Origin of the sequence: Streptomyces sp. NPDC096339, from assembly GCF_044762985.1 — a bacterium.
Taxonomy (GTDB): domain Bacteria; phylum Actinomycetota; class Actinomycetes; order Streptomycetales; family Streptomycetaceae; genus Streptomyces.
Genome location: NZ_JBIWFI010000018.1, coordinates 1 through 55,408, shown reverse-complemented (window position 1 = coordinate 55,408; position 55,408 = coordinate 1). Strand labels below are relative to the sequence as shown.

At 73.5% G+C, this 55,408-nt stretch carries 49 protein-coding genes (1 of these 49 cut by a window edge); 24 read left to right on the top strand and 25 right to left on the bottom strand.

Annotation, left to right across the window (positions count from 1 at the left end):
* On the top strand, positions 1–719 hold the 3' portion of the coding sequence (locus tag ACIQ5Y_RS22685) for an SGNH/GDSL hydrolase family protein (RefSeq protein ID WP_403883446.1). It extends 88 nt beyond the left edge of the window; the window shows 719 of its 807 coding nt (coding positions 89–807); its start codon lies beyond the left edge, outside the window; the stop codon is at positions 717–719.
* On the opposite strand, the gene ACIQ5Y_RS22680 is transcribed toward ACIQ5Y_RS22685, so the two are convergent.
* Positions 689–2,443, bottom strand: a complete 1,755-nt coding sequence (locus ACIQ5Y_RS22680) for a serine/threonine-protein kinase (RefSeq protein WP_403883224.1) — start codon at positions 2,441–2,443, stop codon at positions 689–691. The two genes, ACIQ5Y_RS22685 and ACIQ5Y_RS22680, sit on opposite strands and share 31 nt — an antisense overlap.
* A 261-nt stretch (positions 2,444–2,704) precedes the next feature.
* On the opposite strand from ACIQ5Y_RS22680, the gene ACIQ5Y_RS22675 reads away from it, so the two are divergent.
* On the top strand, positions 2,705–2,974 hold the full coding sequence (locus tag ACIQ5Y_RS22675; RefSeq protein ID WP_376655948.1) for a hypothetical protein: 270 nt from the start codon (positions 2,705–2,707) through the stop codon (positions 2,972–2,974).
* 57 nt (positions 2,975–3,031) lie between these two features.
* Here the strand turns inward: ACIQ5Y_RS22675 and ACIQ5Y_RS22670 are convergent, their stop codons facing one another.
* The 3 genes from ACIQ5Y_RS22670 to ACIQ5Y_RS22660 all read right to left on the bottom strand — a co-directional run bounded on the left by ACIQ5Y_RS22670 (position 3,032) and on the right by ACIQ5Y_RS22660 (position 6,087).
* Positions 3,032–4,252 carry a CaiB/BaiF CoA transferase family protein gene (locus ACIQ5Y_RS22670; RefSeq protein WP_403883221.1) on the bottom strand — a complete coding sequence of 407 codons (1,221 nt, stop codon included), beginning with the start codon at positions 4,250–4,252 and terminating at the stop codon, positions 3,032–3,034.
* A 66-nt stretch (positions 4,253–4,318) separates the two neighbouring features.
* Positions 4,319–5,110 carry an ABC transporter permease gene (locus ACIQ5Y_RS22665; protein WP_403883218.1) on the bottom strand — a complete coding sequence of 264 codons (792 nt, stop codon included), beginning with the start codon at positions 5,108–5,110 and terminating at the stop codon, positions 4,319–4,321.
* Positions 5,107–6,087, bottom strand: a complete 981-nt coding sequence (locus tag ACIQ5Y_RS22660) for an ATP-binding cassette domain-containing protein (RefSeq protein ID WP_403883215.1) — start codon at positions 6,085–6,087, stop codon at positions 5,107–5,109. Before ACIQ5Y_RS22660 ends, ACIQ5Y_RS22665 begins: the two co-directional genes overlap by 4 nt.
* Positions 6,088–6,161: 74 nt before the next feature.
* Between ACIQ5Y_RS22660 and ACIQ5Y_RS22655 the strand changes: the two genes are divergently transcribed.
* Positions 6,162–6,890, top strand: coding sequence for a TetR/AcrR family transcriptional regulator (locus ACIQ5Y_RS22655; RefSeq protein ID WP_403883212.1), 729 nt, complete (start codon positions 6,162–6,164; stop codon positions 6,888–6,890).
* 98 nt (positions 6,891–6,988) lie between these two features.
* On the opposite strand, the gene ACIQ5Y_RS22650 is transcribed toward ACIQ5Y_RS22655, so the two are convergent.
* Positions 6,989–8,113: a type ISP restriction/modification enzyme gene (locus tag ACIQ5Y_RS22650; RefSeq protein ID WP_403883443.1), complete on the bottom strand. Its 1,125-nt coding sequence runs from the start codon at positions 8,111–8,113 to the stop codon at positions 6,989–6,991.
* A gap of 144 nt (positions 8,114–8,257) precedes the next feature.
* Here ACIQ5Y_RS22650 and ACIQ5Y_RS22645 point away from each other — a divergent pair, with 144 nt between their 5' ends.
* Entirely contained in the window at positions 8,258–8,425 is a 168-nt protein-coding gene (locus ACIQ5Y_RS22645; protein WP_384591369.1) for a hypothetical protein, read from the top strand.
* Between the two features lie 40 nt (positions 8,426–8,465).
* Here ACIQ5Y_RS22645 and ACIQ5Y_RS22640 read toward each other — a convergent pair whose 3' ends face one another.
* Positions 8,466–9,215 carry a GntR family transcriptional regulator gene (locus ACIQ5Y_RS22640; protein ID WP_403883209.1) on the bottom strand — a complete coding sequence of 250 codons (750 nt, stop codon included), beginning with the start codon at positions 9,213–9,215 and terminating at the stop codon, positions 8,466–8,468.
* Positions 9,216–9,260: 45 nt separating this feature from the next.
* Positions 9,261–10,574, bottom strand: coding sequence for a homogentisate 1,2-dioxygenase (gene hmgA / locus ACIQ5Y_RS22635; RefSeq protein WP_403883206.1), 1,314 nt, complete (start codon positions 10,572–10,574; stop codon positions 9,261–9,263).
* A 255-nt stretch (positions 10,575–10,829) separates the two neighbouring features.
* Between hmgA and ACIQ5Y_RS22630 the strand changes: the two genes are divergently transcribed.
* From ACIQ5Y_RS22630 to ACIQ5Y_RS22595, 8 genes are all read left to right on the top strand, one after another.
* On the top strand, positions 10,830–12,968 hold the full coding sequence (locus ACIQ5Y_RS22630) for a right-handed parallel beta-helix repeat-containing protein (RefSeq protein WP_403883203.1): 2,139 nt from the start codon (positions 10,830–10,832) through the stop codon (positions 12,966–12,968).
* 214 nt (positions 12,969–13,182) lie between these two features.
* Positions 13,183–13,986: a hypothetical protein gene (locus ACIQ5Y_RS22625; RefSeq protein WP_403883440.1), complete on the top strand. Its 804-nt coding sequence runs from the start codon at positions 13,183–13,185 to the stop codon at positions 13,984–13,986.
* A 376-nt stretch (positions 13,987–14,362) separates the two neighbouring features.
* Positions 14,363–15,664, top strand: a complete 1,302-nt coding sequence (locus tag ACIQ5Y_RS22620; protein ID WP_403883437.1) for a hypothetical protein — start codon at positions 14,363–14,365, stop codon at positions 15,662–15,664.
* Positions 15,665–15,718: 54 nt separating this feature from the next.
* Positions 15,719–16,339, top strand: a complete 621-nt coding sequence (locus ACIQ5Y_RS22615) for a TetR family transcriptional regulator (RefSeq protein WP_403883435.1) — start codon at positions 15,719–15,721, stop codon at positions 16,337–16,339.
* 294 nt (positions 16,340–16,633) lie between these two features.
* Positions 16,634–18,868 carry a molybdopterin oxidoreductase family protein gene (locus ACIQ5Y_RS22610; RefSeq protein ID WP_403883200.1) on the top strand — a complete coding sequence of 745 codons (2,235 nt, stop codon included), beginning with the start codon at positions 16,634–16,636 and terminating at the stop codon, positions 18,866–18,868.
* A 73-nt stretch (positions 18,869–18,941) separates the two neighbouring features.
* Positions 18,942–20,414, top strand: a complete 1,473-nt coding sequence (locus ACIQ5Y_RS22605; RefSeq protein WP_403883197.1) for a CitMHS family transporter — start codon at positions 18,942–18,944, stop codon at positions 20,412–20,414.
* Positions 20,415–20,512: 98 nt separating this feature from the next.
* Positions 20,513–21,925, top strand: coding sequence for an aldehyde dehydrogenase family protein (locus ACIQ5Y_RS22600; RefSeq protein ID WP_403883194.1), 1,413 nt, complete (start codon positions 20,513–20,515; stop codon positions 21,923–21,925).
* A gap of 17 nt (positions 21,926–21,942) precedes the next feature.
* Positions 21,943–23,022, top strand: a complete 1,080-nt coding sequence (locus ACIQ5Y_RS22595; RefSeq protein ID WP_403883191.1) for a Zn-dependent alcohol dehydrogenase — start codon at positions 21,943–21,945, stop codon at positions 23,020–23,022.
* A gap of 26 nt (positions 23,023–23,048) precedes the next feature.
* Here the strand turns inward: ACIQ5Y_RS22595 and ACIQ5Y_RS22590 are convergent, their stop codons facing one another.
* The 4 genes from ACIQ5Y_RS22590 to ACIQ5Y_RS22575 all read right to left on the bottom strand — a co-directional run bounded on the left by ACIQ5Y_RS22590 (position 23,049) and on the right by ACIQ5Y_RS22575 (position 29,111).
* Positions 23,049–24,278 carry an FAD-dependent monooxygenase gene (locus ACIQ5Y_RS22590; protein WP_403883188.1) on the bottom strand — a complete coding sequence of 410 codons (1,230 nt, stop codon included), beginning with the start codon at positions 24,276–24,278 and terminating at the stop codon, positions 23,049–23,051.
* A 200-nt stretch (positions 24,279–24,478) separates the two neighbouring features.
* Complete coding sequence (locus ACIQ5Y_RS22585; protein ID WP_403883185.1) at positions 24,479–27,490, bottom strand: BTAD domain-containing putative transcriptional regulator; 3,012 nt, start codon at positions 27,488–27,490, stop codon at positions 24,479–24,481.
* A gap of 46 nt (positions 27,491–27,536) precedes the next feature.
* Entirely contained in the window at positions 27,537–28,331 is a 795-nt protein-coding gene (locus tag ACIQ5Y_RS22580; RefSeq protein WP_403883432.1) for an SDR family oxidoreductase, read from the bottom strand.
* A 132-nt stretch (positions 28,332–28,463) separates the two neighbouring features.
* Complete coding sequence (locus ACIQ5Y_RS22575) at positions 28,464–29,111, bottom strand: TetR/AcrR family transcriptional regulator (protein WP_403883182.1); 648 nt, start codon at positions 29,109–29,111, stop codon at positions 28,464–28,466.
* A gap of 80 nt (positions 29,112–29,191) precedes the next feature.
* Between ACIQ5Y_RS22575 and ACIQ5Y_RS22570 the strand changes: the two genes are divergently transcribed.
* The 3 genes from ACIQ5Y_RS22570 (at position 29,192) to ACIQ5Y_RS22560 (ending at position 31,437) form a co-directional block, all read left to right on the top strand.
* Positions 29,192–30,343: an acyl-CoA dehydrogenase family protein gene (locus ACIQ5Y_RS22570; RefSeq protein WP_403883178.1), complete on the top strand. Its 1,152-nt coding sequence runs from the start codon at positions 29,192–29,194 to the stop codon at positions 30,341–30,343.
* Between the two features lie 80 nt (positions 30,344–30,423).
* On the top strand, positions 30,424–30,741 hold the full coding sequence (locus ACIQ5Y_RS22565) for a YiaA/YiaB family inner membrane protein (protein ID WP_403883175.1): 318 nt from the start codon (positions 30,424–30,426) through the stop codon (positions 30,739–30,741).
* A 60-nt stretch (positions 30,742–30,801) separates the two neighbouring features.
* Entirely contained in the window at positions 30,802–31,437 is a 636-nt protein-coding gene (locus ACIQ5Y_RS22560; protein ID WP_403883172.1) for a TetR/AcrR family transcriptional regulator, read from the top strand.
* On the opposite strand, the gene ACIQ5Y_RS22555 is transcribed toward ACIQ5Y_RS22560, so the two are convergent.
* On the bottom strand, positions 31,428–31,889 hold the full coding sequence (locus ACIQ5Y_RS22555; protein ID WP_376655927.1) for a MaoC family dehydratase: 462 nt from the start codon (positions 31,887–31,889) through the stop codon (positions 31,428–31,430). The two genes, ACIQ5Y_RS22560 and ACIQ5Y_RS22555, sit on opposite strands and share 10 nt — an antisense overlap.
* 105 nt (positions 31,890–31,994) lie before the next feature.
* On the opposite strand from ACIQ5Y_RS22555, the gene soxR reads away from it, so the two are divergent.
* Positions 31,995–32,438, top strand: a complete 444-nt coding sequence (gene soxR, locus ACIQ5Y_RS22550; protein ID WP_403883168.1) for a redox-sensitive transcriptional activator SoxR — start codon at positions 31,995–31,997, stop codon at positions 32,436–32,438.
* A 17-nt stretch (positions 32,439–32,455) separates the two neighbouring features.
* Here the strand turns inward: soxR and ACIQ5Y_RS22545 are convergent, their stop codons facing one another.
* From ACIQ5Y_RS22545 to ACIQ5Y_RS22530, 4 genes are all read right to left on the bottom strand, one after another.
* Positions 32,456–33,256: a 3-keto-5-aminohexanoate cleavage protein gene (locus ACIQ5Y_RS22545; RefSeq protein WP_403883165.1), complete on the bottom strand. Its 801-nt coding sequence runs from the start codon at positions 33,254–33,256 to the stop codon at positions 32,456–32,458.
* The gene (locus ACIQ5Y_RS22540; protein WP_403883162.1) at positions 33,253–33,846 is read right to left on the bottom strand and encodes a hypothetical protein; all 594 of its coding nucleotides are present in this window, start codon (positions 33,844–33,846) and stop codon (positions 33,253–33,255) included. Before ACIQ5Y_RS22540 ends, ACIQ5Y_RS22545 begins: the two co-directional genes overlap by 4 nt.
* Before the next feature lie 100 nt (positions 33,847–33,946).
* Positions 33,947–35,302: a serine-threonine protein kinase gene (locus ACIQ5Y_RS22535; RefSeq protein WP_403883159.1), complete on the bottom strand. Its 1,356-nt coding sequence runs from the start codon at positions 35,300–35,302 to the stop codon at positions 33,947–33,949.
* A gap of 119 nt (positions 35,303–35,421) precedes the next feature.
* Positions 35,422–36,657, bottom strand: a complete 1,236-nt coding sequence (locus ACIQ5Y_RS22530) for an exo-beta-N-acetylmuramidase NamZ domain-containing protein (protein ID WP_403883156.1) — start codon at positions 36,655–36,657, stop codon at positions 35,422–35,424.
* 266 nt (positions 36,658–36,923) lie between these two features.
* Here ACIQ5Y_RS22530 and ACIQ5Y_RS22525 point away from each other — a divergent pair, with 266 nt between their 5' ends.
* The 3 genes from ACIQ5Y_RS22525 to ACIQ5Y_RS22515 are packed head-to-tail and all read left to right on the top strand — an operon-like array spanning position 36,924 to position 40,552.
* Complete coding sequence (locus ACIQ5Y_RS22525; protein WP_403883152.1) at positions 36,924–37,697, top strand: SDR family NAD(P)-dependent oxidoreductase; 774 nt, start codon at positions 36,924–36,926, stop codon at positions 37,695–37,697.
* Entirely contained in the window at positions 37,694–39,895 is a 2,202-nt protein-coding gene (locus ACIQ5Y_RS22520; RefSeq protein ID WP_403883150.1) for an AMP-binding protein, read from the top strand. Before ACIQ5Y_RS22525 ends, ACIQ5Y_RS22520 begins: the two co-directional genes overlap by 4 nt.
* A gap of 48 nt (positions 39,896–39,943) precedes the next feature.
* A complete protein-coding gene (locus tag ACIQ5Y_RS22515) occupies positions 39,944–40,552 on the top strand; it encodes a TetR/AcrR family transcriptional regulator (protein WP_403883147.1) in 609 nt (202 codons plus the stop codon).
* Here ACIQ5Y_RS22515 and ACIQ5Y_RS22510 read toward each other — a convergent pair.
* Positions 40,491–41,663: an alkene reductase gene (locus ACIQ5Y_RS22510; protein WP_403883145.1), complete on the bottom strand. Its 1,173-nt coding sequence runs from the start codon at positions 41,661–41,663 to the stop codon at positions 40,491–40,493. The two genes, ACIQ5Y_RS22515 and ACIQ5Y_RS22510, sit on opposite strands and share 62 nt — an antisense overlap.
* 52 nt (positions 41,664–41,715) lie before the next feature.
* On the opposite strand from ACIQ5Y_RS22510, the gene ACIQ5Y_RS22505 reads away from it, so the two are divergent.
* The gene (locus ACIQ5Y_RS22505; RefSeq protein WP_403883142.1) at positions 41,716–42,093 is read left to right on the top strand and encodes a MerR family transcriptional regulator; all 378 of its coding nucleotides are present in this window, start codon (positions 41,716–41,718) and stop codon (positions 42,091–42,093) included.
* Here the strand turns inward: ACIQ5Y_RS22505 and ACIQ5Y_RS22500 are convergent, their stop codons facing one another.
* The 8 genes from ACIQ5Y_RS22500 to ACIQ5Y_RS22465 all read right to left on the bottom strand — a co-directional run bounded on the left by ACIQ5Y_RS22500 (position 42,094) and on the right by ACIQ5Y_RS22465 (position 48,497).
* Positions 42,094–42,714: an acetate uptake transporter gene (locus tag ACIQ5Y_RS22500; protein WP_403883139.1), complete on the bottom strand. Its 621-nt coding sequence runs from the start codon at positions 42,712–42,714 to the stop codon at positions 42,094–42,096.
* Between the two features lie 612 nt (positions 42,715–43,326).
* Positions 43,327–44,547, bottom strand: coding sequence for an acyl-CoA dehydrogenase family protein (locus ACIQ5Y_RS22495; protein WP_403883136.1), 1,221 nt, complete (start codon positions 44,545–44,547; stop codon positions 43,327–43,329).
* Positions 44,548–44,560: 13 nt separating this feature from the next.
* Positions 44,561–45,604: a phosphotransferase family protein gene (locus ACIQ5Y_RS22490; RefSeq protein ID WP_403883133.1), complete on the bottom strand. Its 1,044-nt coding sequence runs from the start codon at positions 45,602–45,604 to the stop codon at positions 44,561–44,563.
* A 181-nt stretch (positions 45,605–45,785) separates the two neighbouring features.
* On the bottom strand, positions 45,786–46,697 hold the full coding sequence (locus ACIQ5Y_RS22485; protein ID WP_403883130.1) for an MBL fold metallo-hydrolase: 912 nt from the start codon (positions 46,695–46,697) through the stop codon (positions 45,786–45,788).
* A gap of 77 nt (positions 46,698–46,774) precedes the next feature.
* Positions 46,775–47,071, bottom strand: a complete 297-nt coding sequence (locus ACIQ5Y_RS22480; protein ID WP_403883127.1) for a hypothetical protein — start codon at positions 47,069–47,071, stop codon at positions 46,775–46,777.
* A 92-nt stretch (positions 47,072–47,163) separates the two neighbouring features.
* A complete protein-coding gene (locus ACIQ5Y_RS22475; RefSeq protein WP_403883124.1) occupies positions 47,164–47,481 on the bottom strand; it encodes a DUF202 domain-containing protein in 318 nt (105 codons plus the stop codon).
* 4 nt (positions 47,482–47,485) lie between these two features.
* Positions 47,486–47,881 (bottom strand): YidH family protein, encoded by a 396-nt coding sequence (locus ACIQ5Y_RS22470; RefSeq protein ID WP_403883121.1) that lies wholly within the window; start codon positions 47,879–47,881, stop codon positions 47,486–47,488.
* Between the two features lie 85 nt (positions 47,882–47,966).
* A complete protein-coding gene (locus ACIQ5Y_RS22465; RefSeq protein WP_403883118.1) occupies positions 47,967–48,497 on the bottom strand; it encodes an NUDIX hydrolase in 531 nt (176 codons plus the stop codon).
* 82 nt (positions 48,498–48,579) lie between these two features.
* Here ACIQ5Y_RS22465 and ACIQ5Y_RS22460 point away from each other — a divergent pair, with 82 nt between their 5' ends.
* The 4 genes from ACIQ5Y_RS22460 to ACIQ5Y_RS22445 all read left to right on the top strand — a co-directional run bounded on the left by ACIQ5Y_RS22460 (position 48,580) and on the right by ACIQ5Y_RS22445 (position 55,267).
* Positions 48,580–50,235 (top strand): FAD-binding dehydrogenase, encoded by a 1,656-nt coding sequence (locus ACIQ5Y_RS22460; protein WP_403883115.1) that lies wholly within the window; start codon positions 48,580–48,582, stop codon positions 50,233–50,235.
* Positions 50,236–51,075: 840 nt separating this feature from the next.
* Positions 51,076–52,023 (top strand): hypothetical protein, encoded by a 948-nt coding sequence (locus ACIQ5Y_RS22455; protein WP_403883112.1) that lies wholly within the window; start codon positions 51,076–51,078, stop codon positions 52,021–52,023.
* 31 nt (positions 52,024–52,054) lie between these two features.
* Positions 52,055–53,602: an APC family permease gene (locus ACIQ5Y_RS22450; protein WP_403883110.1), complete on the top strand. Its 1,548-nt coding sequence runs from the start codon at positions 52,055–52,057 to the stop codon at positions 53,600–53,602.
* 225 nt (positions 53,603–53,827) lie between these two features.
* A complete protein-coding gene (locus tag ACIQ5Y_RS22445; RefSeq protein WP_403883107.1) occupies positions 53,828–55,267 on the top strand; it encodes an amino acid permease in 1,440 nt (479 codons plus the stop codon).
* The last annotated feature ends 141 nt before the right edge of the window (positions 55,268–55,408 follow it).

Genomic DNA, 55,408 nt, shown 5'->3' with positions numbered 1-55,408 from the left:
CGGCCCGGGCCGACTTCGGCTACGTCGCCCTCGGCGACTCGTACTCCTCCGGTGTCGGCGCCGGCAACTACGACAGCGCGAGCGGCAACTGCAAGCGCACGACCCGCGCCTACCCCGCCCTGTGGGCCGCCGCCCACGCCCCGCAGACCTTCTCCTTCGCCGCGTGCTCGGGCGCCCGTACGGGTGACGTCCTGTCCGGTCAGCTCGGCCCGCTCAACTCCGGCACCGACCTGGTCAGCATCACCATCGGTGGCAACGACGCCGGATTCTCCGACGTCATGACGACCTGTGTGCTCCAGTCCGAGGCCACCTGCGTCGCCCGCGTCAACCAGGCGAAGGCGTACGTCGACTCCACCCTCCCCGGCCAACTCGACCAGGTCTACAACGCGATCTCCGGACGCGCGCCCTCCGCGCACGTCGTCGTCCTCGGCTACCCCCGCTTCTACAAGCTGAACGGCACCTGCGTCACCGGCCTCACCGAAGGCGAACGCTCCGCCATCAACGGCGCGGCCGACTACCTCAACGCCGCCATCGCCAAGCGCGCCGCGAACCACGGCTTCACCTTCGCCTCGGTCGCCGGCGCCTTCACGGGCCACGAGATCTGCTCCGGCGACGCCTGGCTGCACAGCGTCAACTGGCTGAACATCGGCGAGTCCTACCACCCGACCGCCGCCGGACAGTCCGGCGGCTACCTGCCCGTCTTCACGAACGCGGCCTGACCGGCCGCGGAACCGGCCGCAGGGCCGGCGAGGGGGCCGGTGACGGGACTGGCGACGGGATCGGCCGCGGGATCCGCCGCGGCCGGGCTCGGCGTCGGACTCGGCGCCGGTGACGACCCCGGACCGGGGGAGGGGGCTCCGCTCGTCGGGGTCCCCTTCTCGCACGTCACGGAGATGTCCACCCACTGGGTGGCCACCTCCGCCGGCCCCCGCACCTCCAGCCGTACCGCGTCGTTCCAGTCCGCGTCCGCCACGTACGTGAGCTCGCTGTGCTCCAGCCGCCGGCTCTTCGGCCCGCCCACCTCGTACGTGACGGACTGCCAGCCAGGTCCCGAGCTCTTCCCGCTCCGGGTGGCCCACCGGTACTCCAGCGTCACCGGGGTGCGCTCCACCTCGACCGTGGCCGTGAAGGCGGGCGCCCGATCGGCGGGCGGCGGGCAGGAGCCGGTGTAGGCGGAGCGCACGACGTCCACGTACGCGAGCACGTGCCCACCCGCCGCGCCCGACGGCGACGCCGAGGCGGACGCGGGGGCCGAAGCGGACGGCGCCGCAGAGGGCGTCGCCGAGGCGGCCTGCGAGGTGGCCGGCGAACCGGTCGGGCCCGTGCCCCCGCCGCCCGCGGGGCTCTGGCGGTCCTTCACCAGCAGCCACCCCAGCAGGGCCAGCGCCCCGAGCAGCACCACGATCCCGACGGTCAGCACCGCCCCGGCCCCGCTCCGCCGCGGCGCCTCCGGTCCCGGCTCGGCAAGCGCCCGAGCCTGCGGATGCGGTTGCCGGTGGTCGTGCCCGTGGTCGTGTCCGTGGTGGTGTGCGACGGCCGTCGGCGAGTCCGGCCCCGACACCGGCCCGCCCGGAGCCCGTACGGCCCCTCCCGCACCCACCACCCGCAGCATCCGGGCCGCTTCCGCCGCGGACAGCCTGGCGGCGGGGTCCTTGCGCAGCAGCCCCTCCAGCAGGGGCGCCAGCGGGCCGGCCCGGTGCGGCGGCGGCAATTCCCCCTCCACCACCGCCTGCAGGACCTCGGGCGGGCTCCCGCCCCGGAACGGCGGGAGGCCCTCGACGGCGGTGTACAGCATGACCCCGAGCGACCACAGGTCCGACGCGGGGCCGGGATCCTGACCGAGCACCCGCTCCGGGGCCAGGAACTCGGGGGAGCCGACCACCTCGCCCGTCATCGTGATCGCCGAGGAACCCTCCAGACTGGCGATCCCGAAGTCGCTCAGCACCACCCGCCCGTCGTTGGCGATCAGCACGTTGCCGGGCTTGACGTCCCGGTGCAGCACTCCCGAGTCGTGCGCCGAGCGCAGTGCGGCCAGTACCTGCTCCCCGATGTGCGCGGCGCGCTGCGGGGGCATCGGCCCTTCGGCCTCCAGCACCTCGGCCAGCGAGAGCCCCCGCACCAGCTCCATCACGATCCAGGGCCGGCCGTCCTCGGAGGCCACGTCGTAGACCGTGACGACCCCGCGGTGCGAGACGCGTGCCGCCGCCCACGCCTCCCGCTCCAGGCGCCGGTACATCCGGGCGAGTTCGCCGGCCTCCATCCAGGCCGGCGCCCGTACCTCCTTGACGGCGACCTCACGGGCCAGCACCTCGTCCCGGGCCCGCCACACGACGCCCATTCCGCCGCGGCCGATGGGTTCCAGCAGCCGGTAACGGCCGGAGACGACACGATCGGAGTGCGATTCCCCACCCACGTCACCCGGTCCACGCACGTTCCCAGCCACGCGAGCCTCCCATGCGTCATGAGGTGATCACTCCAAGTTAGCGCAGGGCGGGCGATGCGGCCCCTGTTGTGACGCGACTGGTGGTCGACCGTTCCGAACTCGGCACATCCATGCGGAGAGTGACGGATGACTCCGCTGAGTAATCGTCAACTCCCTGTCGCGATAGGGGTAATTCACACCACTGGGATACCCGAGGGCGTTGCGGGGGCGATAGGGTTAACCTGCCCGGGCCGGGTGCCCTCGTACGGGTGGGGAGAGATCATGGAACAGATAGCAATGCGCAGCAGGCCGCCACGCGTGCCTGCCATCACCTGCGGCAGCAGCGCGAGCAGCTCGCGCCTCGACCGTCACCTCGCCGTGCTGGGCGGACCCGCCGTCCCGCACCGGGAGACCGCCGAGGCGACCCTGCTGATGCGCGAGCTCACCTCCCGCGACCACACGCACCGCCTGCGGAGCCGGAGCGCGCGCGTCTCGCTCTTCGCGCCGCTGCGCCGTCTGCGTCGCACGCTCTTCGGCAGCCGCCGCTCGTAACTGCCCGCCCGTCCCCGCACCGCAGCCGTCGGCCGTCCGGCCGCCGGTTCCCCGGCCCTACGCGAACACGCCCACCACACCGTCCCGGCGAAGGTCCGAGATCTGCGCGCCCGTCATCCCCAGGGCGCGCAGCAGGGCCTCGGTGTGTTCGCCCAGCGCGGGCACCGCACCCATGCGCGGTGCCGCGCCACCCGGCAGCCCGATCGGCGGCAGCAGGGCCCGCAGCGGCCCGGCCGGTGAACCCACCTCCCGCCAGCGGTCCCGGGCCGCCAGCTGCGGGTGCCCGGCGAGCTGTGCCACCGAGTTCAGCCGCGCGCAGGCGATGCCCGCCGCCTCCAGTCGCCCGATCGCCTCGTCCGCGCCCAGCCGGCCCAGCGCCTCGGTCACCACCGCGTCGGTCTTCTCCCGGTTCGCGGTGCGCGCGGCGTTCGTCGCGTACGACGGGTCCTCGGCCAGCTCGGGCCGTTCCAGCACCTGCCCCGCCAGCCGCCGCCACTCGCGGTCGTTCTGCACGGACAGCAGCACCCGGTCCCCGTCGGCCGTCGCGTAGGCGTCGTACGGCGCGATCACCGCGTGCGCGAGCCCCGTCCGTACGGGCTGCTCCCCGCCGTGCATCGTGTGGTGCAGCGGATGCCCCATCCACTCGGCGAGCGCGTCCAGCATGGAAACCTCCACCCTGCCCCCGCGCCCCGTGATCCCGCGGCGCAGCAGCGCGGCGAGCACCCCCGAGAAGGCGTACATGGCCGCCGCGATGTCCGCCGCGGGAATGCCCGCCTTGACGGGTCGCTCCGGGGTGCCGGTCACCGACACCAGCCCCGCCTCGCACTGCACGAGCATGTCGTAGGCCCGCTTGTGCGCGTACGGTCCCTCCGCGCCGTAGCCGGAGACGTCCACGGCGACCAGCCGCGGGTAGCGCGCGCACAGCGCGGCCGAGTCGATCCCCAGCCGGGCGGCGGCCCCCTGCGCGAGGTTCTGCACGAACACGTCGGCGTCCGTCAGTAGTCGGTGCAGGACCTCCAGGCCGCGCGGATCCTTCAGGTCGAGCGCGATGGACTCCTTGCCCCGGTTGGCCCACACGAAGTGCGAGGCGAGGCCGTGCGCGGCGGTGTCGTAGCCGCGCGCGAAGTCACCGCCGTCGGGGCGCTCGACCTTGATCACCCGCGCGCCGAGATCGGCGAGCTGGCGGGTGGCGAACGGGGCCGAGACGGCCTGTTCGACGGCGACGACGGTGATGCCGTCGAGCGGGAGCGGTTCGGGCGCGGCGCTTTCGGTGTCCATGGCACCGATGCCTATCCCGTACGACCCCGCCCTGTCACCCCCCGGGCGGTCTCTTCCGGGCGCCGCTCAGCCCGCCGCACCCCGGGCGAACCGCCGGGTCGCGAGCGGTGCGAACACCGCGAGCAGCAGTACCGACCAGGCCAGGGCCCCCGCCACCGGGTGCGCGGCCGGCCAGGCGGCGCCCGCCGCGGCCTCGGCTCCCGCGTTGCCGCACAGGTCCCGCACGGCGGTGGCGACGGCGCTGATCGGGTTCCACTCGGCGACCGTGCGCAGCCATCCGGGCAGCCCGGCCGTCGGCAGGTACGCGCTCGACAGCATCGGCAGTATGAAGGTGGCGCTGCCGAGCTGGCCCGCCGCCTCCTCGCTCTTGCTGAGCAGGCCGAGGTACGTGCCGACCCAGGCGGAGGCGAAACGGAACAGCAGGAGCACGCCCAGGGCCCCCAGCGCGCCCGGCAGGCCGGTCTCGACCCGCCAGCCCATCGCGAGCCCCACCAGCATCAGCGGCACCATCGAGGCGGCGGTGGTGAGCAGGTCCGCCGAGGTCTGCCCGAGGGGGACGGCGGCGCGGCTCATGGGCAGGGTGCGGAAGCGGTCCATCACCCCTCGGTGCGCGTCCTGCGCCGCCGTGAACATGCCGGTCATCAGGCCGTTCGCGGCGGTGGCGGCGAGCAGGCCGGGGACCAGGAACTCGCGGTACTCGGCGCCCGGCATGGCCAGCGCGCTGCCGAAGACGTAGCCGAAGAACAGCAGCATCGTGATCGGCATGGTCTGCGTGAGGATCAGCAGGGCCGGGGCGTGCCGGGCCTTCTGCAGCTGACGGGTCAGGACGGCGCCGCCATCGGCGAGCAGGGTGCTCATGCCGCGTTCTCCTTCACGTTCTCCTCCGGGGCCACGGGGGCGGGGATGCGGGTGAGGCGCAGGAACACCTCGTCGAGGGTGGGCGGGCGCAGGCTCGCGTCGGTGACGGGCACGCCGGCGGTGTCGAGTTCGCGGATGATCCGGGGCAGGGTCAGCCCGGAGTCGAGGACGGTCACCCCGACGGTGAGGCGCTCCTCGTCGAGCGCGGGCCGGCCGCCGGTGAGCCGGTCCAGTACGGCCGCCGCGCCCGGGAGGGCCGCCGGTCCGGCGACGGTGACCTCGGCGCGGGCGCCGATCCGGGCCTTGAGTTCGGCGGGGGTGCCGTTCGCGACGGCCCGGCCCCGGTCCACGACCGCGATGTCGTCGGCGAGCCGGTCCGCCTCCTCCAGGTACTGCGTGGTGAGCAGCACCGTGGTGCCCTCGGCGGCCAGCTCTCGAACGGCGCTCCAGATGTGCTCACGGGCCGACGGATCCAGGCCTGTGGTGGGCTCGTCGAGGAACAGCACGCCCGGGCGGGTGATCAGCCCGGCGGCCAGGTCGAGGCGGCGGCGCATCCCTCCGGACCAGGTCCCGGCGACCCGGTCCGCGGCCTCGCCGAGCCCGAAGCGCTCCAGCAGCCCGTCGGCGCGGGCCCGGCCCGCGGAGCCGCGCAGTCCTGCGAGCCGGGCGAAGAGCCGGAGGTTCTCGCGGCCGGTCAGGTCCCCGTCGACGGAGGCGTACTGACCGGTGACCCCGATGGCGCGGCGGACGGCGGCGGGCTCGCGGGTGACGTCGTGGCCGGCGACGAGCGCGCGGCCGCCGGTGGGCGCGGTGAGGGTGGTCAGGATCCGCACGGCGGTGGTCTTGCCCGCGCCGTTGGGGCCGAGGAGGCCGCAGACCGTGCCCTCGGGCACCGCGAGATCGAGCCCGCGCAGGGCGTGGACCTCCCTGTAGCTCTTCTCCAGCCCCTCACTAAGTACAGCGTACGTAGTAGTCATGTGTGGCACCCTACCCCACTACGTACGGCGTACGTAACTAAGATGGGTGGCGAGACGACGAGGTGATCCGAGCGATGACAGCCGGCGGGCGACCCGCTGAACCCGAAGTGATCTGGTCCCGCCCGCAGCGGGCCGGCCGAGGCCCCCGGCCCGCGCACAGCCGCGAGTCGATCGCCGGCGAGGCGGTGCGCATCGCCGACGCGGAGGGGATCGAGGCCGTCTCCATGCGGCGGGTCGCCGCCGGGATCGGCGCCGGGACGATGTCCCTGTACAACTACGTGCCGCGCAAGGACGACCTGTACGAGCTGATGGTCGACGCGGTCAGCGGCGAGTACGAGTTCACGCGGCCGAGCGGCGACTGGCGGGCCGACCTGCTCGCCCTGGCCCGCCAGACGCGGGAGCTGATGCACCGCCACCCGTGGCTGCCGGGGCTGCTCAGCCCCGTCCACGGCTTCAGCCCGAACGCCCTCGCGTACCTGGAGCACAGCCTGGACTGCCTGGCTCCGCTGGACGTGCCGGACGGCGAGAAGCTGGAACTCGTCGCCGCGGTCAACGGCATGGTGTCCACCTACGTGGCGAGCGAGCTGGCACTGGCCGAACGGGCCCGCTCCCTGCCCTGGAGCGAGGCCGCCGAAGCGGGCGCCCGGGCCGCCTGGCTCGGCTCACGACTGGCCACCGGGCAGTACCCGCGGCTGGCCGCCGCCCTCACGAGCGCCCGGCCCGTCCCCGAACCGGGGCTGGACATGGCGGCCGTCTTCGACCGGTCGGTGTCCAGGCTGCTCGGGGCCTGGGGCGACGCGTAGGCCGTCCGGCGCCGGTCGGAGCGGTGGCGGACGGCGCCGCGGGGGGTCCGGCGCCGGTCGAGGGGTGGCGGACTGCGCCGCGGGCCGTTCCGCGCCGCTCAGAGCAGCGCGAACTGCCCGCCCGGGCCCTCCTCCTGGTGGTCCAGGACCGAGGCCGGGCGCCGCGCCGAGCGCGGCGGCGGCAGCACCCCGGCCGCCCGCAGCGCGGACGCGGGCAGTAGTGGGCCCGGCTCGAAGGCCGCCCGCTCCGGGGCCAGGTCCGCCAGCAGCGCCAGGGTCGTCACCAGCGCCAGCAGCTCCGAGGTCCACGCCTGCGGCCACTGCGCCGGACCCAGCGCCACCAGCCCGTCGGCATCCGGAGCGCGGTGCGCCACCCGGGCCGCGAACCAGGCCTCCAGCACCCGCACGCCCTGCGCCTCGTACTCCCACGCCCCGGACGGCACGGGGGAGACCGTGCCCGCGCCGAGGCCAAGGGTCTCGCTCTCCTCGTCGTACGACAGCCCCTGCGGCCACGCCCCGACCGCCGAGCGGACGTACGGCCGGCGCCCGCCGGGCAGCCGGGGCGGCTCGCCGCCCCGCGCCCCGCGCAACTGGACGGTGAGCAGCCGGTGTCCCAGCTCCAGCCCGGCCCGCCAGCGCCCGGGGTCGGCCGCGAGGGGGACCTCGTACCCCCGCGGCCCGGGGCGGCCCGCGGCGAGGATCCAGCACAGCAGGTCCTCGGGCGTGACCCAGCCGCCGTGGCGCTCGCCGAGCAGGGGGAGCAGGCCCGGGGCGACATTGGGCTCGGCGCCGCCGGGACGCCGGTGCAGGGGCCGGATCCGCCCGAGTCGACCGGCCGGGAGGTGCGCGCTGACCAGCAGCTCGGGGGTCTCGACCGCGAAGAGCTGGTGTTCGTCCAGGACCCGCCACAGCTCCGGGCGGGCCGAGTCGATGAGCCGCTGGTCGGGCAGGAGCCACTGCTCGTCGAAGGGCTCGCGGAGCACCCGTACGGGCTCCGGGCACGGCCCGGGCTCGTCCGCGAAACGGGCCGTGGCCGCCGAGCGTTGCCCCGGCAGCGCGGCCGCCCCGGAGGTGGGGGTGCGCAGCCGGCTCGGGCGGAACAGCCGCTCCCGGTCGGCGCCTTCGGCACCGGTCAGGGCTGCCCAGCGGGCGCGCAGGGAAGCGGGATCGGGCGCGGCCACCCAGTCCCGGCCCAGGCGCAGCCCGCCCACGGACCAGGGCATCAGATCGTCCAGCAGCGCTACGTCTTCGCTCACGCCGCCGATGGTAGCGACGGGACCTGGTGGCCGGGCTGCGCCCAGGCCGAAGAGCTACGCTCCTTATGTACGCGTATGAGGTCTATGCGCGGAATCGACCGAGGAGATGTCATGAGTCAGTACGACGAATACTCGACTCCGTCGCAGGCCGAGGGGGAGCGGCTCGACGAGGACATGGACGAGACCCAGATGCAGCAGACGCACCACCCGAAGACGATGCGCACCACGCCCTCCCAGGCCGAGGGCGAGCGGTCCGCGGAGGACGACGAGAAGCGGTAGCGGAGGGCGAAGCGGTAGCGGAGGGCGGCGGCCGCCGTCCTCAGTGCGCGTCGACCGTCACCGTGAAGGAGAACCGGTCGCCGCGGTAGCGGATCCGCGCCACGTCCACCACCCGGCCGTCGTCGTCGTAGGTCACGCCCGTGTAGTGCAGGATCGGGCTGAGCAGCGGGACCTGGAGGAGCTCGGCCGTCTCGGGGTCGGCGAGCCGGGCCTCGACCGTGTCCGTGATCCGGCTGATGCGCACTCCGACGATGTCCCGCAGCACCTTCGTCATCGGCCACCGTTCGAGATCGGCGAGCTGCACGGACTCGGCGAACTCCGGAAGGACCGCGTTCTCCGCCCAGTTGCTGGGCTCGCCGGTCTCGCGGTCGTGGCGCAGCCTGCGGTAGGTGACCACCTCCGGGGTGTCCGGGAAGTGGTCCAGCAGCTCCCCGGACACCGCCGTCCGCGCGTGCCCGAGGATCGTCGTGCGCTCACCCGACTGCTGGGCCACGATCGTGTCGACCGAGCCCAGCAGCCGTACCGGGGCGGCACGCCGGGCCCCCGGCTCGATGAAGGTGCCGCGCCGCCGGTGCCGGCTGATCAGCCCCTCGCCCTCCAGCTCCTTGAGCGCCTGCCGCATGGTCAGCACGCTCACCCCGTAGTGCTCGGCGAGCTGCTCCTCGGTGGGCAGTCGCAGGGAGGCGTCCGGCGTGCGCCCGAGTATCGAGGCGCGCAGCGACTGCGAGACCTGGTACCAGAGAGGGAGCTTCCGGTTCAGGACCAGCGAGTCGGGGGCGAAGGCGGTCACGGGTGCGGTCTCCGTAGGGCTGACAGGGGTGGTGTCCTGCGCATATTAGGCGCGGAAGTGGCGCTGGAGCCCCTGCCAGACGTCGTCGTATCCGCGCTGGAGGTGGTCCGCGCCGGCCGCCTGGGCGGTGGCGGTGATCGGCCAGCGGGTCTCGAACATGAAGGCCAGCCCGTCGTCGATCTTCTGCGGCTTCAGCTCGGCGGCGCTCGCCCGGTCGAAGGTCTCCCGGTCCGGGCCGTGCGCGGACATCATGTTGTGGAGCGAGCCGCCGCCGGGGACGAACCCCTCGGCCTTGGCGTCGTAGGCCCCCTCGATCAGGCCCATGTACTCGCTCATCACGTTGCGGTGGAAGTAGGGCGGGCGGAAGGTGTCCTCACCGACCAGCCAGCGGGGGGCGAAGACCACGAAGTCCACGCCCGCCAGCCCGGGGGTGTCGGTGGGCGCGGTCAGCACGGTGAAGATCGACGGGTCCGGGTGGTCGTAGCTGATCGAGCCGATCACGTTGAAACGGCGCAGGTCGTAGACGTACGGGACGTGGGTGCCGTGCCAGGCGACCACGTCCAGCGGGGAGTGGTCGTAGGTGGCCGACCAGAGGTTGCCGCAGAACTTGTTGACCACCTCGGTCGGGCGCTCGACGTCCTCGTACGCGGCGACCGGGGCCCGGAAGTCGCGTGCGGCGGCGAGGCCGTTGGCGCCGATCGGGCCCAGGTTCGGCAGCTCGAAGGGCTGGCCGTAGTTCTCGCAGACGTAGCCGCGGGCGTCGTCATCGAGCAGCTCGACGCGGAAGCGGACGCCTCGGGGGATCAGGGCGACCTCGCCGGGGCCGGCGGAGAGCAGGCCGAGCTCGGTGCGCAGCAGCAGGCCGCCGCGCTCAGGGACGATCAGGAGCTCGCCGTCGGAGTCGCTGAAGACCCGGTCGGTCATGTCGGCGTTGGCGGAGTAGAGGTGGACGGCCATCCCGGTGCGCTGGGTCGCGTCGCCGTTGCCGCCCAGGGTCCACAGGCCGGCCAGGAAGTCGGTGCCGGGGGCCGGGTCGGGGAGCGGGTTCCAGCGCAGCCGGTTGGGGTCCGGGACGGTCTCCGTGAAGGGCGCGGTGCGCACGGCCCCGTTGTCGACGCGGGTGAAGGGCGGGTGCGCGGCCGAGGGGCGGATCCGGTAGAGCCAGGAGCGGCGGTTGTGGGTGCGGGGCTCGGTGAAGGCGCTGCCGCTGAGCTGCTCGGCGTACAGGCCGAGGGCGGCCCGCTGGGGCGAGTTCCGGCCGAGGGGAAGTGCGCCGGGCACGGCCTCCGAGCTGTGCTCGTTGCCGAAGCCGGTGAGGTACTCCAGTGCCTCGGCCGTCTTCCTGGCCTGCTCGCTCATCTGCTGCTCCCGCTCCGTCGAAGGAATCCTATGCCCGACAGTAGGATTCCGCGGCCCGCCCGTCAACGGGGGGCCGATGGAGATCGGGCTGCGGGGCTGCGGGGCCGCGGGGCTGCGGGGGGCGCGGGGTCGCGGGGCCGGTGATCGGACGGGCGCGGGGTCGCGGGGCCGGTGACCGGACGGACGTGGGTGTTGATCGGATTCATCGCGCGGAGGGGGATCCCAAAAGATGAACAATGCTCTACTCTCACGCGCATGTCGTGGACCCGCAGGTTTCCTGCCGTGCCGGCGGCGCTCCTCGCCGCCCTCCTCGCGCTCCTGTCCCTCCTCGTCGCCGCGCCCGCCGCGAGCGCGCACGAGGAGCGCCCCGTCACCCTCCCCGACGGCACCGGATCCGTGCCCGAATACCGCAAGGCGGAGCCGGACCTGCTGGTCTGCAAGACCGACCGGCCCGACTTCGAACGCCGGACGTCCGCCTTCCCCCAGGAACTCCGGGACCGCAACCTCGCGCTGTTCGAGCGGTGCGAGAAGAGCGGCTACCGCCACCTCCAGGAAGCCGTCGACGCCGTCGACCGGCCCGGGATGAACATCGCGATCCTCCCCGGCCTGTACGAGGAGGAGCCCTCACTGGGCAAGCCGACGGGGGAGTGTGCCTCGCTCAAGGCCCCGAACTCCGCGCTCGGCTACCAGATCCTGAGCTACGAGCAGCAGGTGGCCTGCCGCCACAACCAGAACCTCGTCGCCATCCTCGGCAAGACGAACCTGCAGATCGAGGGCACGGGCGCCTCGCGCATGGACGTGGTCATCGACGCCAAGTACCAGAAGCTGAACGCCATCCGGGCCGACAAGTCCAACGGCATCTACTTCCGCAACTTCACCGCCCAGCGGACCACCTTCAACTCGCTGTACGTCCTCGCGGGCGACGGGTTCGTCATCGACGACGTGCTGACCCGCTGGAACGACGAATACGGCTTCCTGACCTTCGCCAGCGACCACGGGCTCTACAAGAACTGCGAGTCCTACGGGAACGGCGACTCCGGCATCTACCCGGGCAGCGCCTCCAACATCAACGACGGCCGCGGCTACGACGTCCCCCGGTACTCCATCGAGATCACCGGCTGCCACAGCCACCACAACATGGTCGGCTACTCCGGCACCGCGGGCGACTCCGTGTGGGTGCACGACAACGAGTTCGACCAGAACATGGGCGGCGCCTCCATGGACAGCGCCTTCCCCGGCCACCCCGGACTCCCGCAGAACCACGCCAAGTTCGAGCGGAACCTGATCCACGACAACAACCAGGACTACTACGGCCACGTCGCCGACGGCACCTGCGCCAAGCCGCCGATCGAGCGCGGCTACGAGCGGGGCGTGGTCTGCCCGCAGATCTCCATGCCCCCGGGCACCGGCATCATCACCGCGGGCGGCAACTGGAACCTCTACGAGAACAACTGGGTGTACGGGCACAAGCGCGCGGGCTTCTTCCTCAGCGCCGTCCCCGCCTTCATCCGGGGCGAGGAGGCCTGGTCCAAGCAGACGGACACCTCCCACCACAACCGGTACGCGGGCAACGTCCTCGGCAAGGACAAGTCCGGAGCCATCCGCCCCAACGGCATGGACGTGTGGTGGGACGGCCAGGGCCGCGACAACTGCTGGAGCGACGGCCCCGACGGCTCCACCCCGGGCACGGTCCCGCGGTGCGGCGGTGCGCGCGGCGAGGTCTCGGGCGTTTCGGCCCGCCTGGTCGGCGAACCGGTCAAGCTGGCCCAACTCCTCGTCTGCGCGGACTACAACGTCCAGGCGCGCAAGCTCCCGGCAGGCTGCGACTGGTACGGCGCGCGCGGCCTGGAGCGGGTGGAGACCCAGATCGCGCTCGCCGTGGCGGCGGTGCTGCTCCTGGTCGGCGGGGTCCTGTGGTGGCGCCGCCTGCGCACCTCCCGCCTGGGCACCGCGGCCTCCCTCCTCGGTCTGGCGGGTCTGGCCCTGGACGTGGCCGGCTCCACCATGCCGCTGACCGCGACCGTCGTCCCCGCGCTGGCCCTCCTCCTGCTCGGCCTGTGGTGGACGGGCGTGGGCATCGCCCTGCGCCCCACCCGCCCCTGGACGGCCCGCCTGACCCTGCTGCTGGCCGGGCTGACCCTGCTGGACGCCTTCGACAAGACGGTCCTGATGATCCCCTGGACCCCCCTGAGCCCCGCCTGGGCAAGGGCCCTGGTCGCGCTGGTCTGGGTCCTCTGGGCCGCGGTGGCCTCGGCCCGCCCCGGCACCCCCGCCCGCCCGGCCGGCCCGGGCGGCGACCCGGCCGGCGACCGCTCCCCGGTCCCGGCGGGCCCCTCCCCGTCCCCGAGCGCGACGACCCCCGAACCCCCGTCGACCCCGGAGCACACCGCATGACCCCCCACACCCCGGCGCCCGCGGGCGCCGAGCTCACCACCCGCCCGGCCGGTGGGGGCCGCCCGGCCGGGCGGGTCCTCCACGCGCGGGGAGGGGAGCTGTGAGCGACGACCGTTCCGCCGACGACCGTTCCGCCGAGCGGGTCCGGTGCGACGTCTGCGCCGCCCCGCCCCGCCCACCGCGCAGGCGCGGCAGGGCCGCCCGGGGCGCGGCTCTGCTCGCCCTCGTCCTGCTCCTCGCGGGCGGAGCGGCGACGGGCTGCGGCGGGCGGGCCACCACCCACCACAAGCCCGGCACCAGCCACGAGCAGGCCTCCGGCAGCGCGGGCACCCTGCTCACCACCGACGACGGCGCGGGCCACCGCCTCCGCGAGGTCCCGGCCGAAGGCGCGCCGGAGGTCCAGCTCACCGCCCGCCCGGACTCCGAGGACGGATGGAACCTCCAACTGGCCGTGAAGAACTATCGCTTCACCCCCGACAGCACCGGCGGCGCAGCCCTCGCGGGCGCCGGCCACGCACACCTGGAGCTCGACGGGCACAAGCTCGCCCGGCTGTACGGCCCCTGGTTCCACCTGCCCGCCGCGCAGGTCCCCGAGGGCACGCACACCCTGACCGTCCGCCTCTACGCCGACGACCACACCGCCTGGGCGGTGGCCGGCAAGCCGATCGAGGGCTCGGTGCAGCTCACCGCCGCCGCCCCGGGCCTGCCCGGCGGCCACGGCCACACCCCGACGCCATCCCAGGCGGCGCCGGAGGCGGACCGCACGGTCACCGTCACAGTCCGGGACGGCAAGGTCAGCCCCGCCCCGGCCCGCACCGAGCTGCGGCGCGGCGAGCGCGTCGCCCTGCGCGTCACCAGCGACCGCGCGGACACCCTGCACGTCCACGGCTACGACAAGGAACTCGCCCTGCCCGCAGGCCAGGAGGCCACCCTGATCCTGACGGTGGACCGTACGGGCCTCTTCGAGGTCGAGACCCACGAGTCCGGCCTCGTCCTGACCCAACTCCTCGTCCGATGACCCGGCACGTACACCCGCACCCGCACGCACACCCGCACCTGCGCCCGTGCCCGCACCCGCACCTGCGCCTGCGCCCGTGCCCGTGCCCGGACCTGCGCCCGTGCCCGCACGCGCACCTGCGCCCGTGCCCGCACGCGCACCTGCGCCCGCACCCGTGCCCGTGCCCGGACCTGCGCCCGCACCCGCACCGGCACACGGACGCGCGCCTGCGCCCGCATTCGCAGCCGTGGCTCCCCGGGCTCGGGCCCGAGTCCGGGACGCCCGGCCGCACCGCCGGCTCACCACCGACCCCGGCCGGCCGGTGGTGAGCCCCGTCGGGCCCGGTTTCAGGCCGGGGCCCGTCCCGGGCGCGGGCGGTGGCGGCGCCGACCAGGGCGTGGTCCAACACCCGGCCGATCCGCTCACCACACTCGCGCACGGGATCGGATCCCAGCACGACCTGCCGATCTCTCCCTTCTACGCGTTCGCCGGCGCCTTCGCCGCGCTGTTCGTCTCCTTCCTCGCTCTGGGCCTGCTCTGGTCGACCTCCCGCTTCCGCGGAGACCGCTCAGGGATCGCCCTCCCGGCCGCCATCCAGAGGGCCGTCGACGCGCCGGCCACCCGCACCGCCCTGCGCGCCATCGGCCTCGCCGCCGCACTGACCCTCCTCCTCCACCTCCTTCTCGGTCCCGACGACCCCACCCGCAACCCCGCTCCCGGTGCCGTCTACGTACTCCTCTGGGTCGGACTCGTCCCCGCCTCCCTCCTCCTCGGCCCCGTCTGGCGCCGGCTCAACCCGCTCCGCACCCTGCACCTCCTGCTCTCCCGGGCCCTGCGTCGCCGCACCCCCGGCCGCCCCCTCCCCGCCCGGCTCGGCCAATGGCCCGCGGCCGCCGGGCTGTTCGCCTTCACCTGGCTCGAACTCGTCGCTCCCGATCCGGCATCCACCACCACCCTCCTGATCGCCCTCGCCCTGTACACCACCGTCCAGCTGCTGCTCGCCGCCCGCTTCGGCGAGCGCTGGTTCGACGACGGAGACGCCTTCGAGGCGTACTCCACCCTCTTCGCCCGTCTCTCCCCCCTCGGCCGCCGCGGCGACGGCCGCCTCGTCCTGCGCAACCCGTTCCACGGACTCGACGCGACGCCCGAGCGGCCCGGACTCGTCGCCACCGTCTGCGTCCTCCTCGGCTCCACCGCCTACGACGGCTTCTCCGACAACCCCTCCTGGATCGACACCCTTCAGACCTCCCCCCTCGGCCGCACCCCCACGGCCACCCTCGGACTGCTCGCTTCCATCGCCCTCGTCGCCACCCTCTACTGCCTCTGCGCGGCGGCCACCCGACTCGTCAGCGGCCCGCACCCCGGCCCGCTGACCGCCTTCGCGCACTCACTGGTGCCGATCGCACTCGGCTATCTCGTCGCCCACTACTCCTCCCTCCTGGTAGTCGAAGGACCACGCACAGTCATCATGGCAGTGGGCACTGACAACGCCGCCGAACCCTTGCCGCCACTGGGTCCCGGCGGTCTCGCCGCCCTCCAGGTCGTCGCCGTCGTCACCGGCCACGTGCTCGGTGTCATAGCGGCCCACGACCGCTCCGTACGCCTCTTCCCGCCCTCGAAAGCGGTGGCCGGGCAGCTCCCGCTGCTCGCGCTGATGATCACGTACACCATCGGAGGGCTGAGCCTCCTGCTGAACTAGGCCACGGCGTGCGAGTCCAGGCCCCCGCCGAACCCGGAAGCGAGGAGCGGCATGATGGACCCCGTGCCTCCCGCCCACCCCATGCGCCGTACGCCCATCCAGCAGCGCAGCGCCGACCGGCTCGCCCGGATCCTCGACGCCTGCGCCGAACTCCTGGACGAGACCGGGTACGAAAACCTCAGCACCCGGGCCGTCGCCCTGCGCGCCGGCGTCCCGATCGGCTCGGTCTACCGTTTCTTCGGCAACAAGCGGGCCATGGCCACGGCCCTCGCCCACCGCAACCTCGACACCTACGCCGACGGCATCGCGGACCGCCTCGCCGACCTCCCCGCCACCGACTGGCGGCCCGTCGTCGACGCCGTGCTGGACGAGTACCTCGCCATGAAGCGCACCGTCCCCGGTTTCGCGCTCGTCGACTTCGGCGTGCCGGCCCCGCCGGTCGAGGGTCCGGCCTCCGACCCCAACAACCTGGTCGCCGCCCGCCTCACCGAACTCTTCTGCGCGCACCTGGGACTGAACCCCGACGCCACCCTCGGGCGGGCGGTCCTGGTCGCCGTCGAAGCCACCGACGCGTTGATCCAACTGGCCTTCCGCACGGACCCGGCGGGCGATCCGGCCATCGTCGCCGAGACCCGCACGATGATGCACGCCTACCTGGCCCGCGTACTGGACTGACCCGTTCCGCCCGGCCGCGCCCCGCCCGGCCGCGCCCCGCTCGGCCGCGCCCCGCTCGGCCGCGTTCCGCTCGGCCGCGCCCCGCCCGCCCGTGTTCTGCCCGCCCGTGTTCTGCCAGGCCGCGTTCCGACCGGCGCGCCCCACCCCGCTGTGCACCGCCGCGCCCAGTCCCGTCTCCCCGCCCCGCTCCGGTGCGAGTTCGACGCGGCAAGACCCTCCCCGCCGTCCGTACCGGTCGGTATGCTCGGTGCGCCCCGCGTGCCCGTGCCGCAGCCTGCCGCCCCTGGAGGGCCCATGCCCCGCACCGCCCTGCGCATCTGCCCCCTCTGCGAAGCAACCTGCGGCCTCACCCTCACCATCGAGGGCACCACCGTCACCGGTGCCCGCGGCGACCGCGAGGACGTCTTCAGCCACGGCTTCATCTGCCCCAAGGGCGCCGCCTTCGGGCAGCTCGACGCCGACCCCGACCGGCTGCGCCGCCCCCTCGTCCGCCGCGACGGCCACCTCCAGGAGGCCACCTGGGAGGAGGCGTTCGACGTCATCGCCGCCGCCGTCCCCGCCCTGGTCCAGGAGCACGGGGCTCAGTCGGTGGGCGTGGTCCTCGGCAACCCGAACGCGCACACCATGGCCGGCGCCCTCTACCCGCCGCTGCTCCTCAAGGCTCTCGGCACCCGCAACCTCTTCACCGCCAGCACGCTCGACCAGATGCCCAAGCACGTCTCCAGCGGCCTCCTCTACGGCGACCCCTTCGCCATTCCGGTCCCCGACCTCGACAGGACCGACTTCCTGCTGCTCCTGGGCGCCAACCCGGTCGAATCCAACGGCTCCCTGTGCACCGCCCCCGACTTCCCCGGCCGCCTCAAAGCCCTGCGCGCCCGAGGCGGCACCCTCGTCGTCGTCGATCCGCGCCGCACCCGCACCGCCGCCCTCGCCGACCGCCACCTCGCGCCGCGCCCCGGCAGCGACGCCCTGCTGCTCGCCGCCCTCGCGCACACCCTGATCGCGGAGAAACCCACGTCCCCCGGCGAACCGGAGGAAAGGAGCCAGGAGCTCGGGGAACTCGCGGCCGCGCTGGAGAGTTTCACTCCTGAGGCCGTAGCACCCGCCTGCGACCTCCCGGCCGACGAGATCCGCACCCTCGCCCGTGAACTCGCGGCCGCACCCACCGCCGCCGTCTACGGCCGGATTGGCAGCTGCACCGTCGAGCACGGCACCCTCGCCAGCTGGCTGGTCGACGTACTGAACATCCTCACCGGCAACCTCGACCGGCCCGGCGGAGTCCTCTTCCCGCTCCCGGCCGCCGGACCCCGGCCGCGCCCCGCCGGGCCCGGCAAGGGCTTCGTGCTCGGCCGCTGGCACAGCCGGGTCAGCGGCCACCCCGAGGTCAAGAGCGAACTGCCCATCACCGCCCTGGCCGAGGAGATCGAGACCCCGGGGGAGGGGAGGATCCGCGCCCTGATCTCCATCGCCGCGAACCCGGTCCTGTCCGCACCCGACGGCGACCGGCTCGACCGGGCACTGGCCGGCCTCGACTTCATGGTCTCGATCGACCCGTACCTGAACGAGACCTCACGCCACGCGCACGTCGTGCTGCCCCCGCCGCCGCCCTCGCAGAGCCCGCACCACGACTTCGCCTTCAACGGCTTCGCCATCCGCAACCAGGTGCGCTACACCCGCGCCGCCGTCCCCCTCGAGGTCGGGCGCCTCGACGAGTGCGAGATCCACGCGCGTCTCGTCCTCGCCGTCTCCGGCATGCACGGCGCCGCCGGCCCGGACGCCGTCGACGAACTCGCCGTCCGGAGCGCCCTCGGCAAGGAGACCGCCGACCCGCACTCCCCGCTGCACGGGGAGGACCCGGACCGCCTCGCCGACCTGCTCACGGGCGACAGCGGAGCCGAACGCCGCCTGGACCTGATGCTCCGACTCGGCCCGTACGGAGACCTGTTCGGCGCCGCCCGCGAGGGGCACCGGCTCAGCCTGGAGCGGCTGCTCGCACACCCGCACGGCATCGACCTGGGGCCGATGCGCCCCCGGCTCCCGGGCGTGTTGAGGACCCGCAGCGGCGGGATCGAGCTGCTCCCGGACCCGATCGCGGCCGAGCTCCCCAGGCTGCGCACGGCACTCGCCGACCGCCCCGCCGCCCTGGTGCTCGTGGGCCGCCGCCACCTGCGGTCCAACAACAGCTGGTTGCACAACGTCCCGGCCCTCACAGGAGGTTCCAACCGCTGCACCCTCCAAGTGCACCCGCAGGACGCGGGGCGGCTGGGCCTCACCGATGGCGGCCGGGCCCGGATCACCTCCGCCGGCGGGAGTCTGGAGGTTCCCGTCGAGATCTCCGACGCCGTCCGCACCGGAGTCGTGAGCCTCCCGCACGGCTGGGGCCACGACAGGGCCGGCACCCGGCTCTCGGTGGCCTCCACCGTGCCCGGAGCCAACGTCAACCAGCTCCTCGACGGCACCCTGCTCGACCCCCTGTCCGGCACGGCGGTGCTCAACGGCTTCCCCGTCGAGCTCGCACCCCTCCCCTGAGCTGGGGTTTTGCTCGTATTGCTCACGGCTCGACGTCTTGTTGGCCCCAGGAGGCGGCACCTACCTTCCCCCCATGCTGACCTTCCTCGGCTTCGCCATGATCGCGATCTTCCTGGTCCTGATCATGATGAAGAAAATGTCGCCCATCGCGGCGCTCGTCCTGATCCCCGCCCTGTTCTGCGTCTTCGCCGGACAGGGCGCGCACCTCGGCGACTACGTCATCGAAGGCGTCGGGAAACTCGCCCCGACCGCCGCCATGCTGATGTTCGCCATCGTCTACTTCGGCGTGATGATCGACGTCGGCCTGTTCGACCCGATCGTGCGGGGCATCCTGCGCTTCTGCAAGGCCGACCCCGTCCGGGTGGTGGTCGGCACCGCCGTCCTCGCGGCGATTGTCTCGCTCGACGGCGACGGATCGACCACCTTCATGATCACGGTCTCGGCCATGTATCCGCTCTACAAGCGCCTCGGTCTGAGCCTGGTGGTCATGACGGGAGTCGCCGCCACGGCGAACGGAGTCATGAACACCCTGCCCTGGGGCGGCCCCACGGCCCGCGCCGCGACCGCGCTCAAGCTCGACGCCGCGGACATCTTCGTCCCGATGATCCCGGCGCTCGCCGTGGGACTGCTCTTCGTCTTCGTCCTCGCGTACGTCCTCGGGCTGAAGGAGCGCCGCCGTGTCGGCCTCCTCTCCCTGCCGGGAGACGGGGCGGCGGAAGAGGACGAACTGGTCATGGCCGCCTCCGGGACGGGCTCGGGCGAGGCCGTCGCCGGTTCCACGGGCTCCGTCGCACGCTCCGCCGCCGACTCCGCCGCAGGCTCCACCGGCTCCACCGGCTCCACCGGCTCCACCGGCGCGGGCGGGGCGTCGGCCGCCACGGGCGATGGCGCGGCCGGGGACGGCTTCCAGGGTCTCGACCCGCACCGCCCGACCCTGCGGCCGCGCCTGTACTGGTTCAACGCCGCCCTCACGGTGGCCCTCCTGACCGCGATGATCATGGAGCTGCTGCCCATCCCGGTGCTGTTCCTGCTCGGCGCCGCCCTCGCGCTCACCGTGAACTTCCCGCACATGCCCGACCAGAAGGCCCGGATCGCCGCCCACGCGGACAACGTCCTGAACGTCGCCGGCATGGTCTTCGCCGCCGCCGTCTTCACCGGTGTCCTCACCGGCACCGGCATGGTCAAGCACATGGCCGACTGGCTCGTCGGCGCCATCCCCGAGGGCATGGGCCCGCACATGGCGCTGGTCACCGGCCTGCTCAGCCTGCCGCTCACCTACTTCATGTCCAACGACGGCTTCTACTTCGGCGTCCTCCCCGTCCTCGCCGAGGCCGGCGCCGCCCACGGGGTCTCCCCGCTCGAAATCGCCCGCGCCTCCCTCGTCGGCCAGGCCCTCCACATGTCCAGCCCGCTGGTTCCGGCCGTCTACGTCCTCGTCGGCATGGCGAAGGTCGAGTTCGGCGACCACACCCGGTTCACCGTGAAATGGGCGGCACTGACCTCCCTCGTCGTCCTCGCGGCAGGGATGCTTTTCGGCATCATCTGATCCCCGCCTCCCCTGGCGCACGGAAAACTACCGACGCTAGTTTGTAGGGTGTCCGCGAGGTCTGGTCTACGCACTCGTGCGTGCTCGGGAGGAATGGCATGAAGGCCCACGACGGGATGTACATCGGCGGCGCATGGCGGCCCGCCGCCGGAAGCGACCGCATAGAGGTCGTCAACCCGGCCGACGAGCAGGTCATCGCCTCGGTGCCGGCCGGTACCGAGGAGGACGTGGACGCGGCCGTACGAGCGGCCCGCGCCGCCCTGCCCGGCTGGGCGGCGACGCCCGCGGCCGAGCGGGCCGCGCTGATCGGCGCGCTGCGCGACGTACTGCTCGCCCGCAAGAGCGAGATCGCCGAGACCATCACCGCCGAACTGGGCTCCCCGCTCGGTTTCGCGGAGATGGTCCACGTCGGGTCACCGATCGCCGTGGCCTCCTCGTACGCCGAACTCGGGGCCTCGTACTCCTTCGAGCAGCGGATCGGGAACTCCACCGTGCTGCTGGAGCCCGTCGGGGTGGTCGGCGCCATCACCCCCTGGAACTATCCGCTGCACCAGGTCGTTGCCAAGGTGGCACCCGCTCTCGCCGCCGGCTGCACCCTCGTACTCAAGCCGGCCGAGGACACCCCGCTGACCGCACAGCTCTTCGCCGAAGCCGTGCACGAGGCGGGCATCCCGGCCGGAGTCTTCAACCTGGTGACCGGAACCGGACCGGTCGCCGGGCAGGCCCTGGCCGCGCACGAGGGAGTCGACCTGGTCTCCTTCACCGGCTCCACCGCGGTCGGCAAGAAGATCGGCGCCACGGCCGGCGCCGCCGTCAAGCGGGTCGCCCTCGAACTGGGCGGCAAATCGGCCAACGTCATCCTGCCCGGCGCCGATCTGGCCAAGGCCGTCGCGGCAGGTGTCGGCCACGTCATGAACAACGCCGGCCAGAGCTGCAACGCGCTCACCCGCATGCTCGTCCACCGGGACCACTACGAGGAGGCCGTCTCGCTCGCGGCCGCCGCCGTCGCCAAGTACCCCACCGGAGACCCCCGCACGCCGGAGACCCGCCTCGGCCCGGTGGTCAACGCCAAGCAGCACGAACGCGTCCGCGGCTACATCGCCAAGGGCGTGGAGGAAGGCGCCCGTCTCGTCGCCGGCGGCCCCGACTCCCCGCACGAACAGGGCTACTTCGTCGCCCCGACCGTGTTCGCCGACGTCACGCCCGACATGACCATCGCCCAGGAGGAGATCTTCGGCCCCGTGCTGTCGATCCTGTCCTACAACGACGAGGAGGAGGCCCTGCGCATCGCCAACGGCACCGTCTACGGCCTGGGCGGCGCCGTCTGGGCCGAGGACGAGGAGACGGCCGTGGCGTTCGCCCGCCGCATGGACACCGGGCAGGTGGACATCAACGGCGGCCGCTTCAACGTGCTCGCGCCCTTCGGCGGCTACAAGCAGTCGGGCGTCGGCCGCGAACTGGGCCCGCACGGCCTGACGGAGTACCTCCAGACCAAGTCCCTGCAGTTCTGAACACGGAGACGACGAACATGGTCCGCGCCGCCATCCTGCCCGCCGTCGGAGCCCCGCTGGAGATACGGGAGATCGTGCTGCCCGATCCCGGACCCGGGCAGGTCCGCGTACGGCTCACCGCAGCCGGGGTCTGCCACTCCGACCTCTCCCTCACCAACGGCACCATGCGGGTCCCCGTACCCGCCGTCCTCGGCCACGAGGGCGCGGGCACGGTGCTCGCGGTGGGCGAGGGCGTCACCCATGTCGCCCCCGGTGACGGGGTCGTGCTCAACTGGGCCCCGTCCTGCGGGGAGTGCCACCACTGCGCCATCGGCGAGGTATGGCTCTGCGTCAACGCGCTCACCGGGGTCGGCGCCGTCCACGCTCACGACGCGCAGGGCACACCGCTCCACCCCGGGCTGAACGTGGCCGCGTTCGCCGAGGAGACCGTCGTCGCGGCCAACTGCGTGCTGCCCGCGCCGGCCGGGATCCCGCTCGCCGAGGCCGCCCTGCTCGGCTGCGCCGTGCTCACCGGCTACGGCGCCGTCCACCACAGTGCCCAGGTCCGCCCCGGTGAGTCCGTCGCCGTCTTCGGCGTCGGCGGGGTCGGCCTGGCCGCGCTCCAAGCCGCACGCGTCGCGGGGGCGGGCCCGATCGTGGCCGTGGACGTCTCCCCGGCCAAGGAGGAGCTGGCGCGGGCGGCCGGGGCCACCGAGTTCGTCCTCGCCTCCGACACCACCGCCAAGGAGATCCGGGCCCTCACCGGGGGCCGGGGCGCGGACGTGGCCGTGGAGTGCGTCGGCCGGGCCGAGACCATCCGCGGAGCCTGGGAGTCCACCCGGCGCGGGGGCCGCACCACGGTCGTCGGAATCGGCGGCAAGGAGCAGCAGGTCACCTTCCACGCCCTGGAGATCTTCCACTTCGCCCGCACCCTCACCGGCTGCGTCTACGGCAACAGCGACCCCGCCCGCGACCTCCCGGTGATCGCCGAACACGTCCGCGCGGGCCGCCTGGACCTCGGCGCCCTCGTCACCGACCGCATCACCCTCGACGGCATCCCGGCGGCCTTCGACGCGATGCTGGCGGGCAAGGGCGGCCGCTCACTGGTCGTCTTCTAGACCGACCCGGCCCGGCGGGGCCGCCCTCAGTGCCCGAGCCGGTCCGGGGACTGTCCGGTGGGGAGGGCGCCCCGCGCGCCGTAGTCCCGCAGCACGATGTTCTCGGCCGTCTTGCGGGCGATCTTCGCGGCCATGTTCTTCCCGGGCAGGTAGGGCATGACCTTGTAGTAGCGGTTGAGCAGCCCCGCCATGAAACGGCTGCCGGGGACCATGAGCCACGCCACGCCGTCGCCCATCTTCCGGCACCCCTCCGCGTACTCCCGCAGCGCGTCCTCGTAGCGGCCGAAGGCGACCCGGTGGTCGCCACCGGCGGCCGCCAGCTCCCCCGCGAGGACGTACGCGCCGACCAGGGCGAGCCCCGAACCCATGCCGGAGAGCGACGAGGGGCAGTAGGCGGCGTCGCCGACCAGGGCGACCCGGCCCCGGCTCCAGGAGTCCATCCGGACCTGCGCGACCGAATCGAAGTAGAAGTCGGGCGCGTACCGCATGTCCCGCAGCAGCCGGTCGCTCTCCCACCCGGTGCCCGCGAACTGCTCGGCGAGGACGGCCTGCTGCCGCGTCACCTCGCGCCGGTCGAGGTCCAGGGCCGGAGAGGCGAAGTAGAAGACCGCCTTGGCCTCGGTGTTGTGACGGGCGCTGTACATCGCGACGAGCTTGCCCGCGGTGCGGTAGGCGTGTCCGGTGTGGTCGAGCCCGAGGTGGTTGGCCGTCGTGAAGATCGCGCAGTGCACGCCGAGGTGCTTCACGAACCGTTCCTCCGGCCCGAACGCCAGGCGGCGGGTGTTCGAGTGCAGGCCGTCGGCCCCTATCACCAGGTCGAACCGGCGCGGCGCGCCCTGTTCGAAGGTGACGGCGACGCCGTCCGCGTCCTCGGTGAGGGAGGTGACGGAGTCCCCGAAGAGGTACTCCGTGTACGGCTCGGTCGCGTCGTACAGGATCCGTGCCAGATCGCCCCGGAGGATCTCGACGTCCCCGGCGAACAGATCGGCCGGCATCTTCGCCTGCACCTTGCCCGCGCTGTTGACGTACGACATGGAGCCCGTACCGGTCCGGGCGGCTTCGACGGCGTCCAGGACGCCCATGGCGCGCAGGACCGACAGGTGCGCCTCGCCCCGGAAGTCGACGGCGTAGCCGCCGTCGCGCAGTGCGGGGGCGCGCTCCACGATCGTGGGGTTGAAGCCGTGGCGGTGGAGCCAGTAGGCGAGCGCGGGGCCCGCGACGGAGGAGCCGGAGATGAGGACGTCGAGGTTCTTCATGCGGTGAGCTTCCGGTGGGGCGCTCACCGCCCGCTCACCGTCGGCTCACCGCGCCCGCCACCCGCTCACCGCGCCCAGACCCGCCACCCGCTCACCGCGCCCAGACCCGCCACCCGCTCACCGCGCCCGCAGCCCTTCACCGCACCCCACCCGCCGTCCCCTCACCGCACCCGACGCTCGCCGACGGACCCGCCGCCCGTTCACCGGCGGCTCGCCGGGGCCGTCGCGTCCGCCGGCTCGACCACGCTGCCCACGATGCTCTCGGGGACGCCCAGCAGCCGAAGCACCTCCAGGGTGTCGGCCCCCATGACGGCAGCACCCTCCGCGGCTTGCCGGTAGCGCTCGCGGGCCGCTTCGAGCTCGCCGCGCGCCTCGGCGACGCGGCCGAGTCCGGCGAGCGTTCGGACCCGGGTGCCGACGCTCTTGACCCAGTGCGGGTCGACCCGCTCCAGCGCCTCCTCGTACAGCCGCTGCGCCTCCGGAAGGTCCGCGTCGAGCAGGGCCAGGTCACCGAGGCCGCGCAGGGCCGCCGCCAGTCCGGTGGAGCTGCCGGCGCGGCGGGCGAGGGCGGCCGCCCTGCCGTAGTCGGCCCGGGCCGCCGCCGCATCCTCGCCGACGAGGTGGTCGCCCCGGTTGACCAGCAGATCCGCGCTGTCCTCCAGGGCGCCGAGCTGTTCGGTGAGTAGGAGGGCCTCGTCGGTCAGCGCGATCGCCCGCGCGCGGTCGCCGCGCCCGCCCGCCAGGCCGGCGAGCGTGTCCAGGGCCAGAGCGGTGCCCCACCGGTCACCGAGCGCGCGGAATTCCTCGACCGCCGCGCCGAAGTCCCGCCCGGCCCGCTCCGTGTCCCCCTCGCCGAGCGGCCCGAACCCCGACACGTACCGGGCGGCGGCCCGCGCCCACGGCTCGGAGCAGTCACGCTGGGAGGAGACGAGCTCGAACGCGCCGCCCGGGTCGGCCTCGCCCGCGTTCCGCATCATCCACAGGAACAGGGCGACGGGATGACGGCCCGGCCGGTCACCCGACCACGCCGCGGCCAGGGCCGACCCGGCCGCCGCACGGTGACGCTGCCACACCGGCCGCCCGCCGGCGCCGGACGCCGCCAGCAGCACGCACAGGACGTACCCCTCGCCGAGCCCGGCCGGCGGGCTGCCACCCGAGGCATCGCCCGCGGCGCTGTCCACCGCGCTGCCCGCGGCGCTGCCCACCGCGCTGCCCGCGGCGCTGTCCACCGCGCCGCCCGGCGCGTCCACCATCGCCTCCAGCAGCGCGATGGCCTGCGGCGCGACCGAGGCGGCCACGCCCCGGATCCACAAGTAGTGCGAAGCCGCGGCGAGCAGTTCGAGGCCCGCCTCCAGGTCCCGCGCCTCAACCGCCCGGCCCAGCGCCGCCAGGAAGTTGCCGTGCTCGGCCGTGAGGACGGGCAGCCATTCCAGCTGCTCCGCCCTCCGCAGATGCGGGTCGGCGGTCCGTACCAGCTCCAGCAGCCACCGGGCGTGGGCCAGTCGTACGGCGTCCCGTTCGCCCGCCGCGTCGAGCCGTTCCCCGCCGTACGCGCCGATCGTCTCCAGCATCCGGTAGCGACCGCCCGCCACCTCCAGCAGCGATTTGTCGACCAGCGACTCCAGCAGTTCCTCGTCGCCACCGCACACCCGCAGCGCGGCCGCGGCCGTCGCACCGCCGGCGAACACCGTGAACCGCCGGGCGGCGCGCTGCTCGGCCTCGGACAGCAGCTCCCAGCTCCACGCGACCACCGAACGCAGGGTCCGGTGCCGTTCGTCGGCCGTACGGCTGCCGCGGGCCGTGACCCCCAGCCGGTCGTCGAGCCGTCCCGCGAGGTCCTCGACGTCCAGGGTCCTCACGCGCGCCGCCGCGAGCTCGATGGCCAGCGGCAGATCGTCGAGGGCCGCGCAGATCCGCCGTACGACCCCGGGGTCGGCGGTGAAACCGCGCCGCACGGCGCGTGCCCGGTCGGTGAAGAGTCGTACGGCCGCGTCGCCGTCGAGCGGCCGCACCTGCCGGATGCTCTCGCCGATGATGCCGAGCGGCTCCCGGCTCGTCGCCAGGACGCGCAGCCGCGGGCAGGCCGCCAACAGCCGTGCGGCCAGCGCGGCGGCCTCGTCGACGACGTGCTCGCAGTTGTCCAGGACGAGCAGCAGCATCCGGTCGGACAGCGCCGCCACCAGACGGTCGACCGGCGACTGCCCGCCGTCGCCCAGGCCGAGCCCGTTCTCCCGCAGGCCGAGCGCGCTCAGCAGCGCCTGCGCCACTCCCGTGCCGTCGCGCAGCGGGGCCAGCTCGACGAAGCACACCTCGTCGCCGGTGACACCGGCCACCTCGACGGACAGCCTGGTCTTGCCGACGCCGCCCGGGCCGGTCAACGTGACCAGCCGGGCCACCCGCAGCAGCCCCGCGACCTCGGAGACCTCCTCGCCTCGGCCGACGAACGCCGTCAGCTGGGCGGGCGGTGCGGCGGGCGCGGGCGAGGGATCGGCACTCAACAACTCCCGGTGCAAAGAAACCAGTTCGGCCGACGGGTCGGCGCCCAGTTCATCGGCCAGGTGTCGCCTGGTCTCCTCGAACACCGCCAGTGCTGCGGCCTGCCCGCCCTCGGCGAACAGTGCCCGCATCAGCAGTCCCGCCAGTCGCTCCCGCAGGGGATGGCGGCCGACCAGCTCGCGCAGCTCCGGGACGGCGGTGTGGTGCCCGCCGAGCAGGCACTCGGCCTCGATCCGGTCCTCGATCGCCCCGAGCCGACGCTCCTCCAGCCGTACGGCGGCCGGCTGGGCCGGTTCGCACTCGGCGAGGCCGTCCAGCGCCGGACCCCGCCACAGCTCCAGGGCCTCGCGCAGCAGGGTGACCGCCCGTCCGGTCTCCCCGGAGCGCAGTGCGGCCCGCCCCTCCCGGGCCAGCCGCTCGAACCGGCACGCGTCCACGTCGTCCGCCGCCACCACGATCCGGTAGCCCGCCCCGGCCTGCTCGATGGCGGCCGCCGAACCGAGGGCCTTGCGCAGCCTCGACACCTGGGACTGCAGGGCGTGCGCCGACAGTGCCCCGTCCGGGTCGAGGGCGTCGGTGAGCCGGTCCGCCGAGACGGCCTCTCCCGGGTTCAGCAGGAGCAGGGCCAGCAGGGCGCGGCGGGCCGGTCCGCCCAGCGGCACCTCGGTGCCGTCGTCGTGCCACGCCCGGGTCTCGCCGAGTATTCCGAACAGCATGTGGCCGATTATCCAACGGAGTTGATCCGGAGGTCAGCCGAGTTGATCACATGTGGGCGATCGGGCCCAGGTAGGTCCCGCCCGAGACGTCGATGGTCTGGCCGGTCACCCAGCGGCCCTGCGGGCCCGCCAGGAATCCGACGACGTCGGCGACGTCCTCGGGTTCGCCGAGCCGGCCGAGGGCGGTGATCGATTCGAGCCCGGCGACCACCTCGGGGATGGCGGTGTAGCCGGCGGTCATGTCGGTCCTGATCGCACCGGGTGCGACGGTGTTCACGGTGATGCCCCGGCCGCCGAGCTCATTGGCCAGCGACGGGGTCATCGACTCCAGCGCCGCCTTGCTGATGGTGTAGCCGATCTGGGTCGAGACCGCGAACCGGCTGGCCGTCGAGCCCATGTTGACGATGCGGCCGCCGTCGTTCATGAGGGGCAGCGCGCGCTGGATCACGAAGAAGGGGGTGCTGACGTTGATCGCGAGCAGCCTGTCGAGCTCCTCCTGAGTGACCTGCGCGATCGAGTTGCCCGAGATGATGCCCGCGTTGTTGACCACGATGTCCAGGCCGCGCCCCGCCAGCCCCTCGGCCAGACCTTCGAACAGCCGGTCCACGGCGCCGTCCTCGCCGAACCGGGCCCGGACGGCGAACGCACGGCCGCCCGCCTCCTCGATCGCGGCCACGGTCTCCTTGGCCGCCTCGTCGTTGCCGCCGTAGTGGACCGCGACCAGCGCGCCCTCGGAGGCGAGACGCAGCGCCACCGCCCGGCCGATTCCGCGGGACCCGCCCGTCACCAGCGCCGTCTTGTCCGTCAGGTCGCCCGTCAGGTTGCCCGTCAGATCGCTCATCACGATGCCCATGGCCTGCTCCTCGTTCAGCGGCCGGTCCGCGGTGGATCCGGCGATGAGGGAACAGTGGCCGCCACCGCTCACCGCCCGCTCACCATCCGCTCACCGGGGCCCGCCGGGCGGGTCGGCCGCCTACCGGGCGGCTTCGCGCAACGCCTCGTACTGCAGGGCCAGTCCGTCCAGGAGGGCCGTCAGGCCCGTTTCGAATGCGCCCTCGTCCACCTCGCGGCGGCGTTCCGCCAGGAGGTGCGCCTGGCCCAGATGGGGGTAGTCGGAGGGGTCGTACGCCGTCTCGTCGTCCACGAAACCACCGGCGAACGAGGCCACCGCCGAGCCCAGGATGAAGTACCTCATCAGCGCGCCGATCCGGGTCGCCTGCCCCGCGGGCCAGCCCGCTTCCGTCATCGCCCCGAACACCGCGTCCGCCAGCCGCAGGCCCGCCGGCCGGCGGCCCGGGCCCCGCGCCAGCACCGGCACGATGTTCGGATGGTCCGCCAGGGCGTCCCGGTACGAGTGGGCCCACGCGTGCAGCGCCCCCCGCCAGTCCTGCCCGCCCCCCTCGAACATCGACAGGTCGACCCGAGCGCTCACCGCGTCCGCGACCGCCTCCAGGATCTCGTCCTTCGTCCGGAAGTGGTTGTACAGCGAGGGCCCGCTGACGCCCAGCGCGGCCGCCAGCCGCCGCGTCGACACCGCCTCCAGCCCCTCCGCGTCCACCAGGGCGCCCGCCGCCTCGACGATGAGGGCTCGGCTGAGGAGGGGCTTGCGCGGTCTGGCCATGCGCCACATAGTAGGGCCTGCCAGCCATAAACTACCGGTGCTAGTTAACCGAGCCCGGACCAGACTCCCGGAGGTGCCCGGTGGACATGGAGCTGAGCGAGGAGCAAGCCGCCGTACGCAGGCTCGCCCGCGAGTTCACCGAGCGCGAGGTGGTCCCGTACGCCGCCCAATGGGACCGCGCCGAGAGCGTGGACCGGGGAATCGTGAAGAAGCTCGGAGCCCTCGGCTTCCTCGGCCTGACCGTCCCCGAGGAGTACGGCGGTTCCGGCGGGGACCACCTCGCCTACGTCCTGGTCACCGAGGAACTCGGCCGCGGGGACTCCTCGGTGCGCGGCATCGTCTCCGTCTCGCTCGGCCTCGTCGCCAAGACCATCGCCGCCTGGGGGACCGAGGGGCAGAAGAGGGACTGGCTGCCCCGGCTCTGCTCCGGCGACGCCCTCGGCTGCTTCGGCCTGACCGAGCCCGGCACCGGCTCCGACGCGGGCAACCTCACCACGCGCGCCGTGCGCGAGGGGGACTCGTACCTGATCAGCGGCGGCAAGACCTTCATCACCAACGGCACCTGGGCCGACGTGGCGCTGCTCTTCGCCCGTACCAACGACGAGCCCGGCCACCGCGGGATCTCCGCCTTCCTCGTGCCCACCGACACCCCCGGCCTCACCCGCCGCGAGATCCACGGCAAACTCGGGCTGCGCGGACAGGCCACCGCCGAACTCGCCCTCGACGGCGTCCGCGTGCCCGCCTCCGCGATGCTCGGCCCCGAGGGCAAGGGCTTCTCGGTCGCCATGTCCGCGCTGGCCAAGGGGCGGATGTCGGTCGCCGCCGGCTGCGTCGGCATCGCGCAGGCCGCCCTCGACGCCGCCGTCTCCTACGCCGGCCGGCGCGAGCAGTTCGGCAAGCCGATCGCCCACCACCAGCTGGTCCAGGAGCTGATCGCCGACATCTCGGTCGACGTGGACGCGGCCAGGCTGCTGACCTGGCGGGTCGCCGACCTCATCGACCGGGGGCGGCCCTTCGCCACCGAGTCCTCCACCGCCAAGCTCTTCGCCTCCGAGGCCGCCGTGCGCGCCGCGAGCAACGCCCTCCAGGTCCACGGCGGTTACGGCTACGTGGACGAGTACCCGGCCGGCAAACTGCTGCGCGACGCCCGCGTGATGACCCTGTACGAGGGCACGAGCCAGATCCAGAAGCTCCTCATCGGCCGCGCCCGTACGGGGGTTTCCGCCTTCTGAGGCCCTTCCGGCCGCTTCTGAGTACGTACGTGAGTACGCGCGCCCATGCGCCCGCGGCGCCCCCGCCCGAAGCTGGACCCATGAACGAGACACCGGTCAAGCAGCAGAACACGGGGGCCTTCTACGCCCAGGCCGTCGCCTCCTTCGGCGTCGCCACCGCCGCCGTGGCGCTGGGGATCTACAACCTGGACACCAACGCCTGGGTCCGGTCCTTCCTCGGCATCGCGGTGCTCTACCTGACGACCTCGGCCTTCACCCTCGCCAAGGTGATCCGTGACCGCCAGGAGGTCGGTCAGATCGTCAGCCGGGTCGACCAGGCCCGGATGGAGAAGCTCATGACGAACTACGACCCCTTCGCTCCGAAGCCTCCGACGCAGCCCACCGCCCAGGATCGCTAAGCGCTTGCTCACCCTCCGGTAAGGTGTTCATTCCTACAAGGCGAAGAGGGTGAGCGAGCGATGGACAGCGCGGAAACCGGCGGCTACCGGCCGTGGTCGGAGGTCACCCCCGACGCGGCGAGGCGGCTGCTCGTGGCCGCCGTCGACGCCTTCGCCGAGCGCGGCTACCACGCGACCACCACACGTGACATCGCGGGCCGCGCCGGGATGAGTCCGGCCGCGCTCTACATCCACTACAAGACCAAGGAAGAGCTGCTCCACCGGATCAGTCGGATCGGCCACGACAAGGCCCTCGAGATCCTGACCTCGGCCGCGGAGGGCCCCGGCTCCGCGGCGGAGCGGCTCGACGCCGCCGTGCGGTCCTTCGTGGGATGGCACGCGGCACACCACACCACCGCGCGCGTGGTCCAGTACGAGCTCGACGCCCTCGCTCCGGAGCACCGCTCCGAAATCGTGACACTGCGCCGGGAGAGCGACGCCGCCGTGCGCGGGATCCTGGCCGACGGGGTCACGACGGGGGAGTTCGACGTCCCCGACGTGCCGGGCACCACCCTGGCCGTGCTCTCGCTGTGCATCGACGTGGCCCGCTGGTTCAGCACGGCCGGGCAGCGCACGCCCGACGAGGTCGGCGCCCTCTACGCCGACCTCGTGCTCCGTATGGTGGGCGCGCGCCCCGGAGCCGTCGCTCAGAAGTAGTAGCGGGACACCGACTCCGCCACGCACACCGGCTTGTCGCCGCCCTCCCGTTCGACCGTGACCGTCGCCGTGACCTGCACGCCGCCACCCGCCTCCGTGACCTCCGTGATCACGGCGGTGGAGCGCAGCCGCGAGCCGACGGGCACCGGCGCGGGGAAGCGCACCTTGTTCGTGCCGTAGTTGATGCCCATCCGCATGCCCTCGACGCGCATGATCTGCGGCACCAGGCTCGGCAGCAGCGACAGGGTCAGATAGCCGTGCGCGATGGTGGAACCGAAGGGTCCGTCCGCCGCCCGCTCCGGGTCCACGTGGATCCACTGGTGATCGCCCGTGGCGTCGGCGAAGAGGTCGATCCGCTTCTGGTCCACCTCCAGCCAGCCGCTCGGGCCGAGCGGCTCGCCGATCCCGGCGCGCAGCTCCTCGGCGGACGTGAAGACCCTCGGCTCGGCCATGCCCTGCTCCTACCTGTCGGTGCACATGAACAGACGAATAAGCGTTTGCTCAGCATGCTGGGACCGTATGTGTATGTCAACGGACCTCCGACTACGCTCGACCGGGTGCCGCAGATTCCCGAGAAAGTCCACGAACTCACCGTCGGCCAGCTGTCCGCCCGCAGCGGCGCCGCCGTCTCCGCACTCCACTTCTACGAGACCAAGGGCCTGATCAGCAGCCGCCGCACCTCCGGAAACCAGCGCCGCTACACCCGCGACGCCCTGCGCCGGGTCGCCTTCGTACGCGCCGCCCAACGCGTGGGCATCCCCCTCGCCGACATCCGCGAGGCACTCGCCCAACTCCCCGAGGAGCGCACCCCCAACCGCGAGGACTGGGCCCGGCTCTCGGAGGCCTGGCGCGAGGAACTCGACGAGCGCATCAGCCGGCTCGCCCGCCTGCGCGACCACCTGACGGACTGCATCGGCTGCGGCTGCCTCTCGATGAAGACCTGTGCGCTGTCCAACCCGGACGACGTCATAGGCGACCGGGTCACCGGATCCCGGCTCTAGGCGCGTTGTCGGGCGGATCAGGGTCGGGGCCGCGCCTGATCCGCCGGACCGCTCCGGACCGCCCCGACCGGTCTCGGGTGCGCCGCCTCCCGCAGCGCCACGCGGGCCGCCGCCACCAGTTCCGCGGTCGACCGGGCCGGCCGCCCGTCCGGCAGGTGCAGTACGTCGCCCACGCCCGTCCGCGCGCCCGTACCGCAGCGCCCCGCCAGTCGCAGCACGGGCCACGCCGCGGCCTCCCGCCCGAACAGCACCACCTCCACCGGGGGCAGCCCGCGCAACCCGGCCACCAGCGACGGATCGGCCGACGCGAGCTCCGCCACCAGCCGCACCCGGCCCGGTTCGCGCACCGGCCAGGCCAGGAACCGTGCCATCGGATCCGTCCCGGCCGTCCCGGTCGGCCCGCCCAGCGGCACCATCGCGTCCACCGCCACCCCCCGCCCCAGCAGGGCCTCCGCCAGCTCCCGCGCCCCCGGCTCCGCGAAGTCCACCACGGCACGGTCCGGCAGCACCGTCCACGAACGCACCCGCTCCGAACGCTCGGCAGCGCCCGGCTCGGCCCCCACACACGCCGGCACCACGAGCGGTACGCCGACCCCCGCGCCCCGCAGCACCTCCAGCAGCGGCCCCACCACCCGGGGCGAGAGGCTCTCCCGCCCGCACGGGGTCCGCGGGTGCACCAGCACCTCCCCGGCCCCCGCGGCGACCGCCGCCAGCGCCGATTCCGCCAGATCCGCCGGGGACACCGGCACGGCCGGGCCGTCCGCGGCGCTCCGGGCACCGTTCACCGCCGCCACCAGCACCGGCAGGACCGGTGTCACGCCGCCCCCGCCCGGACCGAAGCCGACGGGGCCTCCGCCAGCGCCGGTCTCGGCACCACGATCCCGCAGCCCGCGCACACCGGCCCGTCCCACGCCCAGGCCCCTTCCCAGGAGCCGACCCGGACCGCCACCGGCCAGCGCAGTTCGCTCTCCCCGCAGACCGGACACCCCGTACCCGGTTCCGACTCCAACACCCTCACGAGCCGCCGCAGCACCTCACCCAGTGTCCCCTCCGGCCGCACCCCCGGATCCGCGCACCGCACCACGGCGTCCCCGCTGCCGCCCCACGCCCACTCCGGCCGGCGCAGCCCGTCGTGCTTCTCCCGGCGGCGCCGCTCCGCGAACTGCCGCTCGTACTCCAGCCACACCGCCCGCGCGTCTTCCAGCTCCTCCAGCGCCGCCACCAGCCGCAGCGGATCGGCCCCCCGGTCCTCGGGGGCGATCCCGTGCCGGTCGCACAGGTGCCACCACGTGGCCCGGTGCCCGTACGGCGCGAACCGCTCCAGGCAGCGGCGCAGCGAATGGCGCCGCAGGGCCCGGTCGTTGCGCGCGTCGCGCACCTGGTAGGCCAGACTCCGGAAACCCGCCATCACACTTTCACCTCCACCTGTACCGATGTGCCCAACATGCCCGGCGGGCAGCGGGCGCATGCAGGGCGGACGAGGCGTGCGGGTGGCACATGGCCGGAACTCAGCGCCCCATGCGCCCCGCGTTGACCACGAGTTCGGCCAGCTCGGCGTGGCAGATGTCGCTGTGCGCCCCCGAAGGGGCCCCGCCGCGCCGCACCACGGAACCGGCGTCCACGCTGACGCACCCCGTCGCCGGCATCCCCTCGCGCAGCGCCGCCTCCAGGGAGAGTCGCGGCGCGCCCGGCACCGCCTGCACCCCGTCGTGCCCGATCGCGCCCCACCGTTCGTCGAAACCGAGCAGACCGGCCGAATCCCCGGCCATCCGGGAGGCCAACGGATAGAACACCTTCAGGGCCGAGTCGTACGGGGAATGGCAGGCGACCACCGGTCCGTCCACCCGGCCCTGGAGCCCGCGCAGGGCACCCCCGTGCCCCCTGTCGTGCGGCAGCCGGTCGCAGAACGCGTAGTGGGAGAAGGCCCCCTGGAGCAGGGTCAACGACGCCACGTACCGGGCCCCGTCCGGCACCGCGCGCAACGAGAACGAGACCAGACGGGCCCCGAAACTGTGGCCGATCAGATGGATCCGCAGGGCCGGGCGGGCCGCCGCGAGCTCCGCCAGTACCGGGCCCAGGCCCCGCTCGCCGACCACCCCGGCCCGCTTCTTCATCTGGTAGTACGAGGCCTGCCGCAGCAGCTCCTTCGCACCGCCCCACAATCCGCGCAGCCCGCCGCCAAGGGCGAAGTCGGGCCCGTCCCCGGAGCCCGGGGGCGGGCCACCCGCCTCGGCCAGCGCGAGCGCGAGCGCCCGGCACACCTCCACGACATCGCCCGTGAGGAGGGCCGGGACCTCCCCGGGTGCGGTCGCGGGCCCCCCGTCCACCCCGGAGAGCCGCCGTACGAGCGCCCCGAACTCCCCGAACGCCGCCTCCGACTCCGGCCGCTCCTCCAGCAACTCCGCCACCCGGTCCAACTCCGCGCCGCGCCCCGGCCAGAACCGCCCGAGCGCCTCACGGGTGGCGGGGTCCAGCGCCGTACCGAATCCGGGCTCCGCGAGCGCGCCGGGCGGGTCGAAGTCCGGTATCGGCTCGTCGGAGAACCGGATCGAAGGCCATACGACGCCCACGTACCCCAGCCGCACCCCCGGCCCCACCAACCCCGGGAAGGGGGCGAAGAAGCGGTCGTAGAGCCGGGTCGCCGTGGACCGGTCACTGTTCCAGCCGTGCGCGAAGACCAGCAGGTCCGTGGCCTCCATCCGCTCCACCGGGCCGTACGTGGCGCGGTCCACGTCCCCGTCGGAGTCGAAGATCAACTCCGCGTACGGCCCGACACCGATGCCTGCCCCGAACCCTGCCCCGATGCCTGCCCCGAACTCCGCCCCGATACCGGCCGCGCTCTCCGCCATGAGGTCCCCCTCCATGCCGTGCATCCGTGTATCCGCGCATCCGCTCATCCGCTCGACCGCGAACGCCGTTGGATCCCGCCGGCTCCAGCATCCTGCGGCCGTCCCCGCCCGGCCAGACCCGTGACGCCACCGTCTCAGCCGTAGAGCAGGTACTTCCCGCGCACCGCCTCGAACCGGGCCAGCCCCGCCGCCCAGTCGCCCGCGATCTCCTCCACCCCGGCCCCCGCGTCCACCATCGTCCGCACCCGGTCCGAGCCGGTGAGCTTGTCGATCCAGTGGTCCGCGCGCCAGCCGAAGCCGCTCCACACGCGGCGCGCGGTCACCAGCAGTCCGATCCCTGCCCGGACCGGGTCGAAGGCCTCGCGGTCGTGCACGATCAGCCGGACCCCGCCGCACAGCTTGCCCACGTGCTTGGAGAAGGTCGGGGTGAAGTACGCCTCCCGGAACCACACGCCCGGCAGCCCCAGCGCGTTCGCCGACTCCGCCCACCGCCGGTCGATCCCCTCCGCGCCCACCACCTCGAACGGCGTCGTCGTCCCGCGCCCCTCGGAGAGGTTCGTCCCCTCGAACAGGCAGGTGCCGGTGTACGCGAGTGCCGTGTCCGGGGTCGGCACGTTCGGGCTCGGCGGAACCCAGGGCAGCCCCGTCTCGCCGAAGAAGGACCCCCGGCGCCAGCCGGACATCGCCACCGTCCGCAGCCTGACCGGATCGCCGCTCAGGAACTCGCCGTTGAAGAGCAGCGCCAGCTCGGCCACCGTCATCCCGTGCGCGAGCGCGATCGGCTCCCGGCCCACGAAACTCGCGTGCGCGCGCTCCAGCACGGGCCCCGCCGCCCGCCGGCCGCCCACCGGATTGGGCCGGTCCAGCACCACCATCGCCTTGCCCGCGAGGGCGGCCGCGCGCATGCAGTCGTACAGGGTCCAGATGTAGGTGTAGAAGCGTGCCCCGACGTCCTGGATGTCGAACACGACGGTGTCCACCCCGGCCGTCCTGAACACCTCCGCCAGCCGCTCCCCGCTCTTGTCGTACGTGTCGTACACGGGCAGCCCGGTCGCCGGATCGCGCCCGGCGCCCTCCGAACCGCCCGCCTGGGCCGTGCCCCGGAAGCCGTGCTCGGGCCCGAACACCGCAACCAGGTCCACCCGTTCCTCGGCGTGCAGTACGTCGACCAGGTGGCGGGCGTCCGCGGTGATCCCGGTGGGGTTGGTGACCACCCCCACCTTCTGCCCGGCCAGCAGCCCGTACCCGTCCGCGGCGAGCCGTTCGAAGCCGGTGCGCACCCGCTCCGCCCGGGGCGCGGCCGCTCCGATCGCTCCCGCGGCCCCGGCCGCCCCCGCCAGTCCCAGCAGCCCCCGTCGCGACAGACTCATCCCGTCACGCTAGGCCGTCGCTTCCGGATGTCGCCCGACCCGCGCCGCCCGGCACCGAAGCTCGCCGTATTGGCGGAGCGGCCGAGTGCGTCCGGTACGAGGGCGCCGCGGCGACGCGCCGATCCACCACGGCACCGGACGACGAGGTCTCGACCGGCAGGATCGGGAAGAGACGGCCCGGGCGTAGGCCCCCTTCCACCGCGACATACCGACTGGTTAGTCTGCCCGGCATCGGCAGTCGGCGTCCGTCCCCGAAGGGTGATCCCGTGAGCGCGTACCAGGACCAGCGAGTCGTCGTCACCGGCGCGGGCGGCGGCATCGGTGCCGCCCTCGCCCACCGCTTCGCGGCCGAGGGGGCCACGGTGGTGGTCAACGACCTCGACCCCGCCAAGGCCGCCGCGGTGGCCGACGGGATCGGAAGGCTCGGCGCCCGGGCCATCGCGGTGCCCGGTGACGCCTCGGCGATCGTGGCCGAGGCCCGGGAGGCGCTGGGCGGGACGGTCGACGTCTACTGCGCCAACGCCGGACTCGCCTCCGGCGGCGACGCGTTCGCCGACGAGGCCGTCTGGGAGGCGGCCTGGGACGTCAACGTCATGGCGCACGTCCGCGCGGCCCGGCTGCTGCTGCCGCACTGGCTGGAGCGGGGCAGTGGCCGCTTCGTCTCCACCGTCTCGGCCGCAGGGCTGCTGACCATGATCGGAGCGGCCCCGTACAGTGTCACCAAGCACGGTGCGCTCGCCTTCGCCGAATGGCTCTCGCTGACCTACCGCCACCGCGGTGTCCAGGTCCACGCCATCTGCCCGCAGGGAGTGCGCACCGACATGCTGACCGCCGCGGGCTCGGCGGGCGAACTCGTCCTCGCGCCGACCGCGATCGAGCCGGACGCGGTCGCGGACGCACTGTTCGACGGCATGGAGAAGGGCCGGTTCTTGATCCTCCCGCACCCCGAGGTGGCGGACTTCCACGCCGCGCGGGCCACCGACCCGGACCGCTGGCTGAGCGGTATGAACCACCTCCAGCGGAAATGGGAAACCCGGTGAGCTCCGACTCCGGCTCCGCCGGCTCCCACTACGCGGCCAAGCCCTGGCTCGGCCTGCTCAGCCCGGCGCAGCGGGCGCCCCTCGCGCCGCCGCCCAGCGTGCTGCACGCCTTCCGGGAAGCCGTCGCCCGGGCCCCCGAGCGGACCGCGCTGGCCTACTTCGACGGCCGGATCGACTACGCGCAGGCCGACGCGCTCTCCGACTCGATCGCCGGCCGCCTCGCGGCGGAGGGCGTCCGGCCGGGGGACCGGGTCGCGGTCATGCTCCAGAACACCCCGCACTTCGTGCTCGCCGTGCTCGCCGCCTGGAAGGCGGGGGCGGTGGTCGTCCCGCTCAACCCGATGTACAAGTCCGCCGAGGTCGGGCACGTCCTGCGGGACTCGGGGGCGGGTGTGCTGGTGTGCGAGGGGGGTGCGTGGGAGGCGTACCTGCGGGGGGCGGTGCGGGGGAGCGCCGTGCGGTTCGTCCTGACCGCGCGGGACACGGACTTCCAGACCCGCGACGACCCCCGGGTCTTCCCCGGCCCCGCCGCCCAGGCGTCCCCGGGCCGGGCCCTCGCCACGGGTTCCCCGGCCCCGGCGGCCGCCCCGGGATCCCGCTGCGCGGAGCCGTCCCCCACCCGCCCTTCCACCGTTCCCGCCTCAGACGCCGGCGCGGCTCCAGCCGACCCGGGGCTCCACCCCCGGACCCCCGCGCCTCGAACGCCGGCGGTGCCGGAGGGTGCTCAAACGCCGACGGGTCCGCAGGCGGCGCCCCCGGAGGCCGGGCGGGACCGGGCCCAGACCCTGACGGGGCCGGGCAGTGCCCTGGCGGGGCCGGGGGATGCCCGGGCGCCGGCGGGTCCGGGCGCGGAGTCCCCGGAGGCCGGGCGGGAGGAGCTCCAGGACCAGGCAGGGCTGAGGCATGCCCAGGTGTCGGCCGGGCCGGAGGCGGAGTCTCCAGAGGCCGGGCGGGACCGGGCCCGGATCCTGGCGGGGCCGGGCAGTGCCCTGGCGGGGCCGGGGGATGCTCGGGCGCCGGCCGGGCCGGAGGGCGGGTACGCGCCGGCAGGCGAGGCGGCGGCGCAGGTGCCCGTGGTGCGGGGCCTGTTCACCGTGGCCCGCCAGGGCCACCCCGCGCCGGCCAACCCGGGGCCGACCGCCGCCGACATCGCCCTCATCGGCTACACCTCCGGCACCAGCGGCACCCCCAAGGGCGCGATGAACCCGCACGGCGCGCTCATGCACAACGCCACCCGCCAGGTCACCGGCCATCCCCTCCCCGAGGGCGCCACCTACTTCGCCCTCGCCCCGCTCTTCCACATCACCGGCATGGTCTGCGAGCTCGCCGCCTGCTTCGCCAACGCCGGCACCCTCGTCCTCGCCCACCGTTTCGAGGCCGGAGCCGTCCTCGACGCCTTCCTCGAACACCGTCCCGCCTACACCGTCGGCCCCGCGACCGCCTTCATGGCCCTCGCCGCCCACCCCGCCGTCACCCGGGACCACTTCGCCTCCTTCCAGGTGATCTCCTCCGGCGGAGCCCCCCTCCCGCCCGCGCTCGTCGACCGCCTGCGCACCGCCTTCGGGTTCTACCTCCGCAACGGCTACGGCCTCACCGAGACCACCGCCGCCTCCGCCTCCGTTCCCGTGCACCTCGAAGCCCCCGTCGACCCGGCCTCCGGCACCCTCTCCGTGGGCCTGCCCGGAGCCGACACCGTCGTCCGCGTCCTGGACGAGCAGGGCGCCGAGGTCCCCTTCGGCGAGACCGGGGAGATCGCGGTCCGCGGCCCCCAGGTCGTCCCGGGCTACTGGGGCCTGCCCGCCGAGACCGCGGAGGCCTTCCCCGGCGGCGAACTGCGCACCGGGGACGTCGGGTTCATGGACGAGGACGGCTGGCTCTACGTCGTCGACCGCAAGAAGGACATGATCAACGCCTCCGGCTTCAAGGTCTGGCCGCGCGAGGTCGAGGACGTGCTCTACGCGCACCCCGCGGTCCGCGAGGCGGCCGTGGTCGGCGTCCCCGACCCGTACCGCGGGGAGAACGTCAAGGCGTACGTCAGCCTGCGCCCGGGGGCCTCGGCCGACCCCGAGGAACTCTCCGCCCACTGCGCCGCGCGCCTGGCCGCGTACAAGTATCCGCGCCGGGTTGAGATCCTGCCTGTCCTTCCGAAGACGACCAGTGGCAAGATCCTGCGACGAGAACTGCGCGACCGCGGCTGAAAAGAGTCGGACGGTCGTACGAAGGACTGTGAAGGGAAGGTCAGCGCCATGGCGGCTGCCAAGACGACGGAGCCCGAGGGCACGCACGAAGCGCCGGTACCGCAGCGGCTGCTGGCCGTCGCCACGCGCCTGTTCGCCGAGCGCGGCTACGACCGCACCTCGGTCCAGGAGATCGTCGAGGCCGCCGGGGTCACCAAGGGCGCCCTGTACCACTACTTCGGCTCCAAGGACGATCTCCTGCACGAGGTGTACGCGCGCATGCTGCGCCTCCAGCAGCAGCGGCTCGACGCGGTGGCCGGATCCGACGCACCCGTCGAGGAGCGGCTGCGCGCCGCAGCGGCCGACGTGGTGGTCACCACCATCGAGAACCTCGACGACGCGTCGATCTTCTTCCGGTCGATGCACCAGCTCAGCCCGGAGAAGTACAAGCAGGTCCGGGCCGAGCGCCGTCGCTACCACGAACGCTTCCGGGCCCTGATCGAGGAGGGTCAGCAGGCCGGGGTGTTCTCCACCGCCACGCCCGCGGACCTGGTGGTGGACTACCACTTCGGCTCCGTCCACCACCTCTCCACCTGGTACCGCGCGGACGGCCCGCTCACCCCGCAGCAGGTAGCAGACCACCTCGCCGACCTGCTGCTTCGCGCTCTGCGTCCGTAGCGGGCGTCCCGTCGAGCGCGGGGTAGTCGGTGTAGCCCTCCGCGCCGTGCACGTGCATCAGGAACTCGGGGCGGATCTCGTTGAGCGGCGCGCCGGTGCGCAGCCGTTCCACGAAATCGGGGTTGGCGAGGAAGCCCCGGCCCAGCGCGATCAGGTCGGCGCCGGCGGCCAGCAGGCGTTCGCCCCGCAGCTTGCCGCCGTCGCCCGCGACCTCCTCGCGGGAGAGCACGGGGTTGGCGATCAGGGTGCCGCCCCAGGCCTTGCGGATCTGCTGGAAGTGGGGCGCGTCCGGGTCCGCGTGGACCTGGTGCAGGTAGGCCGGCCCGATGTCCGCGAGGGCCTTGACCAGCGCCGGGTAGATCTCCTCGGTGTCGCCCTCCTCGACGCCGTTGACGTTCACCCCGGGCGAGATCCGTACGCCGACCCGCTCGGCCCCGACGGCCTCGACGACGGCCCGGACCACCTCGACGGTGAAGCGGATGCGCCCCTCCACGGAGCCGCCCCACTCGTCGGTGCGCAGGTTCGTGTTCCGCGCGAGGAACTGGTGCAGCAGGTACCCGTTGGCGGAGTGCACCTCCACCCCGGAGAAGCCCGCCTCGACGGCGGCCCGGGCGGCACTCACGAAGTCGGCGATCGTGGCCCTGATGTCCTCGGCCGTCATCTCGCGCGGCGTGACGGGATCCTGGAGCCCGAGGGGGGTCTGCATCTGCTCGGGGAACGGTACGGGGGACGGGGCGAGCGGGACGTCCCCGCCGGTGTCCGGGTGCCCGATGCGGCCGCCGTGCTGGATCTGGAGGAACATCCGTCCGCCCGCTTCGCTCACGGCGTCGGTGACCCGCCGCCAGCCGGCGGCCTGCGCCGGGGTGTGGATGCCCGGGATGTGCGGGTAGGTCCGGCCGACGGCGCTCGGAGTGGTGGCCTCGGCGATGATCAGACCGGCGGTGGCGCGCTGCGCGTAGTACGTGGCCATGAGCTCACCGGGGGTGCCGTCGGCCCCCGCACGGTTGCGGGTCAGAGGTGCCATCACCAGGCGGCTGGGGAGCTCCAGGCCGCCGAGGCGGGTGGGTTCGAAGAGTCGGGACGCGGTGGGATCCTGCTTCGTGATCATCATGCGGTTACCGTAGGACCTGACATTGGTGTCAGGTTCAAGGCCAGGGGTGGGCATGAGGATCGGGAAACTCGCGGCGCGGACCGGAGTCAGTGAGCGTTCACTCCGTTACTACGAAAGCCAGGGATTGCTGGCCTCCGACCGGACGCCCGGCGGCCACCGGGACTTCTCGGAGCGGGCCGTGGACCGGGTCATCCGGATCCAGGAGCTCTACGCGGCAGGCCTGAACAGCGCGAAAATAGGCCGGATCCTGCCCTGCATGCGGGACGAGGACGGAGGCCCGTCGGTGCGCGCCACCCCGGGGCTGGTGGCCGAACTCACCGCCGAGCGGGCGCGGATCGACCGGATGATCGACGATCTCGTCCGCTCGCGCGAGGTGCTGGACGAGGTCATCGCGGTGGCGGCGGGCGGCGCCGCCCTGGTCGCGGCCTAGTCAGCCCAGCGGAAGGACCTTGCGGCCCCAGGTCTCCCTGGCCACCGCGGCGAAGGAGATGTACCAGGCGATGCCGGCGCACAGCAGGCCGAGGAAGCCGCCGGTCCGGCCGAGGGCGGCGACCTCGGAGAGGTCGCCCGCCGCCAGGAAGAGGAAGGTCAGGGCGAGCACCGCGAACAGCAGCCGGTGCGCGAGGTCCAGCTTCATGGCGGCGACGGACATGTAGGCGGTGAAGACGAACCAGGCCGCGAGGAACCACCCCGTGGCGACGTGCGCCTGATCGGCCGGCAGCGTCGGGACGACGAACTTCACGTAACCCGCGAAGGCCATCCAGAAGGCACCGTACGACACGAACGCCGTGGTCCCGAAGGTGTTGCCGCGGCGGAACTCCAGCAGGCCGGCGACGAACTGCGCGAGCCCGCCGTAGAACAGCGCGAGCGGCAGCACGACGGCGCCGAGGGCCGCGTTCGCGACGAGGCCCGAGTTGAACAGGCTGAGCACGAAGGTGGTCAGCGCGAACGCGGCCAACCCGAGCGGCGCGGGGTCGGCGGTCGCCTGCGGCGCGGTCGCCTGCGGCGTGCTGACGGGGGTGGCCGCAGGGGCCAGGGCGGAGCTGGGCATGACGAGGTACACCTTCACTGGGGGACAACCCGAACATATCGGACTCCCCGGCCGGCCGGGACCACCAAAGGTCCACCACCTGAGGCCGGAAGGCCCTCGACCCGCCGGTGCCGGGCTCGCCTCCGCACTCCCGCGCTGTCGGGGTCGGGTGTGCGGTGGGGCGCCCCCGCAGGGCGTCGAACGCACCCCGCTTCCCCTTTGCACCCGCTCGAACCGTTCGACGCCCGAGGAGGTGCCCCGGCGCGCGCCCGGCCCCGACGGCCCCTCGCGTGCGGGCCGCCCCGGGGGTGCCGCTGCGCGGAGCGGTCCCCTACCCGCCCTTCCACCGTTCCCCGGGGCTCCGCCCCGGACCCCGCGCCTCAAACGCCGGCGAGGCTGGAGGGTGCGGACCCCGCGCCTCAAACGCCGGCGAGGCTGGAGGGTGCGGACCCCGCGCCTCAAACGCCGGCGAGGCTGAAAGCGCCGGGACTCGGACGCCGGACGGGCTGAACAGCCGCACCCCCGCCGGCGAGGCTGAAAGGCTCGGCCCCGGACGGCGCTCGGCGTCGGAACGCCCGGGGCGCAGCCCGCGGACCCCGCGCGGCGCGCCGCGGCACCCGTCCCGCCGGGAGGCTACAGAACGCGCTTCAGCTCCCGCCGCGCCAGCGACCGCTGGTGCACCTCGTCCGGGCCGTCGGCCAGCCGCAGCGTCCGCGCCGCCGCCCACAGTTCGGCCAGCGGGAAGTCCTGGCTCACCCCGCCCGCGCCGTGCAGCTGCACCGCGTCGTCCAGGATCCGCACCACAGCCCGCGGGGTCGCGATCTTGATGGCCTGGATCTCGGTGTGCGCACCCCGGTTCCCGACCGTGTCCATCAGCCAGGCCGTCTTCAGCACCAGCAGCCGCAGCTGCTCCACCGTCACCCGGGCGTCCGCGATCCAGTTCTGGACGACGCCCTGCGCGGCCAGCGGCTTGCCGAAGGCCGTACGCTCCACCGCCCGCCGGCACATCAGCTCGATGGCCCGCTCCGCCATGCCGATCAGCCGCATGCAGTGGTGGATGCGGCCCGGGCCGAGCCGCGCCTGGGCGATGGCGAAGCCGCCGCCCTCCTCGCCGATCAGGTTCGCCGCCGGCACGCGCGCCCCGTCGAAGACCACCTCCGCGTGACCGCCGTGGTCGTGGTCCTCGTACCCGTACACCGTCATCGCGCGCCGCACCTCCACGCCCGGGGTGTCGCGCGGGACCAGGATCATCGACTGCTGGCGGCGCGGATCGGCGCCCTCCGGATCGGTCTTGCCCATCACGATGAAGATCCGGCAATCCGGGTTCATCGCCCCGGAGATGAACCACTTCCGCCCGGTGACCACGTACTCCTCGCCGCTCGCCGACCGCTCGATCCGGGTCTCGATGTTCGTCGCGTCCGAGGAGGCCACCTCGGGCTCGGTCATCGCGAACGCGGACCGGATCTCCCCGGCCAGCAGCGGCTCCAGCCACTGCTTCTTCTGCTCCTCGTTCCCGAACTGCGCGAGCAGCTCCATGTTCCCGGTGTCCGGAGCCGCGCAGTTGGTCGCCATCGGCGCCAGGTGCGGGCTGCGGCCGGTGATCTCGGCGAGCGGGGCGTACTGGAGGTTGGTCAGCCCGGCGCCGTACTCCGAATCCGGGAGGAAGAGGTTCCACAGGCCCTGACGGCGCGCCTCGGCCTTCAGTTCACCGAACACGGCCGGGGTGTCCCAGGGCGAGGCCAGCCGCGCGCGCTGCTCGGCGGCGACGGGCTCCGCCGGGTAGACGTACTCCTCCATGAACGCGAGCAGCCGCCCGCGGAGTTCCTCGGTCCGGTCGTCGAATGCGAAATCCATGCTGATCGGCTCCTCAGCCTTCCTGGAGGGTGGTCAGTCCGTGCTCGATGAAGACCGGCACCAGCTCGCCGATCCGGTCGAAGCCCGCCCCGACGGTCTGCCCGAGCGTGTAGCGGTAGTGGATGCCTTCGAGGATCACCGCGAGCTTGAACCAGGCGAACGCCGTGTACCAGGCGATGGCGCCGGTGTCCCGGCCGGAGCGGGCGGAGTACCGCTCGATCAGCTCGGCGGGCGTCGGATGCCCCGGCGCACCGCTCGTCGTACTGACGGGCGACTCGGTCAGGCCCAGGTCCGAGCTGTACATCACCAGCAGCCCGAGATCGGTCAGCGGATCCCCGAGCGTGGACATCTCCCAGTCCAGCACCGCCCGGATCGTGTCGTCCGGACCGCCGATCAGTACGTTGTCCAGCCGGAAGTCCCCGTGCACCACGGTCGGCGCGGGGGAGTCGGGCAGCGCCCGGCCCAGCGAGCCGTGCAGCTCGTCGATCCCGGCGAGCTCCCGCCCCCGCGAGGCCGCGAGCTGCTTGCCCCAGCGGCGCAGCTGCCGGTCGAGGAAGCCCTCGGGCCGGCCGAAGTCGCCCAGGCCCACCGCCTCCGGGTCCACGGCGTGCAGCTCGACCAGGGTGTCGACCAGGCCCAGCACCGCGCGACGGGTGCGCTCCGGCCCGATCGCGGCGAGCTGCCCGGCCGTCCGGTACGGCACCCCCTCCACGTACTCCATCACGTAGAACGGCGCCCCCAGCACGGACTCGTCCTCGCACAGCAGCAGCGGCTCGGGCACCGGAACCGCCGTGCCGTGCAGCGCCGCGATGACCCGGTGCTCGCGCCGCATGTCGTGCGCGGTGGCCAGCACATGGCCGAGCGGAGGCCGGCGCACCACCCAGCGGGAGCTCCCGTCGGTGACCTCGTACGTGAGGTTCGAGCGGCCGCCCTCGATCAGCCGGCCGCGCAGTGCCCCGGCCACGAGACCCGGCCGCGCCAGGTCGAGATGACCGCGCAGCCGCTCCAGATCCAGGCCTCTCGGATCGGCTGACGCTGAGGCCGATGCTGACGTCATGCTGCGCACCTCCGTGCGGAGTCGGCGACGGGTGTCCGTGGGTCATCATGCCGACCAGTCGGTATGTCGTCCAGAGCGCGGGCCGAAACGACCCGGGGCCGAGGCGCCCCCGTTGTCGAAAGAACCGCGGGGCTCCCGGCCTCGGGCCCGGCCCGAGGCCCCGCGCCCCGCGCCCCGCGGTTCAGGCGTGGCAGAGGATCGGCGTCCCGCCGTTCATCACCGTCATGTCCCGCAGTACCGCCAGGATGTCCAGCGGGACACCCTCCGGCTCCCCGGCCAGTTCCGAGTACGCCCGGTGCAGGTTCGCCACCAGCCGCTCGCTCTCGCGCCAGGCGGCGAACTCGCCGAGGTCGGCCTGTCGGGCGGTCTCCAGCGGGGTCATCCCCTTGTCCCGGCCCTCCCGGGCGAGATCGGCCACGTACCGCAGATAGCGCTCGGTGGACTCGTAGGCGGACGGGTCGGTCAGCGGGCCGTGCCCCGGCACCACCGTCTCCGCGTCCAGGGAGCGCAGCAGCTCCAGCGCCCGCAGCGAACCGGAGAGGGAGCCCATCGCCAGGAACGGGGTGCCCTCGGCGAAGACCAGGTCCCCGGTGAACACCACCCGCTGCCGGGGCAGCCACACGATCGAGTCCCCGGTGGTGTGGGCGACCCCGGGGTGGAGGACCCGCACCTCCGTCTCGCCGAGGTGCAGGGTCGTCCGGTCGCTGTACGTCAGGTCGGGCGCGGTGATCTCTATCGCGCCGAAGTCCGTCGCGGGCCAGATCATCTCCAACTGGTGCCCGGCTGCGAGCTGCTCGGCCCGCGCGTTCTCGTGCCCGAGTATCAGCGCTTCGGGCGCGAACAGGCTGTTGCCGTAGGTGTGGTCGCCGTGGTGGTGGGTGTTCACCACCGTGCGGGGGAGCGGCACCCCGGCCGACACGACGGCCTCGCGCAGCGCCAGGGCGCGCCGCTCGGTGGCGGCGGTGTCGACGAGGAGGGTGCGTCCGCCGTCGCTCACGAAGCCGGCGTTGTTGAGGCACCAACCGCCGTCCGGCTGCACGTAGGCGTGCACCCCCGGTGCGGGCTGGACGAGGTACGGAGCGTCGGCGGTCATCTGCGGTCTCCCCGGGTCGCGTTGACGGGCGCCTCGAATCCTGCCGGCAGCCGCCGCGCCCGGGGAGGGCGGGTGGGTCAGTGGTCGTCGTAGTGCCCGTCGTGCGCGGCGTGCCGGTGGCCGTCGTGCAGGTAGTCGACGTGGTCCCCGTGCTGCACCGTCTCGTGCCCGCAGTCCGCGCCGTGCGCGTGGTCGTGGCCGTCGTGGGCGGTGTGGCCCGTGGTCTCGCACTCGTCCCAGTGCCCGGAGTGCTCCCGGTGCAGGTGGCCGTCGTGCGCGTAGTCGACGTGGTCGCCGTGCCGGACCGCCCGGTGACCGCAGTCGGCGCCGTGCGCGTGCTCGTGTGTGGCGTGTTCCTGGTGCAGGGTCGTCATGGCGCCGAGGCTAGTGGGGATCGTCCTGCATCATCCCGTAACGCCCCTTGTGTCGTGTTGGTGTCGGGAAGCCCGATCATCCGACGGAAGGGTCAGATGATCACGGTCATCGCGAACAGGGCGAGCGCCACCGTGCACGCGACCGCCGCCACCGCCGCCCGCGGCGCGAGGGTCTGCGGACGGTCCGTCGCCAGCGCCCGGATGCGCCGGTGCGCCACCCACAGGAACAGCAGCCAGACGAGCGCGATCACCGACACCCCGGCCAGCTCCACCGGCGCCCCGGTCCCGCGCAGCGCCTGGCGCAGGGCGAGGAGCGCCACGACCGAGGAGGCCAGCGTCGTACGCCGCCACGCGAGCCGGGTCCGCTCCGGCTGGAGGCCCGCATCGTGACCCTCGCCGTACCTGGTCACGCACTCACCGCTTCGTCCAGCCCAGCAGCACGACCACCACCATCGCCAGCGCCACCAGCCCCACGCCCAAGCTCAGCACCACCGGGAACCGGGACAGCGGCAGGTCGTCGCCCCGTCGCATCGCCCGCTCGCACCGCACCCAGTGGTTCACCGCCCGCAGGGCGCACGCCGCGCCCACCGCGAGGAGCGCGAACGCCATCCCGACCCGGACCCCCCACCGCAGGTCCGGCAGGAACTGGTCGACCGCGAAACCGCCGCCGACCAGGGCCAGGGCGGTGCGGATCCAGGCCAGGAAGGTCCGTTCGTTGGCCAGCGAGAAGCGGTAGTCGGGGGTCTCGCCCTCGTCCCTAAGCTTCGAGGGTGCGAACCACAGGCGCACGTCCTTGACGAAGTCGATCACCCGTCCAATCTACGGGGTGCGCCGCCGCGTCCCCGGAACCGGCAGGGCGCCACGGCCACCGCCCGCCCGCCAGGCCTTCCGCCCGCTACGCCTTCCGCCCCCGGTACTCCTCCAGCCTGCGGTACGCCTCCAGCCCGTCCGGCACCCACGGCCAGTCGCCGCCCGCGACCCGCCGTGCGAGCTCCTCCTCCGTCAGGAAGGCGTGCCACGCGACCTCGGACTCCTGCGGCCGCACGGCAATCTCGCACCGCACCTCGTGCACGTACGACCACCAGGCCCCGCCCGGGCCCTCGTACAGGAACTTGAACAGCGGCTCCGGCTGCGGCAGTCCGCTCACGCCGAGCTCCTCCTCGGCCTCGCGCAGCGCGGCCCGCGCGTAGCCCTCGCCGGCGCCCAGCACCCCGCCCACGAACATGTCGTAGTGCGAGGGGAAGACCAGCTTCGACGCGGTCCGCCGGTGCACGAAGATCCGGCCCTCCGCGTCCCTGGCCAGCACGAACACGCAGCGGTGGATCATCCCCTCCGCGTACACCTCGCCCCGCGGGGCCTGCCCGACGACCCGGTCGTCCCGGTCCACCACGTCCAGTACCTCATCAGCTGCGCTCACAGGGGTCATCCAACCACCGCTGTTGACTGGTTACCGCTCCGTAGCCAAGGATCTGCCCCACCACCGACGTCAGGACGGGACGGGTACACGCATGACGTACGACGCAGACGTGATCGTGATCGGAGCCGGGCTCGCGGGCCTCGCGGCGACCGCGGAGCTCGTCGACGCGGGCCGCAAGGTCATCCTGCTCGACCAGGAGCCGGAGCAGTCCATGGGAGGCCAGGCCCACTGGTCCTTCGGCGGGCTGTTCTTCGTGGACTCGCCCGAACAGCGCCGGATGCGGATCAAGGACAACCGCGAGCTCGCCCTCCAGGACTGGATGGGCACCGCCGGCTTCGACCGCGAGGAGGACGTCTGGGCCCGCCGCTGGGCCGAGGCGTACGTGGACTTCGCGGCCGGCGAGAAGCGGCCCTGGCTGCACGCGCAGGGAGTCCGCTTCTTCCCCGTCGTCGGCTGGGCGGAGCGCGGCGGCTACGACGCCAACGGCCACGGGAACTCCGTCCCCCGCTTCCACATCACCTGGGGCACCGGCCCCGGCCTCGTCGAGCCCTTCGAGCGGAGGGTCCGGGCCGGGGTGGCGCGGGGGCTGGTGCGGCTGAAGTTCCGCCACCGGGTCACCGGCCTGTCCCGGACGGCCGGCGCGGTGGACACCGTGACGGGCGAGATCCTGGAGCCCTCGACCGCCGTACGGGGCACCGCCAGCAGCCGCGAGACCACGGGGGAGTTCTCCCTCCGGGCCCAGGCCGTGATCGTGACCAGCGGTGGCATCGGCGGCAACCACGACCTCGTGCGCGCGCAGTGGCCCGACCGGCTCGGCACCCCGCCGGCGCGGATGCTCTCCGGCGTCCCGGCGCACGTGGACGGCCTGATGCTCGGCATCGCGGAGGCGGCGGGCGCCGCCCACGTGAACAAGGACCGGATGTGGCACTACACCGAGGGCATCGAGAACTGGAACCCGATCTGGGCCAGGCACGGCATCCGCATCCTGCCCGGCCCGTCCTCCCTCTGGTTGGACGCGACGGGCAAGCGGCTGCCCGTACCGCTCTTCCCGGGCTTCGACACCCTCGGCACCCTCGACCACATCATGAAGACCGGGCACGACCACACCTGGTTCGTCCTCAACCAGCGCATCATCGGCAAGGAGTTCGGGCTCTCCGGCTCCGAACAGAACCCCGACCTCACGGGCAAGTCGGTCCGTGACGTCATCGACCGCGCCCGGCAGGCCGTACCGGGCCCGGTGAAGGCCTTCATGGACAACGGCGCGGACTTCGTCGTGGAGCGGGACCTGTCCGCGCTGGTGCGCGGCATGAACGCGGTGACCAAGGAGGACCTCCTCGACGAGGCCGTGGTCCGCGACCAGATCGTGGCGCGCGACCGGGAGATCGCCAACCCCTTCACCAAGGACCTCCAGGTGATGTCGATCCACGGGGCCCGCAAGTACCTCGGCGACAAGCTGATCCGTACGGCCGCGCCGCACCGGATCCTGGACCCCAAGGCCGGGCCGCTGATCGCGGTACGGCTCTCGATCCTGACCCGCAAGTCGCTGGGCGGCCTCCAGACCGACCTGTCCTCGCGCGTCCTGACGCCCGCCGGCGACCCGCTCCCGGGTGTCTACGCGGCGGGCGAGGCGGCCGGCTTCGGCGGGGGCGGCGTGCACGGCTACCGGGCCCTGGAGGGCACCTTCCTCGGCGGCTGCCTCTTCTCGGGCCGCACGGCGGGCCGCGCAGCCGCCACCGCCACTGCCTGACCCCGACCCACCCTCAGCCCTCCGGTCCCCGGGACCCTTCAGCCTCGCGGGCGTCCGAGGCCCGGGCATATCCAGCCTCGCCGGCGTTTGAGGCGCGGGGGTCCGGGGGCGGAGCCCTCGGGTCTTTCAGCCCGTCCGGCGTTTGAGGCCCGGGGCTCCGGGGCGGAGCCCCCGGGTCTTTTCAGCCCGTCCGGCGTTTGAGGACCGCGGTCCGGGGCGGAGCCCCGGGGAACGGTGGAAGGGCGGGTAGGGGACCGCTCCGCGCAGCGGTACCCCGGGGGCGGCCCGCACGCGAAGGGGCGCCGGGGTCGGGCGCGCCGGGGCACCTCCTCGGGCGTCGAACGGTTCGAGGGGGTGAAGAGGGGAAGCGGGGAAGCGGGGTGCGTTCGACGCCTTGCGGGGGCGCCCCACCGCACACCCGACCCCGCCGGCGCGGGAGTGCGGACGGTGCGGGGCGGCCCGGTGGCGCCGACGCCCCGCGCCGCGGCCCGGGCCCGGAGGGCGCCCCGCGGCGAGGCGGAAGCCAGGCGCTCGCGCGACCTACGGCATTCGGCCACCGACGCATACCCGCACCGCCAACCACCACCCGCGCCGTACGACCCGTAGGACACCGGCGGAAGACGGCAGCAGCACCCCCGGGACCCCCGGCCCGCACGGCACGGACTTCCCCGAACCGGCACAACCGCCCCAACTGCCACCGCACACAAAGCAGTTGAAACACGCCACCCGGTGGACTGGACCTTGACTCGGAGCCGGGCCTACCGCTTTGCTGTGCGTGATCACGGGTTCGCTCACCGGCGTGATCCCCCGACCACCCGCGTCCTGGAGGGAAAACCGCGGATGTCCCCGCCTCCGCCGCCCCTCGGCCGCGCCCGCAAGCGGGACGCCCAGCTCTTCGACCCGGCCCTGTGTGACGCCGAACTCGTCGACGTGCGCACGCAGTTCACCCAGGGCCGGTGGGCGAAGGCGCGTTCCCTCCTCGTGGCCACCGGGGACGACTGGGACCGCCGGGGCCACCGCGTCGTCGTCCTCGCCGAGACCCCCGCGGCCACCGCCTGGGCCCGCGAATGGCTCCTCGCCGAACCCGGCAGCGCCGACGCGGCCACCCTCCTCGCCTGCGCCGCCGTCTTCCGCGCGCTGCGCCGCAAGGACACCCCGGCCGCCGCCGAGGAGGCCTGCCGCCGCGCCGCCGCCCTGCTGCCCGCGGACCCCACGCCCTGGCTCGGCCTGCTCCTCCTCTCCCGCGCCTTCGGTACCGAGGAGGAGTTCAGCCGCCACTTCGACCAGGTCCGCGCGCGCCACCGCGAACACCACCACGCCCACCACCTGATGGTCGCCAAGCTCGCCGAACGCACCCCCGGCGCCGGCCACGACCCGCTCCACGAGGTCTACGACTTCGCGGCCTGGGCCGCCGAGGAGGCCCCCGCCGACTCCCCGCTCGCCGTGCTCCCCGTCATCGCGCACGCCGAGCGCTACCGGGTGCTCGCCGCCGCGCACGGCCACACCTTCGGCAGCGACGGCCAGCACTGGTCCGGCCGGCGCGCCCGCCAGGTGCTGCGCGCCGCCTTCGACTGGTGGCTGGAATGGGAACGCGACGACCACCCCCGCAACCGGGTCGACCTCAACTACCTGGCCCACGCCAAGCTCTGCGAGGGCCGCCCCGCCGAGGCCGCCGCGCTCTTCCACCGCATCGGGAGGCACGCGACCCCCGCCCCCTGGTCGTATCCGGACCGGGACCCGCACAAGGCCTTCCTCGCCGCGCGCGGCGCCGCCCTCGGCACCGCCTGACACCCCCGACCACCCCCGAAAGGAACCTGCCATGCCGACGGGCAGCTCCACCACGCTCCAGGACCCGGCCGACATAAGAACGTACAAGGGGACGGACCGCGCCCTGCGGGCCGACCGCCTCGGCACCGCCGGTCTGCTGCTCTCCGTGCTCGCCGCCAGCGCGCCCCTGATGGTCGTCGCCGGTGTCATGCCCACAACATTCGGGGTCATGGGCATCGTCGGCCAGCCCCTCCTCTTCGTCATCCTCGGGATCGTCCTCGCCCTCTTCGGCATCGGCTACGCCGAGATGAGCCGGCACGTCCACAACGCCGGCGCCTTCTACGCCTACATCGCCCGCGGCCTCGGCCCCACCGCGGGCGCCGGCGCCTCCTTCGTCGCCCTCGTCGCCTACAGCGCCATGCAGGTCGGCGTCTACGGCATCCTCGGCTTCGAGGTGTCCAACCTCTTCGCCACCTACCTGAAGACCGAACTCGCCTGGTGGATACCCGCCCTGGCCGCGGTCGCCATCACCGGCGCCCTCGGCTGGCTCAAGATCGACCTCAATGCCAAGGTCCTCGGTGTCCTGCTCCTCATCGAGTGCGCCCTCGTGGTGGTCTTCGACGTCTCCGCCCTCGCCAAGCCCGGCCCCGACGGCCTCTCGCTCCACGCCTTCGACCCCGCGACACTCGGCGGAGCCGGCCTCGGCACCGCACTCTGCTTCTGCATCGCCGCCTTCGTCGGCTTCGAGCAGTCCCCGGTCTACGCCGAGGAGACCAGCAGGCCGCACATCGTCGTCTCCCGCGTGATGTTCCTCGCCGTCGGCTTCGTGGCCCTCTTCTTCGCCCTCAGCGCCTGGGCCCTCACCGTCGCCACCGGCCCCTCCGAGGTCGTCAAGACCTCCGCCGAGGCCGGTCCCGGCCTGCTCTTCCAGCTCACCGGGGACCGCCTCGGCACGGCCTTCACCGACGTCCTGCACGTGCTCTTCGTGACCGGCATGTTCGCGGCCATGCTCAGCTTCCACAACGTGGTCGCCCGCTACGCCTTCGCCATGGGCCGCGAGGGCCTCCTCCCGGCCGCCTTCGGCAAGACCAACGCCGGCACCGGCGCCCCCGGCACCGGCTCCCTCCTGCAGACCGCCGTCTCCGTCCTCGTCGTCATCGCCTTCGCCGCCACCGACGACATGCCGGCCGGCGACCCCACCGCGCCCGTCCTGCACCTGTTCACCTGGATGGGCAGCGTCGGCGCCCTCGGCATCACCCTCCTCATGGCCACCGCCTCCTTCGCCGTCATCGCCTTCTTCGTCCGCCGCGGCACCGCCGGCGCCCAGGTCTGGCGGCTCGTCGCGGCCGGCGCCGCCGGTCTCGCCCTGCTCGCCATCGCCGTCTGGACCGTCAAGGACTTCGGTGTCCTGGTCGGCGCCGAGGAAGGCTCCGCCCTCAGCCGGATCCTGCCCGGCATCATCGGCGCCGCCGCCGTGGCCGGACTGGCTTACGGACTGGTACTGCGCCGCAGCCGCCCCCAGGCACACGCCCGCATCGGCCTGGGCAACGAGGCCTTCCGCCTCGACCAGGCCGCGGCGGAGGCCACCACCGGCAGCTGAGCCCGCACCCCGAAACCTCGGTTTCGAGCGCTGACGAAGCCCCCGACACCCCTTTCCAAGGTCGTCGGGGGCTTCGATGCGTACGGGTGCGATTTTGGCGGGCGGTGGACCCGCATGGTCTCCTGAGGCGATCAAAACACCCGGACCGCCGTACGGGGGAGACCACCCAGCTCCCCCGCGCGGCGGCCCGGTCTGCCTGTCCACCCCACGAAGGCGAAGTCGTACATGACCGACCGCACCCTGGCCGAGGCCCCCGCCGACCCGTCCGCACGCCACACCGACGCGGGCGACGAGGGCTACAGCAAGGACCTCAAGTCCCGCCACATCAACATGATCGCGATCGGCGGAGCGATAGGCACCGGCCTGTTCCTCGGCGCCGGCGGCCGCCTCGCCGGAGCCGGCCCCTCCCTGGCGATCGCCTACGCGGTCTGCGGCGTCTTCGCCTTCTTCGTCGTCCGGGCCCTCGGCGAGCTCGTCCTGTACCGCCCCTCCTCCGGAGCCTTCGTCTCCTACGCCCGCGAGTTCATGGGGGAGAAGGGCGCCTACACCGCCGGCTGGCTGTACTTCCTGAACTGGTCGACCACCACCGTCGCCGACATCACCGCCGCCGCGACCTACGCCCACTTCTGGTCGATGTTCACCGACGTCCCCCAGTGGGTCCTCGCCCTCATCGCCCTCGCCGTCGTCCTCACCGCGAACCTGATCTCGGTGAAGTACTTCGGCGAGATGGAGTTCTGGTTCTCCCTGGTCAAGGTCGCCGCCCTGGTGATCTTCCTGATCGTCGGCATCTGGCTCGTCGCCACCAGCCACGACATCGGCGGCCACACCCCCGGCCTCGCCTCCATCACCGACAACGGCGGCATCTTCCCCGCCGGGATGCTCCCCATGCTCCTGGTCATCCAGGGCGTCGTCTTCGCCTACGCCTCCGTCGAGCTGTGCGGAGTCGCCGCCGGTGAGACCGAGAACCCCGAGAAGATCATGCCGAAGGCAATCAACTCGATCATGTGGCGCGTGGGCCTCTTCTACGTCGGCTCCGTGGTCCTGCTCGCACTGCTGCTCCCCTACACCGAGTACAGCTCCGACCAGAGCCCCTTCGTCACGGTCTTCGACAAGCTCGGCGTCCCCGGCGCCGCCGGCATCATGAACCTGGTCGTCCTGACCGCGGCCCTCTCCAGCCTGAACTCCGGCCTCTACTCCACCGGCCGCATCCTGCGCTCCATGGCCATGTCCGGCTCCGCGCCCCGCTTCACCGCCCGCATGAACAAGGGCAAGGTCCCGTACGGCGGCGTCCTGTTCACCGCCGCCTTCGGCCTGGCCGGCGTCGCCCTGAACAAGTACATGCCCAAGGACGCCTTCGAGATCGTCCTCAACTTCGCCTCGCTCGGCATCCTCGGCACCTGGGCCATGGTCATGCTCTGCTCGCTCCACTTCTGGCGCCGGGCGAAGCAGGGCCGCGTCGAACGCCCCGCCTACCGGCTGCCCTGGGCCCCCTACACCCAGCTCGTCACGCTGGTCTTCCTCGTCACGGTCCTGGTCCTGATGTGGTGCGACGGCGGAGTGGGCCGCACCACCGTCCTCTTCATCCCCGCCATCGCGGCCGCCCTGGTCGGCGGCTGGTACCTGGTCCGCCGCCGGGTCGCGGAGATCGCCGCCTCCCGAGGCTGATCCGGCCCTGCGTACGAGGGGCCCCCCCCCCCCCCCCCCCCCCCCCCGCGGGGGGGGCCCCCCCCCCCCCCCCCCCCCCCCCCCGCGGCGGGCGGGCCCCCCCCGCCCCCCCCCCCGCGAAAAAACCCCGCCCCCCAAGAA

Bases quoted from the DNA above. Each gene is read 5' to 3' on its own strand.
- ACIQ5Y_RS22675 (WP_376655948.1), top strand. From the start codon at position 2,705: ATGGAACAGATAGCAATGCGCAGCAGGCCGCCACGCGTGCCTGCCATC.
- ACIQ5Y_RS22670 (WP_403883221.1), bottom strand. From the start codon at position 4,252: ATGGACACCGAAAGCGCCGCGCCCGAACCGCTCCCGCTCGACGGCATC.
- ACIQ5Y_RS22665 (WP_403883218.1), bottom strand. From the start codon at position 5,110: ATGAGCACCCTGCTCGCCGATGGCGGCGCCGTCCTGACCCGTCAGCTG.
- ACIQ5Y_RS22660 (WP_403883215.1), bottom strand. From the start codon at position 6,087: ATGACTACTACGTACGCTGTACTTAGTGAGGGGCTGGAGAAGAGCTAC.
- ACIQ5Y_RS22655 (WP_403883212.1), top strand. From the start codon at position 6,162: ATGACAGCCGGCGGGCGACCCGCTGAACCCGAAGTGATCTGGTCCCGC.
- ACIQ5Y_RS22650 (WP_403883443.1), bottom strand. From the start codon at position 8,113: ATGCCCTGGTCCGTGGGCGGGCTGCGCCTGGGCCGGGACTGGGTGGCC.
- ACIQ5Y_RS22645 (WP_384591369.1), top strand. From the start codon at position 8,258: ATGAGTCAGTACGACGAATACTCGACTCCGTCGCAGGCCGAGGGGGAG.
- hmgA (WP_403883206.1), bottom strand. From the start codon at position 10,574: ATGAGCGAGCAGGCCAGGAAGACGGCCGAGGCACTGGAGTACCTCACC.
- ACIQ5Y_RS22630 (WP_403883203.1), top strand. From the start codon at position 10,830: ATGTCGTGGACCCGCAGGTTTCCTGCCGTGCCGGCGGCGCTCCTCGCC.
- ACIQ5Y_RS22615 (WP_403883435.1), top strand. From the start codon at position 15,719: ATGGACCCCGTGCCTCCCGCCCACCCCATGCGCCGTACGCCCATCCAG.
- ACIQ5Y_RS22610 (WP_403883200.1), top strand. From the start codon at position 16,634: ATGCCCCGCACCGCCCTGCGCATCTGCCCCCTCTGCGAAGCAACCTGC.
- ACIQ5Y_RS22605 (WP_403883197.1), top strand. From the start codon at position 18,942: ATGCTGACCTTCCTCGGCTTCGCCATGATCGCGATCTTCCTGGTCCTG.
- ACIQ5Y_RS22600 (WP_403883194.1), top strand. From the start codon at position 20,513: ATGAAGGCCCACGACGGGATGTACATCGGCGGCGCATGGCGGCCCGCC.
- ACIQ5Y_RS22595 (WP_403883191.1), top strand. From the start codon at position 21,943: ATGGTCCGCGCCGCCATCCTGCCCGCCGTCGGAGCCCCGCTGGAGATA.
- ACIQ5Y_RS22590 (WP_403883188.1), bottom strand. From the start codon at position 24,278: ATGAAGAACCTCGACGTCCTCATCTCCGGCTCCTCCGTCGCGGGCCCC.
- ACIQ5Y_RS22585 (WP_403883185.1), bottom strand. From the start codon at position 27,490: ATGCTGTTCGGAATACTCGGCGAGACCCGGGCGTGGCACGACGACGGC.
- ACIQ5Y_RS22580 (WP_403883432.1), bottom strand. From the start codon at position 28,331: ATGAGCGATCTGACGGGCAACCTGACGGGCGACCTGACGGACAAGACG.
- ACIQ5Y_RS22575 (WP_403883182.1), bottom strand. From the start codon at position 29,111: ATGGCCAGACCGCGCAAGCCCCTCCTCAGCCGAGCCCTCATCGTCGAG.
- ACIQ5Y_RS22565 (WP_403883175.1), top strand. From the start codon at position 30,424: ATGAACGAGACACCGGTCAAGCAGCAGAACACGGGGGCCTTCTACGCC.
- ACIQ5Y_RS22560 (WP_403883172.1), top strand. From the start codon at position 30,802: ATGGACAGCGCGGAAACCGGCGGCTACCGGCCGTGGTCGGAGGTCACC.
- ACIQ5Y_RS22555 (WP_376655927.1), bottom strand. From the start codon at position 31,889: ATGGCCGAGCCGAGGGTCTTCACGTCCGCCGAGGAGCTGCGCGCCGGG.
- ACIQ5Y_RS22540 (WP_403883162.1), bottom strand. From the start codon at position 33,846: ATGGCGGGTTTCCGGAGTCTGGCCTACCAGGTGCGCGACGCGCGCAAC.
- ACIQ5Y_RS22535 (WP_403883159.1), bottom strand. From the start codon at position 35,302: ATGGAGGGGGACCTCATGGCGGAGAGCGCGGCCGGTATCGGGGCGGAG.
- ACIQ5Y_RS22530 (WP_403883156.1), bottom strand. From the start codon at position 36,657: ATGAGTCTGTCGCGACGGGGGCTGCTGGGACTGGCGGGGGCGGCCGGG.
- ACIQ5Y_RS22515 (WP_403883147.1), top strand. From the start codon at position 39,944: ATGGCGGCTGCCAAGACGACGGAGCCCGAGGGCACGCACGAAGCGCCG.
- ACIQ5Y_RS22510 (WP_403883145.1), bottom strand. From the start codon at position 41,663: ATGATGATCACGAAGCAGGATCCCACCGCGTCCCGACTCTTCGAACCC.
- ACIQ5Y_RS22505 (WP_403883142.1), top strand. From the start codon at position 41,716: ATGAGGATCGGGAAACTCGCGGCGCGGACCGGAGTCAGTGAGCGTTCA.
- ACIQ5Y_RS22500 (WP_403883139.1), bottom strand. From the start codon at position 42,714: ATGCCCAGCTCCGCCCTGGCCCCTGCGGCCACCCCCGTCAGCACGCCG.
- ACIQ5Y_RS22495 (WP_403883136.1), bottom strand. From the start codon at position 44,547: ATGGATTTCGCATTCGACGACCGGACCGAGGAACTCCGCGGGCGGCTG.
- ACIQ5Y_RS22490 (WP_403883133.1), bottom strand. From the start codon at position 45,604: ATGACGTCAGCATCGGCCTCAGCGTCAGCCGATCCGAGAGGCCTGGAT.
- ACIQ5Y_RS22485 (WP_403883130.1), bottom strand. From the start codon at position 46,697: ATGACCGCCGACGCTCCGTACCTCGTCCAGCCCGCACCGGGGGTGCAC.
- ACIQ5Y_RS22480 (WP_403883127.1), bottom strand. From the start codon at position 47,071: ATGACGACCCTGCACCAGGAACACGCCACACACGAGCACGCGCACGGC.
- ACIQ5Y_RS22465 (WP_403883118.1), bottom strand. From the start codon at position 48,497: ATGACCCCTGTGAGCGCAGCTGATGAGGTACTGGACGTGGTGGACCGG.
- ACIQ5Y_RS22460 (WP_403883115.1), top strand. From the start codon at position 48,580: ATGACGTACGACGCAGACGTGATCGTGATCGGAGCCGGGCTCGCGGGC.
- ACIQ5Y_RS22455 (WP_403883112.1), top strand. From the start codon at position 51,076: ATGTCCCCGCCTCCGCCGCCCCTCGGCCGCGCCCGCAAGCGGGACGCC.
- ACIQ5Y_RS22450 (WP_403883110.1), top strand. From the start codon at position 52,055: ATGCCGACGGGCAGCTCCACCACGCTCCAGGACCCGGCCGACATAAGA.
- ACIQ5Y_RS22445 (WP_403883107.1), top strand. From the start codon at position 53,828: ATGACCGACCGCACCCTGGCCGAGGCCCCCGCCGACCCGTCCGCACGC.